Source organism: Tolypothrix sp. VBCCA 56010 (assembly GCF_050875635.1).
Taxonomy (GTDB): Bacteria; Cyanobacteriota; Cyanobacteriia; order Cyanobacteriales; family Nostocaceae; genus Hassallia.
In genome coordinates, this window is the sequence record NZ_JBPAOH010000039.1 from 1 (window position 1) to 52,629 (window position 52,629).

Sequence of the window (52,629 nt, forward strand, 5' to 3'; positions counted from 1 at the left end):
AATACTCCCCCTTCGACCGCTAAAATACTCCCCCTTCGACCGCTAAAATACTCCCCCTTCGACCGCTAAAATACTCCCCCTTCGACCGCTAAAATACTCCCCCCTGATGCCCCTTAAACTGGCGCTTAGAAAGGCTTTTAGCTTGCTATACACAAGTACATATAAAGAACTATGGTTAATTATTAATACACTACACAGAACATATAATTACAATTTATAAAAACACATATATAGAGCCGAATCAGAAAGTTTGACCAATAGTTTCACTGGCTATTGAAATGCAAAATATTAATTTTACATCTCATCTAATAAATATTTGATGAACAGAATGATAAATTTGAAAATCTCAAAAATTATACACTGGAGTTGCTATTTATCTTTTTAGTATAAATAAACAATATAATACTTCGATAAAGAAGTTAAATCGCCATAAACCTTGTTTTTAAGCCTTTACAGAGCATTTGATAAAAGGAGGCTATCCCTAACCATTTTTCAACGTAAGCCCCTTTAGCGGGGGAAATTAGAAGGGTTTAAGGAGGGGTTTAAAAGAGAGTTTGACCCGGATAAAAATTTGCTCTGCTCTTGCGTACAAAATCCGAAATCCTCAAAAAATGATACATCTGTAGAAATACCATTTTAAGAGGCTCTCAGAGGTTTTAGTAATTCTGGCTACCGAATTCCATCTTTACCATCAGTCGCCTCTCCTGCCCCCCTAAAAACGCCAAATTCCTGCATTTTAAAACTGGGTGAGCATCCAGTTGTTCTGTTTGTTTTCTACAATGAGGATATGAATGCGTCAGGGCTAAACCCATGTCTGAGAAAAATCCTCCAGACCCTAAACCTTTATCAGAAGAAGAAATCAGAGAGTTAACTGATTCAGCACAAAAAGATCCAATTGATTTAAGAGAGTCAGCGAAATCGAGTCAGGAGAAAACTGCACCACGTTTCAGCAGGTGGAGAGAAGTTGGATTAATTGCTGGTAGATTCGCGGGTCGATTAGTAAGAAATGAAGCTGTTGCTGTTACAACCGGACCAGCAGCGCCCGTTGTAGGTGCAGGTGTTGGGCTTTACGACACTTACCGTTTTGGTGAGGATCTTTACGACTTTTATAAAAAAGAAAAAGCTCTGGCTAAAACTGCCGAGCATACGACAGGAAAAGCAGTATTTCATAAGGTAGAGGAGCAAGCAGCAGAACAAGCAGCATTGAGTAAGTCAAAATATTTCGTTCACGCAGACAGGTTAGAACCTTTAAAAAACGACTTGTCCCTGTCAGTCAGTATAGTTCTGGGGAACCCTAATAAAGAAATTTACCACCCCACCTTGGCGGCAAGAATTTCCAAGGCTGGTGATTCTGTTGAAAACTATCAAAAGGAAGTGAAGCTGGTTACTCAAGCAATAGAGAAGTCAGCTAACTTGCCTAAAAACTATCTTAGCGGCACGGCTGGAGAGGGGTATCAGTTTGCATTAAGCTCCGCACATAAGGAACTGGGTAAAGATTACTTGAACCGCGTATCGCATCCAGACAGAATTCTCCGTTTTGAAAAAACAACTGCTGAGTGGCTTTACAAAAATGGGCATGAAGTGTCAGAAGTTAACGCAGCCATCAAACAAAACAGCCCTTACATAACCGGACTTAAGGAAGTTCAGCAGGAACAGTATTTAAAGACAATCAGTGAGCGCATCGTTCAAAAAGAACCTTCACTTGAGAACGCGCATAAAACATTGGTAGATTTGCGACTGTCAAACAAGATTTCATCAGGAGAACGATTAACACCCAAAGAGCTTGAAGTTACCCGGCACAAAGCTCAACTCGCAAGTGAAATGCACATGAGGGAGGTATACAATGCCTCGATGGATAAACTTGAAAAATACCGGGCTAATCCGAATCTAAAACTTACAACAAAGGAAGAATATCAAGTTGAGTTGGGAAGAAGACTGGAGGGAACTCCCAGTTCAAAGTTTGATTTCAAACAACAGGATAAAGAGATTACAACATGGCTGATTCTAGCCAGACACAAGCCGGAAGAGATTATCAATACTCTTAATGAAGCAAGCTTCGTTAAAAGCCAAAATCATGGTCAGCAGGTTGTCAATGAAGTTATGGACGAAATGAAAAAAAATCCAATTTTTTCAGAAGTTACAACCGAATTGAAACAGAATATGGATAAAGGATTAATTCCGCGAGATGAAACACGGCTTGATAAACTTGGTTATGAATTTAGACAGTCAACATCTGAGCGACTGAATCATATCAAAAATCCTAATGATCAACCAGAACCTTGACTCTCCGAAAATTGTATTTTACAAATGATAAAAAGATATGTGATTTTGAATGAATTTTGACCTTTTTAACGTTTTTCACGCTCCTTTCGGTAAGTGATTGGATACTCTTGATAATTTAGGTGTATCGCTTCGTTTTCAAGAAAACAGTGTATCGGTTCTGCAAGCTCGTGAAATCAATAAACAAACAGTGTTGGCATACGAGAAGTTTACTGGTGCTAAAACAGAAGAACGGTTTGAGGAGTTGTTAGAAGAGTTACGTCATCGGGAGCGTCAGCGTCTTTTCCCAGGTATGTCAGATGCGGAAATTGATTTTGAGTTTTTCAAGAATAGTCAAAAACCATTAGAACAGCGTCGGTCAGAAATTGTAAAACAGGCTCTTTTGCAAAATTACAAAAAAATAGAAGGGGAATAACCTTAGATTTCTGATTATTTTCCCTTGGAATGAACGTGGACAAAAATGGACAGCCTTGTTTTATAGATCCGCGATACCCCACGATATCCTCGGATGGTGCGATTCGTTGGTTGGAGAATCACGGTAATCAGCCCGTAAATAACCAACCCAGCTAGCAATAGCTGAACTCTCAGATAGATGTAGGTGCAAGTCCTACCCGCCAGGTTCAGGCGTGACTCCTTATCTGCCCACACCGACCAAGCTCGATTCTTGGAGAGTGAAGCTGGGAACAGGGCGCAACCAGAAGACTGTTATGAGTCTACACTGGCGCTAAGGGGGAGTTCCCACGGTGAAACAGAGCCTAGAAAAGTGACCAAGGGTAAAGCAGGGCATAACTTAAAAACCCCTGACTTTATCAGAGTTAAAACCCGCTGCATTTTCATCCGAATAGCAGCAAGAACCTAGGGTTTCTGATGGTTAAATTGGCTCCACCTAACGGAACAATCAATCTTCTGAGGGAACGAATAAAAACGAGTCAAGGGTCTTGGGACGGTCGAACCCCAAGTAGGTAAGACGAGATACGGAACCCCTTTGATTCGGGTAGGATGCGGCGTAATTGCTGCAAGGTATTCAGAAAAACATTCTTTGGAGCAGAGTATGATTAGACACAGCCATCAGGCTAGTGAATTATGGAAGACATTACCCTGGAAGAAATTCCGACGTAATTTATTCCGCCTACAAAAAAGGGTGTTCAAAGCAATTCGAGAAGGAAACAAGCGTAAAGCAATGTCCCTTCAGAAGCTTATTCTAAAATCCACTGCGGCTAGACTGTTGGCGATTCGACAAGTATCACAGCTAAATGCGGGAAAGAAAACGGCAGGAATTGACGGCAAAAAGTCCCTCACTTTTGAGGAACGCTTCGAGCTAGACGGACTGCTTAAAGCATCCAGTAATAATTGGAAACACCAAAAATTACGTAGTATTCCTATCCCTAAAAAGGATGGTAGTACCAGAATGCTCAAAATTCCAACTATTGCGGATAGAGCTTGGCAATGCCTAGCAAAGCTAGCAATAGAACCAGCGCACGAAGCATTATTCCACGAAAGGAGTTACGGGTTCAGACCGGGACGCTCGGCACACGATGCTCAGAAAATCTTGTTCATAAATTTAAGCTCCCAAGCAAACGGAATAGAAAAACGAGTCATAGAACTCGATATCGAAAAATGCTTCGATAGGATAAACCATACCACCATAATGGAAAAACTTATTGCCCCCAAAGGCATCAAATCAGGAATATTCCGATGCTTAAAAGCTGGAATCAACCCTGAATTCCCAGAACAAGGAACCCCTCAGGGTGGTGTGGTAAGCCCCTTATTAGCCAACATCGCACTCAACGGAATCGAAGAAGTTCACGAATATAAAGACAAGAAGGGCAGAATCAAGCAACCTAGCGTGAGATATGCCGACGACATGGTGATATTACTTCGACCTGAAGATGATGCAGAAAAAATACTTGAAAAAATTAGTCAGTTTTTAGCCGAAAGAGGAATGAGAGTAAGTGAGAAAAAGACTAAACTAACCGCTGCGACAAATGGTTTTGACTTCCTTGGCTGGCGATTTAAAGTGCAAAGTAACGGAAAATTTAGATGTGTCCCTTCAGTGGACAACTTCAAAAAATTCCGTCAGAAGGTAAAAACCATAGTTAATAACTCGAATTATGGTTCTAATGTAAAAGCTGAAAAATTAGCACCATTAGTTAGAGGATGGAGAAACTACCATAAGTTCTGTAAGATGGATGGGTCAAGGTTCTCACTTTGGCACATTAATCATAGAACGTGGAAAGTTTTTAATAAGGAATCAAAATTAACGAAAGAATCTACAACCCAATTGATAGATAAGGCGTTCCCGAAAGTTCCTTATTCCGAAAACAAACACGTCAATGTTAAAGGCAACAAATCCCCCTATGACGGGGACATCGCCTACTGGAGCGAGCGTAACAGCAAGCTTTACGACGGGGAAACCTCTAAAGCCTTAAAAAGGCAAAACCATACATGTGGATACTGTGATTTAAAGTGTACAAGCGATGAGCGAGTACATCTGCACCACATAGACGGGAATCACAGCAACTGGAAGACAAAAAATCTGATTGCTATTCATGAGTCCTGTCACGATTATATCCATATGGGCAAAAGGGAACAACCCTAAGAATATCGGGAGCCGGATGCACCGAAAGGCGCACGTCCGGTTCTAACAGAGAGGTGCGCGGGATAATACCCGCCATCGACTCTACCAAGGCTGTCCATTTTTGTCTATTGTTTGTGAATCCCCTTATGCTTTTAGTCTGACAAATGTTGTAAAATGCTATGTTTACCCGTTCATTTTAGTGAACGGGTGTCCGAGTAAAAATCAGGGAATTTTACAATCAACTCTATCCAGTTCTTTTAACAAAAACCGTACCTCAACAGGTTCAACTCCTGCAAGTACCAATTGCGTAAAATTGAGTTTGATTTGTCCGTTTGCTTGGCTGAGTTTGTAAACACAACTCCACCACACGCAAAAGCTGATTAAAGCAACGCCTGCCAGTCCCCCGCGAAGAACGAGCATCCACAAGAAGTCGTCCCAACGAAAGGCGGTTTCGCTCTCCCATTCGTTCACTGCTTGAAGATACTTTTGGGCATCGTCAGAGTTACGGAAACACACGGAGATACCGCGTATAACTTCTTCTCGCAGCAAACCACCTTTTAATTCTGCGATATCCGGTTTGCGATCGCCAGCAATTTTAGTGTAACAGGCGTTGTTGGTTTTGAAGATGATATTAATCCCTTGCTGGGCAACTTCGCTGCGGGAATTGGTGACAGGTGTCCCTTGTCTGTGCAGAAACGCAGCCGCGAGGCAGCCGACCAAGGTCAGTGTCGTCCAGAATAACACAGTTTGATTTCCCCGCACCTGCTGCTTGCGTTTGACGATTTCCAGCAGCGCTTGCTGGTGCTTGTCTGGGAGGTTGTCCAAGCTAGGCAATGTTCGCACGTCAATCATGATATAGCACTCCTCTGCACTCTTTACTGGTCTTGGATTTGAGTCCTGTGAGGCATTCTGAGCGCACTTCCTTCTCTAATATCCACCGCGCCCGTAAATTTGTATCGCTCACCGTTCCCCAGACGTGCCACCCGAAAGTCAGCACAACAACGGTTGTGATGCTGAAAATTAGCTGCATTCTCCTCCCCCACGGTTTACCGTTCCCTTTGCGGGACAGATGGTTGAGCAGGCGCGACACTTGGGCGTTCTGTTCCTGCAAGGCGTTGATTTTGTGGAGAATTTCGTCCGGGAAAGAGAAGTTGTTCACTAGCGAGGACGAGTTGCGGGAGCCTGATGTCTGCACAGCGGTCATAAGTTGATTGCAGCAGTTGGTTAAGTTGGTTAAGACGGCTACCAACTGCTGCGAGTTTTTCGCCAGCATCTCTTCGGTTTCCGCTTTCCTCACCAGGCTGTCGAGAATTTCCAGATTGCTGTCTGTCCATTGGTCTAGCTCATTTTTGAAGTCGAGAAACAAATCTTCCCATTCTTTGGGGCTATCTTGGATAAGTATTTGAAGATACCCCAGTGCCAGCATCACGAGAAATAATTCATCTTTGGGGGAGATACCGAGACGGTACACCACCTCCAGCACCCGTGCTTTCACTTCTGGGGGCTTGTCTGCCAGCACTTTGTCAAGGAGATCCATTTCCGGTTTGCCACCGTTACTTTGGTTGGATAACATCGCTGAATGCTCCTGATGCGAGAAAGGCTTCATAGGAAGTGGTGAGGAACCGTCGGATGCGCTGTCGGTCAATTAACCCGCATTCTGGATGGGACAGGGCTGCTTCAAAAGTCAGGCTTTCAGCGTCCATGCGGTTTCGCCAGACACTTCCCAGAAGCTTCGGGAGAGTAATAACGCTGGCTTCATATTTCTTCATCAGGCGCTGAAGTTGTTTGTCGCTATCCATCGCCGCGAAGTCATCAGTTCGCCCTTCGTTGCGGACGACAACATAGCGGACACCGTTTTCAAAGAATTCGAGTGTCTTTTTTAGTAAGTTGAGGGAGTCATAGCCGCCATCGGTGACGAACCAGAACCAGAACGTTACGCCGGCATCTTGGGCGATTTCCAGAATCTGATTATTGGCGAACCACTGAGTAAGCGCGGGGTATATTTGCGCGGGGGTATTAATACAGGTCAGTTTTTCCAAGCCGCTATTGAAGATGTTGTTGGCACTATCTTCAAATCTGTCGGACTCAGAGAAAACACTGAGAATAAAGTCTACATCGTCTTTGTAGAGCCTGTAGGTGTCGGGGTTACTTCTATCCGTCTCAACCGCTCGAAAATCAATGTGATGGTCAAGAAGAAATTGTATGTGTGTCCGATTTAACATGGACTTACCGACACCCCCTTTTTCGCCCGTCGATATATGGATATTTGGCATAGGTAGGTGTGAAAAATTTGATAGGAAACAAGTATCAAAGGCAGCGCAGGATTTTCTTCCCCTGCTATGTGCGTAAAGAATTTTGATCGGGGATATGCAATGGTTTTGCAGGCAAAGCGGTATGCGTTGCTGTTCCACCGTCTTTTTGGCAACCGTTTGATTAGGTTGCAGTTAAGGAAGAGAAGAAAGTTGCCTCCTCTCACGTTTGTGGTTCCATCCAAAGTTCGTCGATGTTTCCCTTGTTCAGGGATACCGCACAGCAAGCCACATGAGTATGCTTTGGGTTGAACCGCGCTGGCTCCATCAAGGCTGCCACCTACCAGCAACGTCACCCGTCTGATTCATTATTTTTTAGCACTGCACGTAGCTGAATCCTGTCTGCCACAACAGGGGTTCGCTCAAAATGTTGTTTCCTACCCGATTGCTGGGTGGGAGCTTGTCAGGGCATCTTACAAAGAATTATACTAGTTTTAAGGGGGATTGGTGTACTTGGGATTCGGAAATGTTGATTACAACGTCGTAACGCTTTTATTAATATTCATTATTTTTCTAAAAATTTTTAATGCTTGGAAGTATGAATTTTTGCCTCTTTGTATTTTTTGTAAGAAGCGTAAATGATCGCTCATTTATATTGCCTTTATAATACAAAAATTCGGTTTCGCCATAATGTTTTAGGATGGATAGAGTTCCGCCGGATTGATATAGATAGTGGCGACATTGAAATACTACTCTCCCATATGCTGTTACAATAGCGACAATGCCTTTTGATACATATATTTAGCTTCGCTATAGCGTCCTTGGGCTTCGTATAATTCCCCCAGATTGTTGTAGATGATAGCGACATTAGTGTGTTTTTCTCCCAAAAGCCGTTGGAATAACATGAGTGCCTTTAGATACATAGATTCGGCTTCGCTATAGCGTCCTTGGAATATGTAAAGTTCTGCTACATTGCTAATGGTCAAAGCAATATCAGGGTGCTCTCCTAAGACCCGTCGTCTTATGAAAAATACTTTTTGATACAAAAGTTCTGCCTCGTTATAGCGTCTTTGTGCTTTATAGAGTTCCGCCAGATTACTATAGCTGGTGGCAACATCGGGGTGTTCTTCTCCTAGTAACTGTTGGAAAAGCAATGGTGCCTTTAGATACATAGATTCGGCTTCGCTATAGCGTCCTTGAAGTGCGTAAAGTTGCGCCAGATTGTTATAGCTAGTGGCGATAAAGGGATGTTCTTTTCCCAAGTTCTTTTGATATAGCCGCAGTGCCTTTTGATTTAGAAGCTCGGCTTCGTTATAGCGTCTTTGTGCTTTGTAGAGTTCCGCCAGATTACTATAGCTGGTGGCAACATCGGGGTGTTCTTCTCCCAAGAGCCGTTGTCTTAATGAAAGTGCCTTTTGATATAGAAGTTCGGCTTCGCTATAGCGTCCTTGAAATGCGTAAAGTTGCGCCAGATTGTTATAATTGGTGGCAACAAGTGGATGTTCTTCTCCCAGCAGCCGTTGTAATAGCGGCAGTGCATTTCCATATAAAAGTTCGGCTTCGCTATAACGTTCTTGGTCTTTGTAAAGTTCTGCCAAATTATTATAGCTGATGGCGACATCGGGGTGTTCTTCTCCTAAGAGCCGTTGTCTTAATGAAAGTGCCTTTTGATACAAAGTTTCGGCTTCGCTATAACGTCCTTGAGCATTATAGAGTCCTGCTAGATTGCTATAACTTGTGGCGATATGGGGGTTTTCTTCTCCTAAGAGCCGTTGGAAAAGTGAAAGTGCCTTTTGATATAGAAATTCGGCTTCGCTATAGTGTCCTTGAGCATCGTAAAAGCTTGCTAGATTGATATAGCTGGTGGCGACATATAGATGTTCTTCTCCCAAGAGCCGTTGAAAAAGTGAAAGTGCTTTTAGATAGAAAGGTTTGGCTTCGCTATAGCGTCCTTGGCCTTTGTAGAGTGCTGCCAGACTAGTATAGCTGGTGGCTATATGGGGGTGTTCTTCTCCAAAAAGCCGTTGAAAAAGTAAAAGTGCCTTTTTATACAATAATTCTGCGCCACTATAGCGTCCTTGGGATTCGGAAAGTTTCGCCAGATAGATATAGCTGGCAGCGACAGCAGGGTGTTCTTCGCCAAAGTGAGATCGCACTTCTGCTAAACACTTCTCACACCAAGGCTGTGCTGACGCATACAAACCCTGTCCTCCATAAAAGTTTATTAATCCATTAAAAACCCAAATTAAATTCTTGTTCTCAACAATATTAATAAGCTTTTTTGCTACTTCTTCTAAATGAGGGATTGCCTCCTTCACTGTTGTAATTAGATCTTGAGTTGGTGAATCAGGAATTGTCTTAGCAAGCGCCACAAAAGTTTGTACAAAATTGCGTTTGATGTCACCTGCTTGTTCTGAATGCTCCAGTTCTATATGCAAGAAATCACGAATCAGTGGATGAATCTGGTAATAACCACGTTTTTTCTCGACTGGCTGAACAAAGTGAAACTTATAAAGTTGATTTTTCGCCTTATTGATATCTGTCTTTTCCCAACCCAGCGAATTACCTATGGATTCTACAGACTCCCACAAAATTTCATTTGGGTTAAAAAGGCTTAACAATTGACCTACAAGACGTGTTGTTGCATCAAACTTTTCCCAACTTAAATCAAATGCTTTCTTTACACCTAGCTGTGCAGGACTTGCCGTTGCTTGGTGACGCTCAAGCGCTTCATCGGTTAGACCCTTTGCCTCTAATCGATTGAGCATTTCAGTTATGGTCAAGTCTGGATCGTCAGATATATAATACCCCACCAATTCCAAGCCTAAAGGGAGATATCCTAATCGGCGACATAAATCTTGAGCAGCTTGAAGTTCCTCTTCAATCCAATGATCTGTTTGACTCAGTATATTTGTCAAAAGTTTGAAAGCATTCTCCGGTGACAGTACGTGCAGAGGTATTTCTTTAACTATATTCTTATCTAAATTTTGCAGGCGTGTTGTTATTAATATGCGAAAGCGATTTTCATTTGGTAAGCTTTCTATGCAATCTGCCCACTCGGTAACATCATCTAATACCACCAACGTCAGTCCTTCTGGTGGTTTCCAGTTTCGCCAGAACCAATCCACTTGCTGCTGAAGTGTGAGTGGGGTTCCCGCGAACTCTTTTGGTATTTTAATCCCTTTTAATTGGGCAAATTCCAACAATTTTAATGCTAAAGTCGATCCCCTAATGTTTAACCAACAATATCCTCCTGGATAATCAGTCTCATGTCGTCTTGCATACTGTATCGCTATTTCTGTCTTACCGACTCCACCCATCCCTGCCACAGCAGATATAGCCACACACCCTTTTGTATGTAATGCCTGGTTTAATTGTTCGAGTTTGTCTTCTCTTCCTACAAAGTTGTTAGAACCTGAGTAGGGTATAGAGTATGAGGGGCGATCGCTTTCGGGTTCCTCTCTACTTACCTCCTCCCAGTTTAAGTGAAGTGCGTCACATATTGTTATAAAGACTCCTGGCTCAATCGAATCACCATTCAAAAATTTATTGAGTGTTTTTATATCAAAACCCTTATCCCGACAGAATTTTGTTTTATATGAATTTTTTAGTGCTTTATTTAATTGAATCTTTGCTTCTTCAATTCCTTTGCTGTTGAGGTGGGGTCTTTCCTTTCCCATTTTTCAAGCCTCAAAAAGGTTAAGTGACACAATTGTATCATTGAAAAAAACAATTTTAAATACCAAGCAACTTTTCTTATTGTTTTATGTGTATAAAGTATTACTATTAATTTTAATTACAGAAAGCAGATATGGCTTCTAAACGCTTCACAAGCCATCAAAGGTAGAAAGATTGATAGTCATGCCAAAAAGTGTTGATGATATTTTTCACGGAATCTATGGGGCTGGTCGTGATGTAGGTGAGGCTACTTATGAAACTGCAAAATTTATTTATAACAAACAAGGTAAAGATTTAGACAGTGTAGCTCAAGAATATCTCGAATTTGGTGGAACTAGACGTGTTATGCAAAATTTCCTCAAAAAAATGTTGGAGGTCACAGGCAATCTAATAGAAAACGAAAATGTTGATGGGCAGCTTTTACAAAGCAAACAAAAAATTTTAGAAAAGGCTGAAGCCAAAAACGTTCCACTTCACCGATGGTTATCACACGGAGAGTCAGATTGGATGCGCCCCCATTTAGAATTGAAGAAAGTTGATGATACAACTTACATCACGGAACATCTTAAGTTTGCTGATTGTATTTTGGAAGTTTATAGCGGAGAGGTTTTTTTTAAGGAAAGAACACAACAAGAGGCTAGTAACGAAGAGGATCAGCCTCAAAAATTATCTCCCGATTCGGAAGAGTCCTACCGACAGGAACTTGAAGAAGAGATTATATATAATCTCTGGAAGAATCAACTTTTGCAATGTGACTTATAAAAAGTAATTGAACTTTTAATCATTATCAAAAATAAATTAATTTTTACTTGAAATTAGTTTCATCCCATTTCGTCCCATTTCGTCCCACGCACCAGCCAATGTCTGATGGTACATTGATCTCAAGTCAGATGAGACGACTAGGAATAGACAAATTTTTTGTACAAATTTATGGAATACCATCATTCTGCTGGCGAAACCACTCCGTTAAAATGCTGCTCGCTTACCGATATTGAGACTCTTATTAAAGAGGAGTTTCAAGAACTTGAAGAAAGCATCAAAAAATCACTTCTTCATGCGAAGCGACTTGGTGATCTACTCAATGAAGCCAGACCCCACATCAAGCATGGCAATTGGGAAGCTTGGGTAGAGCGAAATTTTCCTTTCACTGTCCGCACAGCGCGGAACTACATCGCGATCGCTAAGTCGTGGGAGTGGATTTCTAAAACGGAAAATTTTTCCGATTTACTGCTTGGTGACGCGCTCAACTGTATTCGTGCTAAAAAAGCGCAAAAAGAAGGGTTTGAAACCAGCGATGCAAAGAATCAAAATGGATTACTTGGTGCTGCTCCCGTTACGGGACTAAAAGACTTACTCTCACAGACCCGTCAGGATCTGGCTCACTTCAAACGCATTAGCTGGAAAGCATCCGCAGTTGCCACACGGATACCTCAACTTTTTGCGGAACTTGAAAAAACCCGAAAAATGATTGATGACCTCGAAACCCACATTCGTCAAGATTTCCCTCACGCTGGGGCAGTTCAAAAACAGATAGTTCCGCTGCTTGACCAAAGCGAACAGGTGGTATACAATACCTCCCACCTTGTCGCAAAAACGTTATCAACATTTTGCCCAACTTCTTAACCTAAGTAGGAAGAATGTTTCAGCGATTTTAGACCGCTCTATTAAAGGGAAAAAATTCCTATCATCTGCGGAATGTGGGTTCAAAGTTAAGCACAACAAAAGGTGAAAACTTCAAAAACCACAACGATTTACGGCAAGAACATCTATATGTTCAATTCCGTAATCTAATGCAACCGAAGCTTTTGGGAATTTATTTCTAAAGCTCAATAATCGTTGATGGACAACGGGAGCAGATCACTGACCAAGTAAATCAGGAGTTACAAACCGCAACGACTTAGTTCTATTGAATTTGTTGTTTGTCTGTCAGGCTCTAATATTGAGCATTTATCAAAAAGTTTCTGCCAGAATTTTTTGAAAGTGCTAACCGAGTTAACACATAGATGTAACACGAAAAACTGTAGTGCCACCTGCACCTAATTCGGTTACACGAAACCATCGATGTAATGCGCTGCTAGCAGTAAAAATCAACTAACTTCAATTTTTCTTGCAAGAAAATTTTCCTCATCAATCAAATAACTGCTTTTTGACCCTGGCATTGGGTCGATGGTCTGCCGATAGGAATGTGATCACACTCAATGCCATGTGGTTTCCTCAAACTTTTACTGTTTAAGGATCGGAGAATTTATCATGCCTCGAAAACGCAAACGCCATTCTCGACGTAAAATTTCATGCCCGATACATGGCTGCCATCTCCAAAGTACCGGAGAAAAGTACCGATTGACCACTTTATACGAAGATGTCCCAACCTTCAGACAACAAGAGCGATCGCGGGATAACATTTTACATCTGGCAGCAGCGAAAGTTCCTTGCTATCTCGAAGACGAGTGGTTGGAGTCCTTCTGGTGCAGTGAGTGTAAAATGAACAACTTTTACCACGTCAAAAAGTGGCGAAATGGTTTTTATCAAGCATTCCCACCTGTAGCGACTTCTGCGTGGAACCGGGCAATTGGTGTCGCTTATCCCGAAGGAATTCCCGGCATCTCACAATATTCACAAAGAATTGCCAGAGGCACAAGTTGCGATTCATATTTTCGGAATTAACTAGCAATCCGAAATGATTCTCGCTTTCAGAAGAAGCCGTTACCTCATTGTAACGGCTTTCCTTTTGAAATTTTTGTGTGACTATCCACCAAATTTCATATCTGGTTGATGCACCTTTGTGTTCACGACTTGCTTCTTGCCGCTGCCACATGCAGCGACAGGTGCAAGTCATGAGCATTGAGGGCATTGCCTATGAACCTTAAAACCAAATATCGCATACTCTATGACGACATTGAGAAAACTTTCGATTCCTTCAGCCCAAATCTATGGGCTACCGCAGGAGTCTTAAGTGTCTGGACTATTTTTATACTGGTTTGGACACACAATCAAAAATTACCAACTCCTCAACAAAATCCATCCAGCTATGACATAGAAATTTTTTGCGTAGTTGTACTAATCATCGCCATTATCATTGGTATCCAATGTTTTATGGACGAACTTGGATCGGATGCACTTATCCTAGCAATTTGGTTGAGTATCGGTTTGTTAATTATATTTTGCCAACCAACTGAAAACCACAATCAATTGCAAGCTTTTGTTGATGGTGCGCGAAACAATTGGCGCATGGCGGTGATATTTGCATCTGTGTACTGGTTCTGTCAAAACTGGTATACACTCCACTTTGTGTTTTTAGGCGATCGCTTAATTCGACAATACTGGGGTCTGTTTCTCGTCCAGATTCTAATGTATTCCGTCCTTTACGGTGTGCATTTCATACTTGCCGTTCCGGTGGTTCTCGTTGTTCCCCGACATTTTTTCCGCAAGTGGCTGATCGGAAAACACGATGGCGACACGGTAGTACGCGGCACTGTCATTCTCACGGATGTTCAGGCTAATCGCCCTTATCGCCAGATGCTGAGGGAGAATCCCGAACCCACATTGCTGTTTGGGAATTTAAACATACCTTTAGATGAGGCAACTACGCATTTCTTGATAGCAGGTGGCACCGGCTCTGGAAAAACACTGAATCTTCGTCTTCTGCTTCAGGATGTCGTCAAGGTGCTGAATTCCGGTATTGGGCGCATGATTATATACGATGCTACACGTCAAACATTACCTTTGCTGCAAGGTATGAGACTAAGTACGCCCGTATATATTCTGAATCCTTTTGACCAACGATGTGTTGCTTGGGACATCAGTCAAGACTGTACAGCCCCTGCTGATGCCGAGGCTCTAGCATATAGTCTAATACTAGAGCCAATGGCAAACGACAAAGGTGATAGCTTTTGGAAAAACTGTGCATGGCTACTTTTCAAGGGGATCATTGAATTTTACATGCTGAATGCTCCGTGTAAATGGACACTAAGGGATATAATTTTAGCATTCTCTAACGAAAACACCTTAGTAGCCCTTCTACGGAGTGACCTGCGAACCAGCCATTACTTAGATGAATCACTGGAAAAAACAGACAAAACCTTAGCTGGAGTAATTCAAACAATACGAGCGCAAACGGGTCAACTACAAATCCTGGCTGCTTTATGGGAAAAAGCCAGCGCACGACGACGAATAAGTATCAAAGATTTCATGTCCCAAAATGCAGTGATTGTCTTAGGTAGGGATGAACGAGCCAAGGTAACTTTGAATGCCGTCAATAATCTTCTCCTGAGTCAATTCACGCAACTTTTGATGAACCAACCTAGCCAAGCCAAAGGAGGGAATGCTGAAAATTTTGTTGTAATTGACGAGCTCGGTAATTTCCACATGAACTGCTTGGAACAATTGGCTACAGAAGGTCGAGGACGGTCTGTATGTCTGATTGCAGCCGTACAAGACGTTTTGCAACTCAAAGTAGCTTATGGCGCAAACCAAGCGGAAATCATTGCTGGTCAATTTACGCACAAAGCTTTGCTCAGATTTACGATACCGGAATCCCAAGAATGGGCTTCGCGTCTAATTGGAGACGTGGAATTACGGAGAACTACCTCTAATTGGGATTGGAATAGTGCGTTATTTGGACTCATTGGATGGGGGACCAAGACTGCTCTGGGGGAAACAATTACAACCGTCAAAGCAGTTCAAGCCAGTGAATTTGAATCACAACTCCCAGCAATATCTGCCAAGTTAAAAATCGGTCTCTCAGGATTTTATGTAGCACGCCATATTCACAAACACACTTATCCATTGGCAACGCTAAAACACCTTTTGATTCCCCCTGATGAATCTTGTCCCGGTGTAATCCCTACACCGGACGAGTGGCAATGGCTACAACCTTGGGCGGAGGCTGACTATCATCGTTTAAAGATCCACTCCGTCATGTTGAAGCTTCAGCAGCAAAAATACTTACAAAAGCTTCAACAGTCGTATCAAAAACCAGAGACCACCAATCCTCCAGACACCACCGAAGAAGAGGAATTTGCATGGGAACGCAGTTTAGCAGAAACGGAGGAAGAATCTTCAGAAGAAGAGGAAATCCAAAGCGGCAACAGCAACGTACAGAACGGTGGAGGTTTTGCGCCAAAGCCATCAAATGGGGTTTCATCAAATACCCACAAAAAGCGTCAAGCGCGACTAGCTGCTTTACGTTCCCGTAACGCTAAAAGGCAATCCAAGCAACAGCAACGAAAACCACCAGAAAGGTAAATGAATGTGTCTTCAGCTATGTGGAGGCTGATAGCACACGAAACCAAAATTTACCAAATAATCCTCTGACTTTTTAAGGGATGGCACTGTGCCATCCCTAATTTCTTGTTCCTGTTTATCTGTCAAAAGGAGGCAAAGCATGAAATACATTCTAAATTCTACTAAATCCTATCGTTGCGATCTTAGCCGCCTGCGCCGTCGCTGCGTTGACTTTGAAAAGCTGGAAAGGGTTCTAGATGCCCTGCGCCAAGATATTCCGCTGCCGCATCATCGGAAACGTCATTTACTAGGCAGTCCCGGTTGCTTTGAGATTTACGTTTCTTCAAATTGGCTGCTTTGCTATCAAATTTACCAAAACACCATCTGGCTGCTTAGGTGCGGTAGCTATTCAGATATCCATTAATCAATTGGCTCTACGTGTTGTGATTCACAACATAGATGCTGCTGGGTCATGTCTTACCTAGCCTGCACCTCTACTCTGTTTCAGTTAATTTTGACCTTTCGATACTCAGTAAATCAAAAATGTACGAACAACAAGACGAACAGTTTTTCCAATACGCATATTGGGAAACGAACAGAAAGCAGCAACTCCGCCATCTCGAAACCTTATTAGCCTATAAAACTGCACATGAGGAGCCGATTGAAGATGTTATCAAAGCCATCCAGATTTTACAAGCGCTCCAACGTGGTTTTTGGGGGCAGCTACTGTTGAGGATGTCCAGACGGGACTTCTCCCCAGAGTTCGCTATTAAGCAATCGTTCATTCACAAAATTATAAACTTGGCGATCAATAGCCTGTTTTTCTTGTTAACAACTGGAACCCTTGTTTATGGCTCCTTTGTAGTCGGATATGCACTTGGACATACCTCTGAACTGGTGACAGAATGCACTCAAATTTCAGAAGCCAGCATCGATAAAGTCAAAGATTGATAAATCTTTATCAAAAGTCGTGTTAAGCAATTTTTTGCTTGACACGACTCTTTATCATTCCCCGGCGTGTCGTGACAATGTTTCCCTAAAAACCAAATGATTAATCCTCTGAAAATCATTAGCAACATTTTGAACATTGTGCTGACTGTTCTTTTTCTATGTTGGTTCGCTGTTTTCTGTTTTCGACTTGGTTTTACAGCGCACAGCAATCCCTTTCTATACCAACTAGCTGTGGTAATCGTTGGCAATAAACAAACAGCCAAACCTGCTTGTTATCGAGAATTTGGACTGAATTTTGGTCAGTGTGACTCTGACAACATCAAGCCTCCTGCTGACAATCCCTGAAAATTTTTTCCTCTTAATTGTCTACCTTGCTGAATCTATTTTGGCAATTTCTAATCATGCCTAACGAAAGCAACAAGAATACCATCAATGAATTTTTATTAACCCTCTCTGCCGTTGATAAAAAGTTACTGGCACAGGTTAATTTTCCCGCTGAAACAAATAAATTTGTTACGGTGGGAGCGGCAGTTTTAGTGACATCCAGCACGGCTACACTTTCTTTTGGTTATGCAGTCTTCAGTGTAAGTGCTTCACTGATAGCAGCCGTTCCGCTTGGCGCGTTGTGGGGAGCAGGGGTTATTTTCACAATTGACCGATTGTTTCTAACAACAACACACAAAAAGAAAACTATCAAAGGTCGGGAACGTATAACACAATTTGTTTCACCGTTAATGCGGATTGGTTTAGCTTCCTGTATCGGAGTCTTAACATCAATTCCCATAGAACTTGGTATTTTTCGTCTAGAGATTTTTGCAATAGCACAAGACGAGCAGAAAATTGAACTGCGTCAGGAAATTTCAAGGCTGAACGAGGAAAATAAAAAACTCAGTCAACAACTAAAAACTCTCAATATTGAACAGACCAAAGATTTAGCTTCAGTGATTCCAGAAAGGAAAGCACGGGCTGCTTCTTATGAAGTTCAAAAAGTCACTTTACAAGCATTAGTCAAAACAAATTCTGACAGCATCAGTCAAAAACAGAATCAGATGAATAATTTGAAAATTGAACATCTGGGCTTGTTAAAGCAAATGATGATTCTAGAAGAATTAATGAACAAAAACCCGCAGATTCGCCAAAACATTTATTGGTTGAAAGCGATGTTGATTACTTTAGAAATCCTGCCAATCATTGCCAAAATGTCAAGCCCCTACGGGATTTATGATGCCAAATTGGAAAACAATGAACAAACGAGCATACATTTTCAGCAGGAAACTTTGAAATTCAATCAGATTCAAATTGAAAGAAACTTTCAACGTGAACAGAAATTTCAGGAAATTGTTAGCCAAAAAGTTCACACTGAGGTGGTAGTTGCCACCCTCCAAAATTTGAAAGTGGTTATCCGCGACTTAGAAAATTCACCAGAATTTACAGCCAGACAAGCAAAATTGACTTCTGCAATAGCTGACCGGATTGCAACCAGTATTGAGAATACCATCAACGACACCCCTACACCCCCAGCTTCACCTGAAACCAGTCCTACTGTCTTACAACCATCTTTTGAAATTTCCCCTGTTACTGAAATTTCCAAAACAGTTGGCTGGTAACAGCATTTTGTAACCTATCGAATCATGTCATTCCCTGTGTACTCCACAGGGAACGATACCTCATGAAAAAATATTACCGGACAATGAGATGACTTTGAACCTTATCGCTCGTAACCTTCAAATTCTTAAAAACATAGAAGCTAGTTTCAATGAGAATCGTACTGTCTGGCTTGCTCAAGACACAAAACACAATAGAATCGTTGTTTTGAGGGAATATCGTTTTGTTGGCTGTGAACAGGCAGAGGAAGTAGAGAAAACAGTTAAAACCTGTTATAACCAACGGCTACGGTTACAGCATCCCGGAATTCCCAGATGTTACGGTTACTTTCTACACCTTGAACCCGGTCGAGAAGACATTGGCAGCTACTTGATTATGGAAGAATATAAGCCGGGACAAAGCTTCGAGAAAGGGTTTCACCTAACCCTCCCTCAACTGCATAGCATAATTGTTCAGGTATTGGAAATTCTCGTTTACGGACAATCGCTCAACCCTCCCTGCTTTCACAATTCTCTCAATGCTGGTGATATCGTTATCCACCATTTGTCAGACCAAACTATTAAAGTCTCCATGTTAAATATTGGTCTTCCAGACCGGGAAATGGGGGAGGAAGTCGATAATGCAGAAGTTTGGGGCTATGACCTAGCTCGATTAGGGAGCATTGTTTTGAAAGTTTTATCTGGCAATGTTACATCCCAAATATTATCTATTGAAAACCATTTTGGTGAAACCATCAAGCATTTTAACCCACAGTTTTTACAACGAATTTACCAATTATCCGGTCAAGGTTCATTGCCAAGATTCTATAATGCTGCCGAAGCTCACAGCAGCTTTGTTAACATTCTTCCGATTACGCCCCTAAAACCGATAAAATTTATTCCTATTCCCAGTTTGATTATGCTGGCGGTTGTAAGCGTTTTATTCTTTGGCATGTTCTTTGCCAATACGGATCTGATGCTCATCGACAATTACTTGTCAAAACAGATACCTGGTATGCAAAGCTTGTTGCATATTCTGCACCGATTTCAGTGGTATACAGAACATTTGAAAAATGTTTCTTGTGTCCCTCTTTCCTTTGCCTTCGCTTGTGAAACATCAACTGTTCTGCCAGCAGTGGAGAGAATGGCGTTCAATGCGGTGCTATGCTTGGAAATGATATTGGTTTGGTGCGGAATTGCTGCCATGATTTTTGGCTGCTTCACTGGCGCTATTTTAGCAGGAATTACCGGGGGTATTTTGCTGATAGCGCTGGGGACTTTGTGGTTTACGCACTACATTCTGTTTTTTACGTTGAAGGCTATTTTGGCGATCGCATTGGCTTCCAGCTTGATTTTTTTACTGATTGACTGTTGGAGTGAAATGCGGCAGTCAAGTCAAGTATCTCATTCTCACCAGTCTTTATCACCATGCCCACGCTGGTTTGCACTGTCAATGTTACTATCAACCTATCAAGCGGGAGCCGCTTTTTTTGAGTTAATGGTGTGGTTTTTGATAGGGCAACACGTCTCAACATTTCTTATCATTCTATATTTGGTGACGCTAACAAGCTGGCTTGTGTGGCTTCTTGAACCAGAAATGACTTATCAAAAAGACCGTGGACAGTTTGACAAGGCTGCGGCTTTAGTTTTGAAAGGGTAAAAATTGAAAAGCTGGTTTAGACCAGCTTTTTGATTCAAGTGATATAAAATCTCGTTGCTAGATTGTTTTTGATATTTTGAACAAAGTTTATGTCTATAACTATTGCGTTTCCGGCTAATATTGATTGCCAAAGGACGTAAAGTTACACAGCATGAAATATTTTGCCGATGTCTGACATTAGCCAATGCAGACACGTTGAAATAATATTACTGTGTGACAACAGTAAAAGATTAGACATAAACAGTTATCCAATGGCAGCTAAAATTATCGCCCTATTCAACCAAAGTGGCGGGGTTGGTAAAACTACCCTTACGCAAAATCTTGGGTATCATTTGGGTCAATTAGGACGAAAAGTCCTGCTTGTTGATGATGACCCACAGAGTTCTTTGACTGTTTTCATGGGATTAGAACCAACTGAACTCAAAAAAACTCTTTATGATGCTGTTGCTAAAGAGGAAGAGATTGAAATTATCCATGACCTTTTCGGTATGTCTTTGGCTCCTGCCAGCCTAACCCTTAGTACAGCAGAAATAGAATTGGTGGGAGCGATTATGGGAGAACTTAGGTTGAAGCAAGCGCTGGAAACCGTCAAAGATGATTACGACTACATTTTGATAGACTGTCCTCCAAGTTTAGGCATATTGAGCATTATGAGTCTAGTTGCGGCAACCCATGTGTTAGTTCCTGTTCAAACAGAGTTTAAAGCGTTGAAAGGAACGGAATTACTGCTGAACACCATTGTTCGAGTCTTGAAGGTAGCGAACAAAAAGTTAAAAATTGCAGGCTTCGTCCCAACCATGTGTGATACTCGTACTGCCCAAGGTGAGAACAGTTTAAAGTCAATTTATGAGCAACTTTCTAAAATCGGCACTGTTCTCCCCACAATTCCCAGAGCAACTGATTTTGCTAATGCTTCACAAAGTCGAAAGCCTTTAGCATTATATAACCCTAAGCATCCTGCTGTGGAAATTCTTCAACAAATAGCCAAGCAACTGGACGGTATTCAATGAAAACTAACAATCAAAAACTTGGTCAACACACGATAGCTGTCCCTCCAATTTTAAGTAACAATGGTTTAATTGACGAAGAAAAACGCACTTTACCACTCATAAATATTACCCTTCCAGAATCTCAGCCCAGACGATTTTTTGACTCTCAAAAGCTGGAGCAGCTAACGAAGTCAGTGAGAGAGCATGGCATTCTTGAGCCTTTGTTGGTTCGACCGCTCAAAGATGATATTTATCAATTGGTTGCAGGGGAAAGACGTTTTCGCGCAGCACAGTCAGTCGGGCTGGAAGAGGTTCCGGTTGTTATTAGACAATTGGATGACAAAAAAGCTTATCAGTTCGCTTTAATCGAAAATCTGCAAAGAGAAGACCTAAATCCAATTGAAGAGACTGAAGGTCTTTTGGAACTTTTAAGTTCAGAGCTAGAGGTGGAAAGGAAGGAAATCGTTTCAATTATTGATCAAGCGCTAAATGCAAAAAAGCGTAATTTAGAATTGACTGAAAACGTTTTCAGTCAATTCCAAACAATTGAATCTATTTTGGCTTCGACCAGTAAATTGACTGTTGAAAGTTTTAGAACAGCGAGACTACCATTGTTGAATCTGCCTCAAGATATTTTAGAAATTTTAAGGCAAGGTCATATTGAATACACTAAAGCGAGAGCGATCGCTCGTATTAAGGATGACAAACAGCGTAAAAAGATTCTTAAAGAAGCGACTGAACAAAATTTATCATTAAGCCAAATTAGAGAGCGTATTGGCAAATTAAAGACTAGTCAGCCAAAAAATAAAGTAAATAGTTCAGACAATGGTATAACTTATCATCAGCGCTTAAAGGATATTTATACCAAAGCGAAGAACAAGAAAACTTTGGATGATCCTGAAAAGGCACAAGAACTTGAGGAATTGTTGGACAAATTAGAAAAATTGTTCTGATGTGTCTTTAAAATTTTTGATGTATGAACCATATTTCTTGAGATGACTGAATAACTTATTTCACTGAGAGATAATCCGGTAAAATATATCAGAAGATAACAGAATCCGGCGTTTAGATGTGCGTTTGACGTACAGTAGAAATCTTTATTACATTTGTCTGGTTTAATCCCTTGTCGCAGTCGATACAAATTTGTCAGACCAAGTGAAGTAATAAAGGCAGCAGTTAAACGCTTGGAGAACGGGAGATTTTTCCATGACGGAGACGAGTAGTGACAAACAATTGTCGAGAATAGTTTTAGAAGGCTTTAAATCTATTGCCAGATGTGACCTTGAACTCTCCAGACTCAACGTTTTAATTGGCGCTAACGGGGCAGGAAAATCAAATTTTATCGGCTTCTTCCGCATGGTTCAGCAGTTGCTTGAGCAGAACCTGCAAGTTTTCGTCAGCCGTCAAGGTGGTCCCGATTCGCTATTGCACTTTGGGCGGAAAACAACGGAACAACTGGAGTTTCAGTTATACTTTGGCAATAATGGGTACTTCGCCACATTAGAACCAACCCAAGACAATCGCCTAATGTTCGTCAGAGAATCTTTCTGGTGGAACATGGGTGGTGAGCGTGAAATAGGTACGGGGCATTTCGAGACAAAGGCTTTTGTTGGTACTGGGACAGGTATTGACAAGTACGTTTTGTCCACCATGCAGCAGTGGCGAGTTTACCATTTTCATGACACCAGCGATACGGCTTATGTGAAGCAACCGCATGGTATTAATGACAACGCTTACCTGCGAACTGATGCCCGTAACCTTGCATCCTTCCTGTATCTGTTGCGTGATACCTACCCGGCATCCTATGAGAAAATCGTCAAAACCATCCGGCTTGTTGCTCCTTTCTTTGGCGACTTCTATCTGCGTCCTTCCCCACAAAACAAGGAGGTTATAGAGCTAGAATGCTTTGAACGGGGGCAGGATGTACCGTTTAAAGCACATCTGCTATCGGATGGCACGCTGCGTTTTATGTGTCTCGCAACCGTTTTGCTACAACCCGAAGAGTTTCAGCCTGAGACTATTCTGGTTGATGAGCCGGAACTGGGTCTCCACCCGTATGCCATTACTGTCTTGGCATCATTGATACGCAGTGCCAAAAGGCAGGTGATTGTATCAACCCAGTCAGTGGAACTGCTTAACGAATTTGATGCAAGTGATGTGATTGTTGTAAACCGCGATGAAGGGAAATCATCACTTCGCAGACTCGATCGTGACGGGTTGGAGGCGTGGCTTGAAGACTATAGCCTGGGTGAGTTATGGAAGAAGAATGTCCTCGGCGGGAGACCTTCACGATGATTCGAGTCAATGTTTTCGTTGAAGGGCAAACCGAGGAAACTTTTGTCAGAGAACTGCTCTACGATTATTTTCAGTCAAAAAATATCTACCTTAACCCGATTCTTGTGAAAACCAGTTCGACTGGCAAGGGTGGGGTAGTGAGCTACGCTAAAATCAAGCCGCAGTTAAATCGCAAGTGCCTTGAAGACAGAAAGGCGATCGTCACTACAATGTTTGATTTGTACGCCTTGCCCAATGATTTTCCGGGAAACAGTTCCCTCCTTAAAACTAGCGACCCGTTTCAAAAAGCTGAATATCTTGAACAGGAAATGGGCAGGGATATCGATCACAAGAATTTTATCCCGAATTTACTGGTTCACGAGTTTGAAGGGCTTCTGTACAGCAATCCAGAGATATTTTCTGAATGGTTCGGTGAAAGTGTGGTCAGTACATTGCAAGCGGAGCGTAATGCGTTTCCTTCACCTGAGCATATTAACGACAATCCATTAACAGCACCATCAAAACGAATTAGCAATTGTTGTAATGGATACGACAAACCATTGCATGGTTCGCTGCTTGCGATCGATATTGGGTTGGATGCAATACGTCACCAATGTCAGCATTTTAATCAATGGTTACTGCGTCTTGAGAACATAATTTTATAATTAGAGATGATTGTAAATAATACTTACTTTGGGGGAGTAACCTTTAAAAGCAGAAACCTATTTGCTCACCCAAAGTACCAAATCAAAACAGTGTTAGCAGGCTCCTGGATAACATTATCAATATAGATGAAGAATTTGCAAAACTGGTTGCCAAGGCTGATGATTGTAGTAATTTGGTATCAATTATCGTTTAACTCTCCCTTTAGCGTCACCTACACGGCAATCTTTAACGAGTTGATAGAGTTCGCTTAGTCGTTCTGCCTCTAATCCCAGTATTTGACCTAGTAACGTAAAGCTTACCTTATTTGGTTCTGTGCGATCGCCTAGTAACAAGCTGATGAATTCCTTAAATTGATCAAAATCCTCCTCAGATATTCCCGCTAAGTTTTGTCGTGGGATCTCACCATTCCTTTCCATTTCGTCCAATTTGCTTTGCAGCAGGTAAGCAGCAGCGCTTGCTTGCTTCGTTTTCATTACGCTTGCATATCTGTCTAGCTTGTCTATTGAACCTTCAGGCAAGCTTACCGTTACTCTTGGACTTCTTTCTTCTTTGCTCATTGGTTTCCTATCGGTCACTAAATGGCTACATCTCTTACTATCGCTGGTTTTCATCAACACGGCAATTGGTAGCCAAATGGCAGCTATACGGTCTATGGGTGGCAATAAAAAGCAAAATATATTCCGATTGGTAGCCAAATGGCAGCCTTTACATTAAACTAAAAATATAAGCGGGATGTGAACGCATAGCGAACACACATTTATTAACCAATATGAAACTCAAAGCCTTTCCAAGAAAACAATAGAGCTTTTTCCCTCTTGGGGAACCCATCCTCGAATTCACATTACGGACATTGACCCACGTTCAAATTCTTGAATGAAGCTTCGGCATTGATGCACATAGTAGTAACCATCGAGCCTAGCGACGAACCAAACCAAAAGCCAATCACACGAAAGCAACTAGCCCAAAAGCTGAAATGTCACATTAACTCAATTCGCAATGATGAATTGCTCATCAAGCAGTGGGTTGATGATGCTCAAGCTTACTACTGCAATCAAGAAGGGAAGCTTGAGGGCATTGAATTATCTCCTTATCTGATTTGGCTTTTACTCAAGGTGAGATCGCTTCGCAAAAAGTACCGTACCGAAAAGGGGCTAGAGAAACATATTTTTCAGAACCAACAACTATTTAGCGAGGCAGCTTTTAATGAATACATCGAACAGCAACAACATCGACAAGCAAGACGCACTGGAACTTCTGGGCTTGAAGTCGCTTGACGATTTGAACCTAGGTTTGTTGGAATTTGCTCAAGCCTTGAGTCAACAAGGAGCAGAAGTCCCAGAAGAACTCAATGATCCAGAAGCTGAAACAACGATAAGCAAGACTATTTTAAAGCAGTACCGAGACTTTGTAAAACAAGTCTTAAACCAGCCAAAAGCATTGATGAAAACAATTGATCAGTCGCAAAGTACAAATTTTGCACCAACGCGACCAACTGATTCGATTCCGCCAATTCAGTATAGCCAGCAAGTTTTATCGGGTGTTAAAGAAACCCTGCTGGAACTTCATCAAGTCAATGCACACTTAGACGGCATTGAAATAGCTGATACCGTCTGGTACTCCATGCTGGAATCCCTGAGCCAAAGAACAAATCTGCGATTTAACCAATTAGCTGGCAGCTTATCCGTAGACATCCAAGAAAAGTTTACCAGATTACAGGCTCAATCAAAAAACAATATCCAGTCCCAGTCTGAAGCATTGGGAAAGCTAGGACAGCAAGCCAACAGCCATATGGCGATCGCACTAGAGATTATGCGGCAAGCGAACGAGTTACCGCTGTAGCTGATGCTCTTGCTCTGTTGGCTTTACTCAAAATTGCTGAAAAACTTCCCCGACAAGAGCAAAGCCACATCATTAAACAACTGAATCCCAATTTATCTCAAGAGGAGAAAAAACTTATGTATCGCTTTCTGTATGCGATTGTTTCACCGCTTGACTGGTTTAATCGCGGACTGGAGAGGATATTCGATTTGGTATACCTACTGCCTTAATTCCCTTTGTAACTTCCAGTCAAGACCAAACCTTCAAAGTTTTAAGAGGAAGGAAAACATGACACTCAACAGTTCGCTCGAACTCGATAACCGTACAGAAGGGAGAATTTTAGAGGATTTAGAGAAGATTATGCAAGCACTGCAAGATTTCAAAGTGAAGAACCCACAAATTTTTCAGCATCTATGCCAGAGTGCCATTGCTACTGGAGAAATGAGTCTGGGTGATGCTGAAAGTGCATTGGGTTGGGCATTCAACTATGTAGCAGAGGGAGGTGATTAAATGCAACTACATCAGGTATGGGACAGTACCCTTTTAAGCAGCAGCAAATGCTATCAGATAGACGGCGTTTTGTACCGATATTTGTACAAAACCGACTCCATAAAACATCCTCAATATGTGTTCCGTCCCCAGCCAGGACAACGTAAAAGCACGGATTTAAAGCTGAATCGCAACAAGTTAACTACCCGTTGTTACGAAGTCGAGGGAATGACAATAAAAGCCGAAGTTGTTGATAACAACGCCATTCAAATGAAACTGTTTTGAGGTGGAAAGATGACTACTAGCGATGAATTTGTAAACAGCTTGACGGACGATACGAATTGTAAACCTTGCTTGATCTACGAAGTCCATCAACTAAAAAAAGCAGCTTTTATGGATCGCTGCCTAGCTAATATTGCTGCATTGTCCCTAGCGTGTACGGGTGCTTTTGGTATCGGTGCGGTTGGCGCTTACGGACTACATTTGATGGCATCCGGAAGCGGGGAAACTACCAAAGCTGAATATTTTGCCAATGCTACAAAATTTCACACGGGCACTGCAATCTTGTCCTTTTCTGGACTGTTAGGCACTGGCTTTGCCGCTGTGGTGCTTAATGTTGCCTGTGGTTCGGATGATTAATAAGCGATCGCCTCTATCAGAATGCAGTCTTCAAAAAGCGAAAACAACACTTCACACTGATTTTAAAACATGGCTAAATTTTTAGGCTACTACTGCGGAAACTTCCCCAACGAAGACGGACTACTCCAAGAAATGGTTGAGGCTTGGGGAGGAACATTCGAGAAATTGAACAACGCACAACGCTTGTGGATGTTAAGAGCGTTAGCAGAAAACCTCTTTGAAAAAGACCCAAATTCAGAAGCAGACAGTGAACATGACGACGAGATAGAAGAAGTCATCGAACGCTTTGACGAAATCCCTGACAGTTCAAAGCTGGGATTGATAGAAGCACTTGTAGCCCAGCTTAAACGCATCTCATAGCTACAGGATCACTGGGGGAATACCCCCCAGTAAAAACATAGCTTCGGGACGGGAGTTCCGCCCTAACAATCACCAACCCAAAAACTATGTCACGAGCGAATAAATACCAAAAGCAAGCCACCCTCGGCTTAATCGGGCTAGCGTGCATAGCAACTCCATTGTTTATCAAACTGCCTGCCCAATTCCATGCTTTTCATGCGGAGATGCAAATTGAAAACAGCGAACAAATCGAACGTTCCCGCATCGAACAGCGCCGACAAACAGCAGACACCTTAGCACAGGCAGGGGTACTTCCCAACGGGCAAAAGCTGAAAATCAGACGCTATTACGATGACCCAAAGCATGACCCCAAGCCGGAAACCACAGGCTGGTTAGAGGACGAAACCGTGTTTGTCTATGACACCGCAGGTGTTTGCATCGGGCGAATCGAACACCGTCAATGGCGCTGGAAGCATCGCCATAAAAATGCCTGTAGCAATTTACCCGTCATGTAGGGAGAAACAAAAATGGCATTAACCAACAATACTGAATCCTCCTCAGAAAAGCAGCAGTCAGAGAAAAAGAGTGTATCGAATTATGTCGAAGTCGTTGCTACTTGGGTCGTTGATATAATCTCGATTCCCGTGTCCTTCGTCTCCTACATTTTGGGGCAGTTTGTCACTCCCGGTTCCAGCGGGACACGCATTTTGGGAGCGCTGGGCTTCTTTACCGGAACACTGCTCAGTACGGATAGCGTTTGGCAAACACTGTTTCAAGGGACACCTTTGTTTCCTTGGTATGAACGGACGTGGATTGGCTGGATCGGGTGGCTGACCCTTCCGTTTAACTTTCTGTTCTGGATATCCCTTGGCATTTCCGCCCTAATTCAGATTATGGAAGCCCGAACCTTGCGGGGTAAACGTCCAGACCAAGCTAGAAACGAGTTTGAAGCCAGCAAGCAATACACCCTAGGCACAAAACCCCAAGGCAACATCGACCTGACCAAAGCGTTATGGGGAGATTATAAAGTAGCGGGGATGCGGGAACGGCACGCTGGTGGCGCTATCGCTCTATTCTTCTGGGTTTTGGACTTAGCCACCACCTTCGTTAGCCGCAATCCTTTTCGGTACACCAATCCCGGCACAATACTAGCGTGTCTTCTTTATAACCTTACCTCCATGATGGCTGGCGAAATCGGCTTTACCATTTGGAAGCTGACGAAGAAATAAAAGATACCTTTGCCCGGATTTCATACGCAAAGGGTAGCGTTCACTATGTCGAATTTACCGGAAAAAAACGGGGAGGGTACGCACCCTACAGACTAATCGGAGCGTAACGCGACTTTTCAAAGAACAACATAACTTTTTTTAATAAACCCTCCCCATTTTTCAAAGACTAGCTCCATGTTAAGGAGAATCAGTACATGAATATTTACAATCATGAAATAGAACCGCCTGACCATCAACATTGTGTTGTTCAACAATCTCCCTCAAGTGTCCCAATACCGCCTTTGGGTACAAAAGAAACAGCGCGGTTGCGTGAAAACTACCCCGTCATCGAATATCTGGAAGCTGGGAAAATCGCTTCCTGGCTTGTAGAGCGTCAGGATCAACTGTTGATGAGGGCGAAAGAAGAGCGGGTAGGCATGAACCTGTCCAAGCTTCTGACGCTGGCAGGCGGTGCTGTGGGCGCAATCTGTTATGCTACAAGTCCCCTCGCTCCTGTTGGGGCGTTGATCGCCGGCATCGGTTATGTATGGGCAGTAGCATCCGACCTCAATAATTCCCACAGCTTTGCCCCGATTCCTTTTATACGCGGTAATTTCCTAGAGTTTTTATCAGCGATGGGGGACAGTGAGGCACGCGAAAAATGGTTCTCGGATAAAAATGAAATTGTTGACTTGATGAATCACCTGGAACCCTTAGAGCGGTATGAATTCGTCATGATACGGGGATACACCAATATTTTGACTGATTTTCTCCACCAAGTGGAGCCAGGAAAACGATTTTATGCGTATCGGTGGCTACTGGACAACTTCATAAATTTTAAAGGAGGCTTTCCGACCGTTCAGCAGCTACACGAGCATCTTGCTACTGTTACCCCAGATCCCCGCATCAATTATCAGCACGTTGAGATGCTACAGCAACCATTGCCGCAAGTTCTCCAAAGCGTTCCCCAGCCGACATTTATAGAGTTGCCAAAACCAGCTTTCATCGAATTGCCTAAGCCTCCCAACGCTGAATCCGCACCATTGCCGAAAACGCCGACAAGTATTCAGCCTCCAGACATATTGACAATGCTTTCCTTACCTTTACGGGAAAGAGCCATTGCCCTCATTGACGCTCTGAACCGCAGTGGTTTTGACCTGGCGAAGTGTATTAAAGACCAAATCACGATTATATGCGGCAACCAGCGCGGTGGGAAAGGGACGCTGATAGCAATCCTAGCGATCCTCAGTAAAGCACTTGAGCCAGTAACAAAAATTCACTATTTTACTGCTGGAGATGACATTTTCCCCTTTCAATGCGATCGCCTAATTTGTCGCCTAACCTACCCTAAACTGGATGGGGCAGAAGCAGATGCCAAGGTAGCTCTTGAGTTGTACAACTACCTCAAAGAAATGGACAACGCCACGCAGGGAATCTACCAGGACATTATCTTGGTTATTGATGAAGCCGTAGCCTTGTCCGACTACCTAGACGACACCCAGAAGCAGTGGATGATTCGGTTTTTGCTGACTCGCGCTAACAAAAAAGGCGCTCAAATCTTTGTTGTGCTGCACGGAAAGCATTTATCAACTTGGGTGGGTAAAAACACAAACGGCATGGCTGACACCTTTAAATCGGGTGTTTCTTTCATCGGATGCGAAAGCACCAGTATCCCCGTATCAGCCCTGAAGCGGATTTCTGTTGCCACAGGACGCTACTTTTTAGCCGACCCAGATGCCTTTGAGAAGGTCATCAAGGACGGTGAAATTGGGATGATGCCAGGGTGGATGAAAGTGGAAAATCATCCCGTCAACGGACAGCCAGACCCAGCCAGGACGCTGCTCAAATTTTTCCCCGAACTGGTGGAAGACACTTTCCCTGTACAACCAGCCGATAGCCATACGGCAACTACGAAGCAACAACTGGAGAACCTGCTTAAGCTGGAAATTCCCCAGAGCGATCGCCTAACCTCTCCCCAAGAACAAACTACGTCCAGACTTTCCGAAAAAGCCCAAAAGGTAATTCAAGCGGTTAAGGAAATCCTTAACGACAGCCTTAATCACTATACGGCATCACACTTTTTACCCGCAAGGGACATATATCGGCATGATAGAACCTTAAATGCTCAAGAAACAAAGGATGCTATTGATGAGATTGTCCAAGCAAAGATAGGCGAGTCACGCGGTGGCAATGACATCCGTTTGCTAAAAATGTGAAGTTGTCCGGGACAGGGAAAAGTGCTTATCGTGGTATCCCCGATAGACAGGACAGATGTCCCTGAGTCCGGGACATCTTGCCGGACAGCATGTCCCGCCTTGAGGACAGCCTAGTAACACCTAGAGGACACCTGTCCTGGTGTTGTAAACCTTGAACAGCCACCGGACACTATTTCCTATGAACAAATCTGTCTTAATCGCGCTCATTTCTATTAGGAAATATCGAATAAAAAGTATCACGAATTAGGAAAATTTCTGTTTAAATAATTTTTGCGTCACGGACAGATTTCAAATGTTAGTTGAAAAGCCAGAAGACGGGCGATAAGCGGAGCTTTAACTTCGTTATCGCGCCGACGAATAAAAATCGAGGTGAGGCATTGACGACAATGGATAGTCTGAAAAACATAAACCCACACCAGCAAGCTACCTACGAGGGTCATTCTTTACAGTTAGGAGAGTACGTCATCATCCAAACCTACCCACTTTGTAGAAAGTTGGTAATCCGGTGGCGAACGTTTGATTATCGAGAAGCATGGCAGAAAAACGAATTTGAAAATCTCAGCCATGATTATTCCTCCTACGCGGTGAGGCAGTGGCATGAGGGTCAGTTATGGCAAGTTGATGAAAACGGTTGTCCTGACCTGGTTTCCCTAGAACAAAGCTGGGATATTGACCCCGCTTACTTGGCAGCGTCCCGTGACCAAAACACTGATGGTGCAATCGAGATTCACCGATGCAGTTACCCTTACTTCCTGACCTCAAAAACACGTCACAACCGTTATGGTAAGGCGGTTGAATACTGGCAGCCCCTGACTTGTCTATGGTCAGACGCTGGACGCAGCATCACTTGTTGCCCTCACTGCGCTCTCAAGCTCATCGATTTCGATGACGAAGACGAAGTTCAGCCAGTTTGTGCAGTATGTATGACTTGCCAGCATTATCACGGGCGATCGTCTGGTAAAAACTTTCTAAACTGTGGCATTCATCCGACCGACTGTCTGAGGGGGAAAGTTGCCCAGATTTTGAAGATAAGTGACAATGAATCTTCCTTACGAGAGATTTGGTACACAAAATGACATACCCCAAGAGAAAATAACTTCCTTTTGGGGTATGCTTGTAATGTACCAAAAAATAAACAAGGGAATCGATGCCACTCGATTTGGACCCATTGTGTTTGTTGTTTGCTGGAATCCCGTCAGGCAACAGGTTCCTTTTCTTCATGGCGCTGGAAATCCTTTAGGTTTCAGGCTTCCTTTGTGTTTATTTCAACACCAATTAACAGCAAGAGAATAACACGGTCTGTACTACCAGCCCGTAACTCTTATCTGTGCCTATGATCCGCATTCGATCAATTGAGTTCATCATAGCATATGACAAAGCGATGTAAATTCTTCTTGCTGCTGAACAACAATTTTCAAGGAAAGAAAAGATGATTGTTCCAGAGCGCCAAGAACCGACAAATTCCGAACCCGTCAACCCTCAAAACCAACCCCAGATTCAAATCGTCCAGGGAGTCTTACCGGACAGTCTTTTAGGGCAAAAATTCCTCGAATATTTTCATCACCCTTGGCACTTCATTAACGCGCCCACACCCCCAGCCGGAGAGCGCCCCAAATGGACGACAGAAACCCGTTACCCTCTACAGCCCCGCAACCTGTGGAGCCTGTACCAAAACCCTGACCAATTACTAGGATTACGATTCGGCACAGAAACAAATTACCTGCTGCTGGATGCGGATGTCGGCGGTAATAATCACCCAGCTAACAGCTTAGAGAACTTTAAAGCTGTTCTCGCCGCAATGGAAGACATTGGCTTGTGCCGCCCGGTGATCATCCAGTCCAGCTTCAGCACAGGCATCCACATTTATTATTTCTTCAAAAATAAACGTAATTCTTTTTATCTTGCAGTAGCGGTATTTCTCGCCCTGTTGCAAAAGGGAATTAGTATAAAAGACGGGCATCTGGAACAATTCCCCAACACCAAGCCTTACGGCACGGATAAACCGACAGACTTCAAAGCCCATCGTCTTCCCCTCCAGCCAGGGTCTTTCATACTGGATAAGGAATTGCAACCGTACAGCAACAACTTGGAAGATTTCCTCGATGCTGCTGAATGGTCAGCTTCGGGTCAAGATGATGCCGCACTGGATCAAGCCATCGCCCACGCCAAAACCCAAGCCAAGAAACTCTTCCCTAAACCCAAGCCTGGTAAGGGTGCTACCCTGTGGAAGCTCCACTTAGAAGAAATCTTCCAGATGGGTTGGACTGGTTTCCATCAAACCAACCAACTTTTAAAGCATATGGGGTGCTATGGCATTGTGTTTCTTAGCTTGAAAGGCGAAGAACTCGTAGATTTTATGGTTAAAACTTCTCAAGCCGCTCCTGGCTACCGAACTTGGTGCCGCCACCAACACGAAATCCGGCAACGAGCAAGAGACCGCGCCCGAAGCTGTGAGAAATATTATACCCCTTATCCGTCCATTCCCAATCGCCTATGTACTTATCGGCAACAGTTTGGAGATGTTAACAACGTCGTGCCGTTTTGTCCCAACCTTGAACGGCATCAGAAAACGCTTGACCGCATCGCCAAAGTAATTTCGACATTGAAAGAGCAGGGAAATTTTCCAAACAGCGTCGCAGATCGCGCTAAAGCAATTATTGCAGCATCAAAAGCAATATACGGGGTAGGGGGGTCGCAAACAACCCTCCATAAGCCAGAATACCTAGCCTTGTGGCATCCCGCCCATGAGCCAGCAGCAGTAGAAGAGAGTGTAAATGCTCCACTGGTAAAGGTTTCAGACTGCCAAAAACCCGAAAAATATCCTCAATTGCCAGATCCGTGGTTGGAAGATATTGAGCCGCAATCCCTTAGCCAGCAAGCCATTCAGCGCGATAATTCGGCGATTTACACACCCCCCCCTATAATGAAGGTTTTGTATTTGCCGCAGGCAAAAGAAATTGAAAATCAAAAATCTATTTTCAATCAACAACCTGCAACTGATTCTTTAGAAGAAATTAAAAATCAAAAACAATTTATTTCAAATCCAAAATCAACAACTGATAAGCAAAATCAATCTATAGTTTCCGGCGGCGAAATTTTTCAAAACAATAAGCCAGCCTTATCAATGACCGAATTCCCTGTTACCACAATTGAAACGATTCCTGATAGCAGTATTAATAGCGAAATTGCTATCAACGACCCCATAATCGAATCCGACTCGCCAACAGCCATAACCGAAGTTTCTACACAGCTTTCTACACAAGCATCTACCCTTGAGGATTGCCCCAAAGCTGACGTACCAACGATCAAGAGCGAGGTTTCCTCCGACTTGCACACAACTCCTGTAGTTTCTCCACCACCGGAGCCTTTAGCTGATGATTCGCAAGCACCCGTGACCGAGGTTTCTACACAGCTTTCTACACCAACGTCTACTTTTGAGAATTGCCCCAAAGCTGACGTACCAACGATCAAGAGCGAGGCCTTCTCCGACTTGCTCACAAGCGCTGTGGTTTCTCCACCACCGGAACCATTAGCCGATGATTCAGAGGCAGCAGACGATAGCACAAGCTATACCCCGTCAGAATATTGCCAAGCAATAAGGTTGAGACTAAGAGCGCTATCGGAGGCAAAAAAATGGGTGAAATCCTATGGTTTCTTACACAACTTGAAACTAACCCCTGCCGAGCGACAGGAGATGGAGGAGCTTGCCTTGCGAATACTTTTAGCGCAATTAGGTTCACTGCTGCTTTGGCACGAGGCACGAGAATGGTTTGTTGCGAACCTAGACAGATTAAAACGGCGGGGATGGGGAGCGATCGGTAAAACGCTGTTTCCTGATCTGTTTGGGTAGTTTTTCCGCCTCGGCAGCCCTCCAAGCTTCCTCAGCGATGAGGTTCGTATCGACGGGCGAGATGATACTCAGCATGGCAATTGCTCCCCGCACCTGCTCCTGTTCCACCTCCAGATACCGCTGTAACTGCTCCAAGTTTCGATGCCCACTGATTTCCTGGATGACCCTAAGTGGTACATTATTCCTATGCATGATAGTTAATGCGGTGCGCCGACAACTGTGGGTACTAGCGCCCTCGATGTCCGCACGCCTGCATCCTGACCGAAAGATGAGGGACGCATATTCCTCATGCAAATGCCCCCGCCCCCAGCTACCAGGAAACAGGTAGCCATCAGCGGAGGGTTTTGGTTGATACACTTCTAAATATCGCCGCAGGTCATCCATGACTGGGATGGTACGGGTATCAAGTTTACCTTTCGTGTTGCCCTTGCGGATGATCAACTCTGGTCTGACCCGTCTTTTCGTGTCGTAGACATCCCGAATACTCAAGGTGACGGCTTCCCGAACGCGGCAGGCGGTATATAGCATTACCGCGCACAGCGTTCGGTCACGCAGGGTCAACAACCCCTCCGAGAAAAGACGCTGGATTTCTTCCTGGCTCAAGACTTTTGCTTTACCGTGCCGATCAATCTTCACCGTTGCCCTCACACTGACGACAACAGTTCATTATCGCTCAAGTCGGGCTACAGGACAGCACGGCAGAGAGCGGATAACGCCAAAGCCGCCCGTTTCTGTGATACCAGTTGCTGACCGAGCGCTGCTTCCGATGAATCGGTCAGCGTTGTTAGATACCCCGCAGTGCTTAGTCAGATCGCTTCGCTCAACTGGGCCAAAATAAAAATTTCTTAGGATAAGGTTTTGGTTTTGTTGTACCAAATACCTTTTACCCCATTAAGCTAAAAACGCACTCGATAAAAATTTTGGTCTACAAATAATTATGGCAACTAAGAAAAACAGTTCAAACGCTCCTGAAACTCCTGGGATAGATGATAACGAGGAAAAATTTCTAAAAGATCCTCAGTGGGTAGAGAAGGCGCTTAAGAAAGCAACGGTTATTGAATTGAATAAGTATGAGGAAGAGCTTGCTAATCTGCTGATCGAACTTGCTTTCAAAAACTCTGAGTCAAATCCTTCACTACTGGGACATTCTCTTGCCGCTGCTTTTGATCTCTTTGTTGCCGCAGAATATTATAAAAAGATCACTTCTAAGGGATGGCTTTACTGCCCAACCAGTTCACCATTGCTAATTTATCCATTCACTAATACATGCACTCGTTGTATACTAAACGGCGAATTTCACTTTCATAAAGCGAATAAGCCTGGTTCTGGTACCATAGGTGGAATCACGCGAAAGTTGCTAGGAGTCTTTCTAGCTCGTCTTTTTGAACGGAGTGGTCGAAGTCTGACAGTGCTGCGCGGTGCTGAACCAATAGATCTTGTTGTATGGGATAATCAGAACGATATTGTTCTTATGGCTGAAGCGAAGGCTGCTCCACTCACTACTCTTGCTCTAGCAGTTCCATGCGAAATTCAAACTGCCTTGAATGATGATGGCGAAGTGATTAATCTTTCGCATGGACCTCTTGACAATTCATCATTAGAAAAATCTGAGTTTCACCTTCTAATCCCGCAACCTGAAGGAGAAAAATGGAGACTTGAGCTTATATCTTTGGGAGTAAGACCTAGCAAACAAACAGACTTTTGGTCTTATTCTCAAATTCAACGCGTATTTAGCCAAGATGAACAAATGTTCGGACGCTACTTTCAATTTTGGCAGAGAGCCTTCGCCGCATACAGCAGGGGCGAGTGGATTAGGGGGGCTGCCCCAGATTCTGTTTATTGGTTGACTAATGCCTGTGGGCAACCAGTTCCTAGACCAGTAAGCTGGCCTACTAGAAATAGCGGTGAGGGGTTTGAATCAGTTTCCGATGGTAAATCCAGCATGGGAATGGATAGAACAGACGACATTAAGAAAGGTATATATCAAGTTTTAAAGCTTGGCGCGTCAGCGAAACCAAAGAGTAAAGTTACTATAAAGACGGCCCTACTTTCTAATATTCACGCAGTTCGTCACTACGACACCTATCTGAAAGATCTTCAAGATATCGTTTGGACGCAAACCAGCAACAAAGCAGTTAGCAAAGTAGGTCAGTTGCCTCCCGAACAAGACCTGTATAACCTGTTTGATGGTATCATTTCCTTTACAGAAATTTATGCAAGAGACAATTGGATCGCTGAAAATTTTAAATTTTAAGCAAAGGGATAATTTCATAGCTAATCACGTTGCTCGGCGGGTAGGAGTAGATGTACAGCGACGTATTAATGCCTTAAAAATAGGGCAAAAAATGCAAGATTTACCAGAAGACCTTTGGCATGAAAGTTTTCGCTACTACGTTAAGGAAGATCCAAATCGTCGAGGTGGACCAAATCTTAGAATTATTAGGCTCAATCCTGAAAAACCATCGCTAACAGTAACTGGATATATTTTTAACAAGTTCGTTCACCCTTATGAGAACCGCTATATTTCGGTTCGAGAGGCTGCAAGGCTACAAGGTTTTCCTGATAGCTTAAAATTTAAAGGCACGCTTACAAGCACGCAGTTACAAGTTGGTAACGCTGTCCCTGTTCCATTAGCAAATGCAGTATTTCGCCAGGTTGCTCAACACGCAAAAGTTGTCGGGTTCAAGCCAAGCCAAAGTTTAACCGCGATGAGTCTCTTTAGTGGCGCTGGTGGTATGGATATAGGTGCTGATGAAACTGGCCTAATTAGGACGCGAATAGCTATAGATTCTTGGTCAGATGCCTGCGACACTTTACATGGTTACTATAATGGGCACTGCCAAGTGATTCATCAAAATATTGTAGATATCATGAACCCTTTAGAGGTTTGGCAAAAGGAAACCAACGATGACTCAAGACCGGATCTAGTTTTTGGAGGACCACCATGTCAGGCATTTAGTCAGGCGGGTAAGCAGAAAGGTATGAATGATGACCGAGGGCAAATGATTTTTGAGTTTATTCGATTTGTGAATGACTTAAAGCCTGCCTTCTTTGTAATGGAGAATGTTGCAAATTTAAGAGGAGTCAGTAACGGCAACCTTTTTAAAGAGATCATAAAACGTATGGAGTCGCTTGACTATGAAGTCACTACAGGTGTGCTGTTAGCAGCAGACTACGGAACACCACAGTTGCGGCAACGCTTATTCTTCTTGGGGAGCAGACGAGGGCTTAATAAAATCCAGCTACCATACCCTACACACAGCGCGATTCCAGGCATATTCACTAAACCTTACATAACTGTTGGCGAAGCATTCACGGGCCTTCCACCGCTGCCTATAGAGTGAGCTGTTAATAGGGGTGGGATCAGCGAGTCTGTCATTTGCCGCCACTTAACTTTTAAAAGTCTTGCTGTATAAAGCTTCTAGAAAAATCTCCTTTTTACTCGTTGGCGAAGCATTTGGAGAACTTAACGCGTTATAGGTGTCTACGTGCCAAAAAGGTAAAATTAGATACTAACGATGAAAGCTAGTTTCCATAAGCATTTCGGCTAAACTTAATTATTCACTTCACCCGCAAGGGACGCAACGCCAACAAACCGGGGCAGGCGTGGAAGTGGTAATCAAGAATATGCTAGATCAGTTACCAGCAAATTATTCCTCTGATTTGTACGAACAAAAGTGCCGCGTTCTGTACCAGCATATTTATGAATCATATCTTGGGCAGGGGTATGGGATTTACGGGTAGGGGGTACAGGCACGTCCGTTTGCCCAGCGGCCATTAAAAAATCCACGTCTTCTGCGGCGGGTTTCAAGCTTTTTTATTCTGCATTAAGCCTTTCAGTTCAAGGTTTGATTAAACTTTGAAAATGTTGAATCAAACTACTCTGCTGGTATTTACTCGTAGAGTTCAATAGTTCGACTTTCTTTAATTTTTAGTAATCTTCGTAATATGAAAAAACCTGTTAACGATTCAGAAGAATTTGTTTACCAAGTCTGCCATAAATCTTTCCTTTCTCTCTGGAGTTACGCAAACCCTAGAGGCAAGAATTCTAAAGAACTATGTGACATCCTTATTGTTTGCGAACCAGATATTATTATTATCAGTGTTAAAGATATTAAGCTAACCGATAGTGGCAATATTGAAGTAGATTGGCAACGATGGCTTAGGAAAGCTATTGAAGGTTCAGTAGACCAAATTTATGGCGCTGAAAAACGGATTAAATCGACTTCACATGTGATCCGAAGCGATGAAAGCCAAGGCTTACCCTTTCCATTATCAGACGTGCAGCGTATCCATCGTGTTGCTGTCGCTTTGGGTGGAGATGATAAGGTTCCAATTCAATTTGGTGATTTCGGCAAGGGATTTGTTCATGTATTCGATAGGGTTTCTTTTGAAACAATACTAAGAGAACTTGATACAATAACGGATTTTGTGCAATACCTTATTGATAAGGAAAATTTATATTATTCTGGCAAGCATACCGTCTTTGAGGGATATGAAGAAGACCTTTTAGGTTACTACATATTTAATGGACGCTCCTACCCACAGGATTTCGATGTCATTGTTGTGGGAAGCAACATTTGGGATGAGATAATTAAGAAACCAGAATACAAGGAGAAAAGAGAAGCTGATAGAGACAGTTATATATGGGATAGGCTTCTTGAAAATATAATTGAGGATCTCCTGAACAATAATTTAGAATTCGATCCTGATTTAAATCAATCCGAACTTGCGCTGCGTACAATGGCAAGAGAACCCCGATTTGCACGCCGAATATTAGGAAAATACTTTAAAAATTTCATGGATTTGGCTGCTCAACGTAGAATTGAGTCAAGAACCCTAACATCACCGGAATCCAATATAGCTTATGTATTTTTGGCAAAACCGCACGGAGAAAACCGACAATCCCGTGTTAGTGAGTTAGAGGGAAGATGCTTTGTAGTGCGAGGGTTGCAACAGAATTGTAAAACTGTCATTGGTATCGGGACTGAGCAATATGAACCTGGTAAGGGGTTTTCCTTGGATATATTTTATCTGCATCAAGAAACCTGGACAGCCGAAGACCAAAAACAGTTAAAGTATGCCCAGAAAGAATTTGGCTGGTTTGCAAGTCCACAACAAAAATCAATTCATGAGGACGAATATCCAACTAGCTAATCTTGCATGTTGAATTTTTGAGGATTAGTTTTACGAAAGTCCCTAATCCCATTTCTTATTGTCTTAGATGAGCCTCTATTTATAAAGTAGGGTTGAATCTCTTCTTGAGTCAGTACTTTGGCTTTCCCGTGACGGTCAACTTTCACTGCTGCTGTAACATGAATGACAACAGCCTATTATCTCAGAAGTTTTGACACAGGCGGTAATGAGTGACAGTGACGTTGATAGCAAGGCGAAGAGAGTGTGAAAATTTTGAGACAGTTGAGAGCAACGCTACCTTTTGCTTTATGCCCGTCCAACGCTTCCAAGTTGAAACTGATTATCAAGCACCTTATAAAGGCAGCGTAAGCCGTCATCGATAATCACTATGGCGACAGACGTGATTGAATAAAAGCATAGCCCTGATCAAACCTCGGTATCATCCTGCAATTCAATCTGTTAAGTTCATCAACGATGTCAGGACTGTCGAAATCTTTGGAGTTCCGGTTGAGGAAACACGCTGCCGCTGGTGAGCGTTGGCGCAGGTGCGTGATAACTGATGCATAAACCAGGGCATCTTGAGGGCTGAGATCGTAAGGACTCTCACATGCCGCTGCCTCGGTGAGGATATCGGCAGTCAGGGGAATGATTTGTGCAATTTTCAATAGTCGTTCCCGATACTCCACAAACCGCTTTCGTTCTTCCTCATTACTCTGCACCAGTAACAAGGCAATGTCCTGAATACTACGGATACGACTCATGTAAGAAGCTGTGCGTGAAAGTTGCCGCAACTCAGCATCGAGGGCTTGTTGGATTTCTTTGCGGCTTTTGGCTTGACGGCTGAGTTTTTCATGTGGTTCAGCCAGACTATAAGCTGGAATGACCAGTTGACTCTGCCCCGCTTCACAAAGGTGCAAAATTTGTTCGCAGCTAGTAAACTGTTCCTGCCCAAAGGCTAGTTCTAAGACAAAGTTGGTTTCAACGTAAATGTTCACGCAGCAGTCGTATGCTCAAAATTTCCCCCCGTTATAGCATTATATAGCCCTGATTCTATCAGCCATTGCTGCGATGCATCGGTATCTGCAAAGGGTTCTGAAGCATGAATGATTCTCCCAAGCCACGATGCCACAATTAGTTCAAAGCTCTGACCACTGATTTGGTCTTCACCTACCCCAGCCTGTTCAAAATAGGGCTGGAGAATAGGGCGGGCATCAATAATATAGTTGGGTTCGCTCTGATCTAGATGATCATCGGCATCAGTCCATAAGTAGAAGCGATCTGGAAAGACCATCAGGAAATAAGGGGCAATAGGAAAAGTACCGTGGGCGAGGATATTGCGCCGAAGCTGGGCAGCCCACTCTGGCGAGGCATTGCGTTTGGTTTTCACCTCGACAACGAGCATCCGTTGACCACTACGGTCATCAACGGACAAATCCCAGTTACTATCTTCATTAGAAGACATAAATAAAATCTACTTAATTAGGCTGAATTATTCATCATTCTGACGCAGAATACTTTCTTTGAGCCATTACCACAATTGTAAAAAGTTTTAAATATTTTAAAATAAAACGCATTGTCCCAATTAAAACTGTACAAGCTTTTTAGTTATCGTTTTTGGAGAAATCATCCTCTCCCGTTATTTAACGACAGACAGGCAACTCTTGCCAGCGGGTAGTATATCTTGGCGATCGCCTGTCGCACCGCATTTGCCAATCCTGCTTTAGCCCCACAGTGCCGAAAAACACTTGATGCCGTCCGTAATTACGATTGAGCTTGTCCATCGCCGCCATCAGCGTTTCTCGCCGCATATCAGGCGCAGGGGTGAACAAGTCGAATTGACGTTCATCACTTTGAACCAGGTCGAGCAGAAATACCCCCGCCTTTTGGTACTGGAACCCCTGCCGGAAGCCACGTCTTAATGCGGTTTTAGCGGCAGCAACCAGCGCCGGAGTATCGTTGCTAGGGTTCGGTAACTCAAACACTTTCACCGCGCCATATTGCGGTTCTTTGACCCGGAATCGGTTGGTATGAATAAACACCATTACACTTCTCGCGTAACTGCCTTGGGCGCGAAGTTTCTCAGCAGCGCGGCTCATGTACAGGGCAACCGCTTCTTCAAGTTCACCAAGGGCAGTCACAGTCCGGCTAAACGACCGAGACGAGCAAATATTCTTCTTCGGTTGCACATCCTCAAGAGACAGGCAGGGGAACCCCTGCAATTCGCGCAAGGTTCGCTCATACACCACCCCGAATTGCTGGCGGACAATTCGGGCATCCATCTGTGCAAAGTCCCAGGCGGTACTAATACCCAACCGTTTAAGTTTCTCCTCAGTTCTATGACCAATCCCCCAAACATCACCGACGGGCGTTATTTTCAGGTGTTCATCGATGGCGGCTGCACCGTGTAGGACTTTGACACCGTGTTTCGTGTGCTTTTTGGCGTACTCGTTGGCAACTTTCGCTAAAGTCTTCGTTGGTGCGACCCCAACCGATACCGGGATACCTGTATGCTTTTTGACTGTTCGGGTAATTTCTAGGGCGTGGCGGTCGAAACCCAACAAGTCAAATCCCGACAAATCAAGAAACGCTTCATCGATGGAATAAACCTCAAGCGCCGTTGTAAGGAAAGCTAGAACGTTCATCACCCGCCCAGACATATCGCCGTAAAGTTCATAATTCGACGAAAACACCGCGACCCGATGCTTGTCGCAGAAGGGTTTCACCTTAAAGTATGGTTCAGCCATCCCGATACCGAGGGCTTTTGCTTCAGGCGATCGCGCAATCACACAGCCGTCATTATTTGACAGCACGACCACGGGCAAGCCCTGCAAAGCCGGGTTAAACGCCTGCTCACAACTTGCGTAGAAGCTGTTGCAATCGACTAGCGCGAACATAATTATAGTTGGCGGAGGACACTGACTACCACACCCACCGCGACCACTTCCAAGTCATCGGTAATTTCAATCGGTTGATAATCAGCATTTTCCGGCATCAACCACAGTTTTCCCCGCAACCGCGACAAGCGTTTAAGGGTGAATTCGCCACCAACGGACGCAACCACAATTCGCCCTGGTTTCGGTTGCAAACTGCGGTCAACCGCGACTACATCACCATGTAAGATGCCGGCATCTTTCATCGAATCCCCTGCTACTCGCATGAGAAACGTTGCGGCTGGATTTTTTACCAAATGCTGGTTGAGGTCTATTGCATCCTCAAGCCAGTCGTCCGCTGGACTGGGAAAACCTGCTTGGACGCACTCACCGAATAAGGGTAGTTTAATCCCCTGGTCATTAAGTGTGAATTTTATACTAAAAAATGGCTTTGTGGGGTTGTGAGGTGTCTTGAAAGCGGCGGGAAAATCGTAAACATCAAACATCAAACCTCCACAAAAATGCCTTTAAAAAATATCTTTTAGCATACGCAAATGGCATTAAAAAGCAATTGAGTTTCTCTGAGGAACAAAAGGAGTTTACTTTCACTTTTCTAGTTGAAGCTGACAGGAAACAGTTCTCCACTCTGTCCCTTGAGGACTTGAAAGCGGAGGGACGACGCAGACTAGATGCCTCCTAGATTCAAAAAAGCGCCCTCCCCCCACTGATCTATTTCCCAACTTCAATCCAGGCTGTTCATTTTATATTGTCATTGCTGACGATATAAAGTTAACTGCTTTCAATGCTAGCCTCGCTAGTCTGCTCCCGTTGTTTCTTAAGTTGCGATGCTTTCGCCTTATCCTCCTTGCCAGCTTTGAGAAAATTGGGAGCTTTTTCCGTAGGTTCTGTTAGCAGTTTACTGAATTCAAATACATCACGCCCAGGCACGAATTTCGCTAGCACTTCCACAAATGCCGGATGGCCTTGCTCGGATGCCGTCAGTTTAGTATTAAAACGGAATGGTTTGGTATCGCCACGCCACATTAAAGGAATGTGCGATGCTTTAAGATACCTGACCTTCCTATCTTTTTCTATCTGCTTGATGTATGAAAGCCGTTCCTTGGAGAAGTTCTTAAAAACCGAGATACAGGGTGTTGGGCAAACTGGGATGAATTGCCATAACCCACAAAGCTTAAACTCAAAATCTTGAAGCTGCTGGGAAATGCTATTGGTAACGTAACCCCTATCCAAACCAACCAATTGGAATCCGACATGATATGCTTCTTCCCTCTTCGGGAAGTGCGTAATCTTCGGATAAACAATCAGTCGCCTTGGTTCTTCGTTGTCTGACTCAATTTGTGAGCGTAGTTCATCATAGAACTTGCGTCGATGATGAGCGAACAAAAGTGGATATTCTTTGCCTTCAACAACTACAATTCCTCGATTTTCTGTGAACTTGATTTGCCCAACGAGAATACCGATCGCTTGAAAGATTGGCTGATGTTTTGATTTTGACTGTTGAGCGTTGGGTATATCTTGAGCAGTCGATGCGATCGCCTCTGGCTCTGCGCTTAGTGCAATTGCATTTTGCGCTGCCGACTGCTCAATCTTGTTGGTGGGCGTTGCCGAAACCTTTGGCTTATTTACACTAAGGGTATCAACAATACGTAGTTTAGATACCTCTTGAGATGGAGGTGTAACTGCGTTTTCCGCTGTCGTCGGCTGCTTCGTCTTCAACGTGCGCGTAGCTGAGACCTTTGACTCATGTAGATTAGGGGTATCAGCAATAGGCGCTCTTGATAACTCTTGAGATGGAGGGGCAATTGTATTTTTGGCTACCAGTTCCTCTGTCTTCTTTACGCTCGTTGCCGAGACTGTTGACTTCTTCTTACTGGACTTGTGGGCAAGGGGTGCATCCACTACAGGTTCAGATGCTACCTCCTTCACAGGTGGTGGTGGCGCGTCTTCCGCTTTCTTTAAGGGTTTGAGTGCAACGAAGGTTTGCTTGGGCTGGGCTTTCGGTTGCTCCTGTGATGGTAATTTTTTTGCTGCCATTCCAATTTTTTTCTTTCTATTTTACTGAGGGCGCATCCAAAAAAGTCATTTTATTACAGAGTGTCAAACCCTTTGAAGATTGATGATACTGTTCCTCCTATGCCTTGAGAACTCGGCAGGCGAAGTGTCATTTCATATATTTCATTTAATTCATTTATTGCATTTTTAGCCAACTATTGGTAGCCTTGAGAAAAGAAAGGAGGCTTCGATGACCATGCTAGCCCATAGACATTTGCCACCTTCGGCACAGGATGCGGCTATTGCCCGTGCCTCTGGACAGCAGCTTTCTCGTGTTGTGCGGCAGAAAAAGCCGCTGACTCTGCATTTCAAAGATGCAGAACAGGATAAACTGATTGAACTGCCGATTGGTGCCCTTGCCCTATTGATGGATATTCTCGAAGCAATGGCCGCTGGTCGCGGTGTGACAATCATCCCTGAAAATGCCGAACTGACCACGGTACAAGCTGCGGACCTGCTGGGCGTTTCCCGTCCGTTTCTCATCAAGCTCCTTGATGAAGGAACGATTCCACACCGCAAGGTTGGTAAACATCGGCGGATTCGGATGGAAGATGTAATGACTTACAAAACAGCAATTGACCAAGAACGTGCAGCGGTGCTGGAAGAATTGACCTGTGAAGCCCAGGAACAGGGCATGGGCTATACCCGCCAGTGAGCCGCTATACCGCCCTTCTTGATGCAAACACCCTCTATCCAGCACCGATGCGCGATGTGCTGCTGCAACTGGCTGTCACCGATCTTTTCAAGGCCAAATGGACGGCAGATATTCACAGGGAATGGATTGAAGCATTGCTTCGCAACGAACCACACCGAGACAGGGCAAGCCTGGAACGCACACGCGACAAGATGGACAGGGCGACTCGTGATTGCTTGGTGACAGGCTATGAAAGCCTCATCCCCTCGCTAACCCTGCCAGACCCGGATGATCGGCACGTTCTGGCTGCCGCTATTATTGGCAGATGTGATGTTATCGTCACGCAAAACCTGAAAGACTTTCCCCTCACCATTTTGGAACCCTTGGGCATAGAAGCCAAGCATCCAGACGATTTTTTGCTAGACCAATTGGATCTAGCTCCTGGTGTTTTCTGCGGTGCAATTCGTGCCATACGAAAACGTCTTGTGAATCCTCCTTACAGCGTCGAGGACTATCTCGACACGCTAACGCAACAGGGATTGGTTGCAACGGCAGCAGAACTTGAAGCGTTTGCAGAACTCCTTTGACCTACTGTAAACAAATAATCTAAATGAATTGACTGTTTTGTGACGAAACGGTTGTATTTATGGTTGTTGATAATGGAAACATCCTATAATCAAAAAATTTGCTTAGTTTTTGTGACCCTTCCTTTATGCCCGCTAACACTACAGAACTAGAAAAACGCTTATGGGACGCTGCTGATGAACTAAGGGCTAACTCCAAGCTAAAGTCTTCTGAATACTCTGTGCCAGTATTGGGGTTGATTTTTCTTCGCTTTGCGGACTGGAAGTTTACCCAAGCAGAAAAGGCGTTAAAAAACAAGGGGAGTGGGCGCAGGGGCATTACCAAGGCTGATTATCAAGCCAGGGGGGTGATGTATCTGCCGGAGTCAGCGAGATTCTCTCGGTTGATCAACTTACCGGAAGGGGCAGATATTGGTAAGGAAATTAACGAGGCGATGCGGGCAATTGAGGCAGAAAATGAGGAACTGAAGAACATTCTGCCGAGAAATTATAACTATTTTGAAAACACCTTGTTGGTCGAACTGCTCAAAAAGTTTAACCAAATCGATATTGATACCGATTTATCAGGGGATGCGTTCGGGAAAATCTACGAATATTTCCTCGGTAAGTTTGCTATGACCGAGGGGCAGAAGGGGGGAGAATTCATTACCCCCCCCTCTCCGCACACCCTATTATCATTCTCATAGAGGGTATTTTGAGTATTTTTACTGATTGACAAAAGGCACTTTATCATAACATATCACGTATGATCCCGGCTGAACCCCACCAATGCCCTCTGGGAAATATGGAGGTTTAAAACAATACCTTCGCCAATTTTTTAGAACGCCCGCAGAATGCGGGTTTCGGGCTATGGGTTTAAACCCTAATTCAAAAGCGTGAAACCCTTACCGTCTGAGGAATTTAGCTTTTTTTATCTAGCCCTAACCCTCTAAATTTTGGCGAAGATATTGTTAAAAAAATTCCTGATAAATTTTTGGACTTTTGCGGAATCTTTTGATGTCTTCCTGTATTCTATTCATGGGTGTAAGTTTTTGAGTTGAGTACTTTGTGTTGGAATCTCAGTTTCGATGAGGGTCAGTAACTGAGATAAAACGCATTGCACCCCCAACTGCTAGTTGCGCCCCCCAGAGGTTTCAAAAATGAGACATTAGGAAAATCTAGTATGACAGCCCAAAGCTTATCTGTAGGTGAAGCTATCCGATTCGGATTTGATAAATGGCGCAAAAATCTTGTTTTCTTTCTAATATTGTCACTATTTTTGATATCTTTTAACTTTTTGTTATTAGGATTGATTAATTTACAAGGAATCCTTTCACTTGCAGGAGGTAAAGTTCCTTCAGAATTATTTAACTATTTTAATAACTTTATTCGCAGTACTTCTTTTGGATTACAGTTACTGCTTGGATCTGTAATATTTGTAAATGCTTTGACAAATCGCAGAAACATTTATTTTTTTGTGGGAATTTTAATAGTCTTAGTAACCTTATTTATTCCACCATTTCAAATCTCGATAATTGAATTGTTAAGTAAGGTATTTGGCCTTCCAGTTGAGGCATTTAACAGCCCAATTATAGGAAAAGCATCCCCATCCCAAGTTAAATTCACTATTAGTATTGCTAATTACTTAGCCCAGATAGTACTAGGCATCGGAACGACTAGAATTGGGCTGAAGTTATGTGATAATGGTCGATTCAAGGTTTCTGACCTTTTCTCGGATTTAAATCTTTTTTTAGAATTTTTATTTGCTTTTATTGTTTATTTTGTATTACTTGTACTTGGTTATCTATTTTTCATAATACCTGGAATTTTATTGACTATAAGGTTGCAATTTTATAGTTATTTTATTCTTGATAGAAGGCTAAGTCCAATTGAGGCTATTAAAAAAAGTTTTGCAGTAACTAAGAATTTTGAACCAGAACTCATCTTACTCTTATTATTGATTAATTTATTATCGGTAATCGTATCTCTGATAAGTTCTATCGTTATAATACCATCCTCCTTCACAGGCGAAGTTAGTTTATTGTCTTTTTCGGTCATTTATTTACTGCCTATCATAACTACTTTTATTACCACTCCATTACAAATAGCTTCTTATGCTTTCGTTTATCACAAATTAACTGCTTCTGGAGAAACTATAAGGCAATCTCAAGCTCTATTGCGTAGTTCAGCATTTGGAAGAGCATCTTTAACGATTTTCTTAGTGATTATCTATCCTTTTGTTTTAATATTTGAGTTATATATTGTTTTGTTTATTATCGGTCTGACTAGCCGTACTAATCTGCTCACTCTTCTAACATCATTCCCGACATCTTTATCCACAAATCCATTTTTATCATCTTTTCTTATCTTCTTGCTTTCAGCACTGATATTACCGATGGTATTAATTATCTTTTTTATACCATCTTTATCTATGATTGGAATTGGACTGGGAATTAATGGAGTATTGCAAAAAAATTCCAGAAGGGTATCCGCGCTTGTAGGGTTGTTGCTTAATTCAATTGCTCTTATCTATACCCTCATATTGATTATTCAATTCACGCTCGTTTCTTCTTATACTTCTCGTTCTATTAGCAAACTTGAGGAAGGAAGAAGTTTAGCAACACAGGGGAGAATAAAGGAAGCGGTCGCCGTTTATAAAGAGGCAGAAAAAAGCAATCCAGCCATAGTCTCTGCTTTGTCTTGGAACGAACTCTGTTGGTCGGGTAGCCTGCATAATCATCCATCTGATGTGATATTTGCCTGTGATAAAGCAGTGATATTTGCACCTGGCAATCCACAGTATTTAGATAGTCGCGGTCTGGCTAGGGCACTAACTGGGGATACTCAAGGGGCGATTGAGGACTTCCAGGCATTTGTGGATGGGAATAACGGCAGTCCCAAGGAAAAATTGCAACGACAAGCTTGGATAGATGCTCTCCGTGCTGGAAAAAATCCCTTTACACCTGAAGAACTGGAAAGCTTACGTAATCAATCAGACAATCTACCTTTTTAAAGAATCTGGCTTCAAAGTTGGCTGATGAATGAGGGAATTTTTTTGGCATTTCTCTAGTTCAGCTCTTCTATATTCCATGCCAAAACCGAATCCAAGTATCAAAACAATAACCGCAATAATTGTTCGTTTAAGACTGCGCTTTTGCTGTTCTTTGATACGAATATTTTCTTGTTCAGCTGCTGTCATAAAATTAACATAATCTAGCTCCTTCTTTTTACGAATAGGTTTGACGAGATAATCATGAATTAGTTGATAGTGACCTCCTAAAGACCCTTTAAAAAAAAAGACTAAACCTGAACCTGCAAAAATATCTAAAATAAATTTTAATTGTTCTACTCTAAGTTGCAATAAAGTTGCTAATTCTTTTTCAGTTCTTAAGGGTCGAGTATCTTGATCATTGTCTATTAATAAAGACAAAATTTTCCAAGCGATTTGTCTGTTTTCTGATTTTTCTGAACCACAATCAGCGACAACTGCTTCTAAATATCGCTCTACCAGTTTTTCCTTGGGGCCTTTTTTGTCATACTCTGCCCATTGCGTAATTTTCTCTGCTTCTAGTTGCGCTCCCACGACCTGCAATTCAATGGGGCGGATCTCCCCTAATTCCCTTCCTAAATCTTGAACTACAGCATTAACTAAATCATCCTCTAGGTGAAATTTAGAGCGTTCAGTTAAGCTATGAATAACTTCTTTGGCTTCTTCTTCAGAAAAGTTGCCCAAGTAGTAGAGGATATCCTCATTATTTATATCAACTTTAGTTAGAGTCGTTGTCCGCTTAAAATGTAATAAGTGGTAAAGATAATCCTCTCGTAGAGATAGAATCACCTTCAAATAAGGAATTCCTTCTAAACATAGACGCAAAAAATCATACAACTCTCGCCGACTGGCTGGTTGTTCATTATCACAGAAAAACTGCTCAAACTGGTCAAAAATTAGCACGACATACATTCGATGCTTTTCCATTGAGCGCAATTGTTCTGTAAGGACTTGAATATTGCTTAATTGATTGATGGGCTGGTTTAATGCTTGAGATAATTGATTACTTACTGTTTCCATCCAATCAGTATAAACTTGCATGAGAACTGGGAAATATTCCCAGCCTTCAAAAGAAGTTAGTTGTAGCGCTGGCACTAAACCTGCTTGTAATAGAGAACTTTTTCCTACTCCTGACGGCCCGTAAATTACCGTTAGTTTGTGTTTAGGCTGCTTGATACGTTCAAGGAGTTCTTTAACATCCTTCTGCCGTCCGGAAGCCTTGGCAATCATCTCTGCTATTTCTGCTTGCTGTTCCGCCGTTATTTGGGATAGGTTACTTCCTTGGAATGTTGGCTGCAATCGTGCTGCTCCAATAAATGCTTGCAACCCGTACTTGCTTTTAATTTCTCTTTGTTCTAATTTCAGTTTAAAGGCTGTTAAATATTGCCCTTGAGAAAAATATAGCGAACGCAACTCGTCTAGGATGTTTAAGTAAAAAGTGGGGTTGCCTTGGGGCTGAGTTTTTTCTTTAGCTTTTTCTAAATTACTGATGGCATTTTGAATTTCCCCTAGCTGTTGCTGCGACTGGGCTAAAATCCAGTAGTACAAACCTATATTTGGAGAAGAAAATTGAGGATTATCGTCTAAAAATTTTAATGCTTGTTGCGCCCGTTGATTCGCTTCGTCCCAACGGCAATTCTTGAGAGCAACTTCTGCTAGAAGACCGTAGTCATGAGCTAGCTGAGTTAGTTCGCCATGGGTTTCATGTAGCCTGAGTGCTTTTTGTGCCAATATATAAACAGCATCCCAAGCTTCCAAATCTCGGAGAATCTGGCTGAGTTTGCCAATATGTTTGGCAACTAAATCTAGACGTTGGCTCTGCTCAAAAATATCTAAACCTTGTTGAATAGAATTCCTACTTTCCTGCCAATTTTCTTTACCACGGCGGTAATGAGCTAATCCGAGATATAAAAACAGGACACCCTGTCGATAAACATCATGACTTTGCTGCCAAAAATCCAAGCTTTGCTGATAAAGGTTTAGGGCAGAATCTATTCGGTTATTGTTGTAATCAATCCAACCTAGCAGAAAAGCTAAACTCGCTTTGAGTTTTGCGTCTAATTAAAATTTACGACTTTCTAAATCATTTTGAGCAGCTTGGATTTAAGCACTATCTAAGGTAAAGTTGGGGTCTTCAGCAAAGGCTTGTTCTGCTTTTTGACACAAGAAATCATCCAACTGCTCATTATTTAGCGTAAATTGAATTGGTGGACTTGCCCAATTCTTAAAATCAGGAGCTATCCTCACTAGCTTTTTTAAGATTACATCCGTTACCCACAACACTACCGGAAAGCCAAAACTAGAAAACTGATCTCGTACCTTATTGGTAGCAGAGAGCAGTTTATCTAAATCCTCCACAGACTCTAAACCTAAAACCATCAAGGCATTGATTGGCTCCTCGCCAAAATAATTGAGGATAGTAGTATAAAGATCCTGGGAAGAGCCTTCTAAATGTAGCTCTTGAATTTCGACCTCGCTGCGTTGATGCAGCTGTTGCTGCATCTGCTCTCGCAAACTGCTATAATTGCAGTGCGCCAAAATTAGAGAAAATCTTCTCTGCGATAATTTAATTGCCCTTACTAGAGTTTTCAGTGAGCGTTCGTTATCATCTGCAATCGCTTCTAATCTATTTGATTCAACCATGATTGCAACTCAACTTGCTTTTTTAGTCAAAATTAAGAATTTTGCTGCTTCCATAACTTATATTTTTCCGTTTCAATTAAAAGCGGATTTAAACCAAACCATTTCCCTTGTTCATCTTGATATTCAAAAACAAACAGACTTCGCAATAGAGTTTGAAATTCTAAATCTCCCTTAACATTTGGTTCTTTTGGCTCTTTCGCTACTTCAAACAGCAAATCCCACTCAGAATTATCGATGGCTAACAGTAAACTATCGCGTTCTGTCTGAATTGCTCTTTCTAGGACACGGTAAGAAATAGGTGGATCTTCTTCCATCAGACAACCATAAAGCATTCCCAACAAATTACGCACATGACCGCCACTGATACAGCACAATCGGTCTAACGTTTCTAAGCTGTCAAAAACCTCTGTTACAAAAGCAAGTTGCTCTTTTGATGGGACATCTGGGAAGGCTCTAGCTAGTACCATTTGTCGTAGTAGGTCGATGCCGTCGCTATGTGTTCTACCATTTCTTAATTGCACAGGTACCATTGGTAATACAATTGGGCTTGTACCTCCACCTAAGCGAAGTCGCAGCATTTGCTGCTCGTTAGAAAAAGTTAAAGACAGGGGAAGAGTGTAAATCACATGGCAATTAATTTGTTTTAACTGCTCTCCTCTGTCAACAAAGATATATTTGGGAAGTGATTCGTTTGAAAATGACGGTATTTTATTTTCTATCCGATCCAAATTATCTACAATCACCACTAACCCTTTTTGCCCATGCTGCTTTAGCTGCTGTGTGGCAACTTTCAGAATTTCTTCATTGAGCAGATTCAAAATCTTCGTGGTTTGCGGTTCCATGTATTGTCTTAACCGAGATCGTAGTTGTTGGCTATTTTTGGTTTTCGCTGTAATCTCTCCAATTGGTAAGGAAAATTTGAATTGTTCTATTTCTACTGGTGTTTGTAAAAATTCTCCAATTTCTTTTAG

At 42.9% G+C, this 52,629-nt stretch carries 49 protein-coding genes; 35 read left to right on the top strand and 14 right to left on the bottom strand.

The genetic code is table 11. The features are described 5' to 3' along the window. The first annotated feature begins 810 nt into the window (after nucleotides 1-810). The 3 genes from AABK37_RS15515 to AABK37_RS15525 all read left to right on the top strand — a co-directional run bounded on the left by AABK37_RS15515 (nucleotide 811) and on the right by AABK37_RS15525 (nucleotide 4,879). On the top strand, nucleotides 811-2,283 hold the full coding sequence (locus tag AABK37_RS15515) for a hypothetical protein (protein WP_432552455.1): 1,473 nt from the start codon (nucleotides 811-813) through the stop codon (nucleotides 2,281-2,283). Nucleotides 2,284-2,380: 97 nt separating this feature from the next. Then, nucleotides 2,381-2,695: a hypothetical protein gene (locus AABK37_RS15520; RefSeq protein WP_432552456.1), complete on the top strand. Its 315-nt coding sequence runs from the start codon at nucleotides 2,381-2,383 to the stop codon at nucleotides 2,693-2,695. Between the two features lie 636 nt (nucleotides 2,696-3,331). Then, nucleotides 3,332-4,879: a group II intron reverse transcriptase/maturase gene (locus tag AABK37_RS15525; RefSeq protein WP_432552457.1), complete on the top strand. Its 1,548-nt coding sequence runs from the start codon at nucleotides 3,332-3,334 to the stop codon at nucleotides 4,877-4,879. 201 nt (nucleotides 4,880-5,080) lie between these two features. On the opposite strand, the gene AABK37_RS15530 is transcribed toward AABK37_RS15525, so the two are convergent. The 4 genes from AABK37_RS15530 to fxsT form a co-directional block, all read right to left on the bottom strand. Then, nucleotides 5,081-5,710: a hypothetical protein gene (locus AABK37_RS15530; protein WP_432552458.1), complete on the bottom strand. Its 630-nt coding sequence runs from the start codon at nucleotides 5,708-5,710 to the stop codon at nucleotides 5,081-5,083. After that, complete coding sequence (locus AABK37_RS15535) at nucleotides 5,703-6,431, bottom strand: DUF6753 family protein (RefSeq protein ID WP_432552459.1); 729 nt, start codon at nucleotides 6,429-6,431, stop codon at nucleotides 5,703-5,705. Before AABK37_RS15535 ends, AABK37_RS15530 begins: the two co-directional genes overlap by 8 nt. Beyond that, the gene (locus tag AABK37_RS15540) at nucleotides 6,412-7,269 is read right to left on the bottom strand and encodes a mobilization protein (RefSeq protein ID WP_432552460.1); all 858 of its coding nucleotides are present in this window, start codon (nucleotides 7,267-7,269) and stop codon (nucleotides 6,412-6,414) included. Before AABK37_RS15540 ends, AABK37_RS15535 begins: the two co-directional genes overlap by 20 nt. 605 nt (nucleotides 7,270-7,874) lie before the next feature. After that, entirely contained in the window at nucleotides 7,875-10,787 is a 2,913-nt protein-coding gene (gene fxsT / locus AABK37_RS15545) for an FxSxx-COOH system tetratricopeptide repeat protein (RefSeq protein ID WP_432552461.1), read from the bottom strand. A gap of 181 nt (nucleotides 10,788-10,968) precedes the next feature. Here fxsT and AABK37_RS15550 point away from each other — a divergent pair, with 181 nt between their 5' ends. The 13 genes from AABK37_RS15550 to AABK37_RS15610 all read left to right on the top strand — a co-directional run bounded on the left by AABK37_RS15550 (nucleotide 10,969) and on the right by AABK37_RS15610 (nucleotide 24,130). Then, nucleotides 10,969-11,547, top strand: coding sequence for a hypothetical protein (locus AABK37_RS15550; RefSeq protein WP_432552462.1), 579 nt, complete (start codon nucleotides 10,969-10,971; stop codon nucleotides 11,545-11,547). Between the two features lie 156 nt (nucleotides 11,548-11,703). Beyond that, nucleotides 11,704-12,408, top strand: a complete 705-nt coding sequence (locus AABK37_RS15555; RefSeq protein ID WP_432552463.1) for a DUF3102 domain-containing protein — start codon at nucleotides 11,704-11,706, stop codon at nucleotides 12,406-12,408. A gap of 627 nt (nucleotides 12,409-13,035) precedes the next feature. After that, entirely contained in the window at nucleotides 13,036-13,449 is a 414-nt protein-coding gene (locus AABK37_RS15560) for a hypothetical protein (protein ID WP_432552464.1), read from the top strand. Between the two features lie 192 nt (nucleotides 13,450-13,641). Next, complete coding sequence (locus AABK37_RS15565) at nucleotides 13,642-16,029, top strand: type IV secretory system conjugative DNA transfer family protein (RefSeq protein ID WP_432552465.1); 2,388 nt, start codon at nucleotides 13,642-13,644, stop codon at nucleotides 16,027-16,029. A 139-nt stretch (nucleotides 16,030-16,168) separates the two neighbouring features. After that, entirely contained in the window at nucleotides 16,169-16,432 is a 264-nt protein-coding gene (locus AABK37_RS15570) for a type II toxin-antitoxin system mRNA interferase toxin, RelE/StbE family (protein ID WP_432552466.1), read from the top strand. A gap of 119 nt (nucleotides 16,433-16,551) precedes the next feature. Then, complete coding sequence (locus AABK37_RS15575) at nucleotides 16,552-16,959, top strand: hypothetical protein (RefSeq protein ID WP_432552467.1); 408 nt, start codon at nucleotides 16,552-16,554, stop codon at nucleotides 16,957-16,959. A 96-nt stretch (nucleotides 16,960-17,055) separates the two neighbouring features. Continuing rightward, nucleotides 17,056-17,304 carry a hypothetical protein gene (locus AABK37_RS15580; protein ID WP_432552468.1) on the top strand — a complete coding sequence of 83 codons (249 nt, stop codon included), beginning with the start codon at nucleotides 17,056-17,058 and terminating at the stop codon, nucleotides 17,302-17,304. Nucleotides 17,305-17,360: 56 nt separating this feature from the next. Further along, nucleotides 17,361-18,566: a DUF4407 domain-containing protein gene (locus tag AABK37_RS15585; protein ID WP_432552469.1), complete on the top strand. Its 1,206-nt coding sequence runs from the start codon at nucleotides 17,361-17,363 to the stop codon at nucleotides 18,564-18,566. 88 nt (nucleotides 18,567-18,654) lie between these two features. After that, nucleotides 18,655-20,202: a hypothetical protein gene (locus AABK37_RS15590; RefSeq protein WP_432552470.1), complete on the top strand. Its 1,548-nt coding sequence runs from the start codon at nucleotides 18,655-18,657 to the stop codon at nucleotides 20,200-20,202. 251 nt (nucleotides 20,203-20,453) lie between these two features. Further along, nucleotides 20,454-21,212, top strand: coding sequence for a ParA family protein (locus AABK37_RS15595; RefSeq protein WP_432552471.1), 759 nt, complete (start codon nucleotides 20,454-20,456; stop codon nucleotides 21,210-21,212). Further along, complete coding sequence (locus AABK37_RS15600) at nucleotides 21,209-22,144, top strand: ParB/RepB/Spo0J family partition protein (RefSeq protein WP_432552472.1); 936 nt, start codon at nucleotides 21,209-21,211, stop codon at nucleotides 22,142-22,144. The genes AABK37_RS15595 and AABK37_RS15600 overlap by 4 nt, the downstream gene beginning before the upstream one ends. 253 nt (nucleotides 22,145-22,397) lie before the next feature. Beyond that, nucleotides 22,398-23,486: an AAA family ATPase gene (locus AABK37_RS15605; RefSeq protein WP_432552473.1), complete on the top strand. Its 1,089-nt coding sequence runs from the start codon at nucleotides 22,398-22,400 to the stop codon at nucleotides 23,484-23,486. Then, nucleotides 23,483-24,130 carry a DUF4276 family protein gene (locus AABK37_RS15610; RefSeq protein ID WP_432552474.1) on the top strand — a complete coding sequence of 216 codons (648 nt, stop codon included), beginning with the start codon at nucleotides 23,483-23,485 and terminating at the stop codon, nucleotides 24,128-24,130. The genes AABK37_RS15605 and AABK37_RS15610 overlap by 4 nt, the downstream gene beginning before the upstream one ends. Nucleotides 24,131-24,313: 183 nt before the next feature. Here the strand turns inward: AABK37_RS15610 and AABK37_RS15615 are convergent, their stop codons facing one another. Then, nucleotides 24,314-24,688: a hypothetical protein gene (locus AABK37_RS15615; RefSeq protein ID WP_432552475.1), complete on the bottom strand. Its 375-nt coding sequence runs from the start codon at nucleotides 24,686-24,688 to the stop codon at nucleotides 24,314-24,316. 333 nt (nucleotides 24,689-25,021) lie between these two features. Between AABK37_RS15615 and AABK37_RS15620 the strand changes: the two genes are divergently transcribed. The 12 genes from AABK37_RS15620 to AABK37_RS15675 all read left to right on the top strand — a co-directional run bounded on the left by AABK37_RS15620 (nucleotide 25,022) and on the right by AABK37_RS15675 (nucleotide 34,690). Further along, nucleotides 25,022-25,405 carry a hypothetical protein gene (locus AABK37_RS15620; RefSeq protein ID WP_432552476.1) on the top strand — a complete coding sequence of 128 codons (384 nt, stop codon included), beginning with the start codon at nucleotides 25,022-25,024 and terminating at the stop codon, nucleotides 25,403-25,405. Beyond that, nucleotides 25,335-25,970: a hypothetical protein gene (locus AABK37_RS15625; RefSeq protein ID WP_432552477.1), complete on the top strand. Its 636-nt coding sequence runs from the start codon at nucleotides 25,335-25,337 to the stop codon at nucleotides 25,968-25,970. The genes AABK37_RS15620 and AABK37_RS15625 overlap by 71 nt, the downstream gene beginning before the upstream one ends. Nucleotides 25,971-25,987: 17 nt before the next feature. After that, the gene (locus AABK37_RS15630; RefSeq protein WP_432552478.1) at nucleotides 25,988-26,179 is read left to right on the top strand and encodes a hypothetical protein; all 192 of its coding nucleotides are present in this window, start codon (nucleotides 25,988-25,990) and stop codon (nucleotides 26,177-26,179) included. 58 nt (nucleotides 26,180-26,237) lie between these two features. After that, entirely contained in the window at nucleotides 26,238-26,459 is a 222-nt protein-coding gene (locus tag AABK37_RS15635) for a hypothetical protein (protein ID WP_432552479.1), read from the top strand. Next, nucleotides 26,460-26,723, top strand: a complete 264-nt coding sequence (locus AABK37_RS15640; RefSeq protein WP_432552480.1) for a hypothetical protein — start codon at nucleotides 26,460-26,462, stop codon at nucleotides 26,721-26,723. It abuts the gene before it with no gap. 9 nt (nucleotides 26,724-26,732) lie between these two features. After that, the gene (locus AABK37_RS15645; RefSeq protein ID WP_432552481.1) at nucleotides 26,733-27,077 is read left to right on the top strand and encodes a hypothetical protein; all 345 of its coding nucleotides are present in this window, start codon (nucleotides 26,733-26,735) and stop codon (nucleotides 27,075-27,077) included. A gap of 69 nt (nucleotides 27,078-27,146) precedes the next feature. After that, nucleotides 27,147-27,437, top strand: a complete 291-nt coding sequence (locus AABK37_RS15650; RefSeq protein WP_432552482.1) for a hypothetical protein — start codon at nucleotides 27,147-27,149, stop codon at nucleotides 27,435-27,437. An 86-nt stretch (nucleotides 27,438-27,523) separates the two neighbouring features. Further along, nucleotides 27,524-27,931 carry a hypothetical protein gene (locus tag AABK37_RS15655; RefSeq protein WP_432552483.1) on the top strand — a complete coding sequence of 136 codons (408 nt, stop codon included), beginning with the start codon at nucleotides 27,524-27,526 and terminating at the stop codon, nucleotides 27,929-27,931. A gap of 12 nt (nucleotides 27,932-27,943) precedes the next feature. Further along, nucleotides 27,944-28,645, top strand: a complete 702-nt coding sequence (locus AABK37_RS15660; protein ID WP_432552484.1) for a hypothetical protein — start codon at nucleotides 27,944-27,946, stop codon at nucleotides 28,643-28,645. 194 nt (nucleotides 28,646-28,839) lie between these two features. Next, a complete protein-coding gene (locus AABK37_RS15665) occupies nucleotides 28,840-30,840 on the top strand; it encodes a hypothetical protein (RefSeq protein WP_432552485.1) in 2,001 nt (666 codons plus the stop codon). 386 nt (nucleotides 30,841-31,226) lie between these two features. After that, a complete protein-coding gene (locus AABK37_RS15670) occupies nucleotides 31,227-31,916 on the top strand; it encodes a hypothetical protein (RefSeq protein ID WP_432552486.1) in 690 nt (229 codons plus the stop codon). 353 nt (nucleotides 31,917-32,269) lie between these two features. Further along, nucleotides 32,270-34,690 carry a hypothetical protein gene (locus tag AABK37_RS15675; protein ID WP_432552487.1) on the top strand — a complete coding sequence of 807 codons (2,421 nt, stop codon included), beginning with the start codon at nucleotides 32,270-32,272 and terminating at the stop codon, nucleotides 34,688-34,690. On the opposite strand, the gene AABK37_RS15680 is transcribed toward AABK37_RS15675, so the two are convergent. Then, a complete protein-coding gene (locus AABK37_RS15680; protein ID WP_432552488.1) occupies nucleotides 34,631-35,326 on the bottom strand; it encodes a tyrosine-type recombinase/integrase in 696 nt (231 codons plus the stop codon). The genes AABK37_RS15675 and AABK37_RS15680 overlap by 60 nt on opposite strands. A gap of 301 nt (nucleotides 35,327-35,627) precedes the next feature. Between AABK37_RS15680 and AABK37_RS15685 the strand changes: the two genes are divergently transcribed. From AABK37_RS15685 to AABK37_RS15695, 3 genes are all read left to right on the top strand, one after another. Then, nucleotides 35,628-36,944 (top strand): hypothetical protein, encoded by a 1,317-nt coding sequence (locus tag AABK37_RS15685; RefSeq protein WP_432552489.1) that lies wholly within the window; start codon nucleotides 35,628-35,630, stop codon nucleotides 36,942-36,944. Next, nucleotides 36,904-38,034 carry a DNA (cytosine-5-)-methyltransferase gene (gene dcm, locus AABK37_RS15690; RefSeq protein ID WP_432552490.1) on the top strand — a complete coding sequence of 377 codons (1,131 nt, stop codon included), beginning with the start codon at nucleotides 36,904-36,906 and terminating at the stop codon, nucleotides 38,032-38,034. Before AABK37_RS15685 ends, dcm begins: the two co-directional genes overlap by 41 nt. A gap of 604 nt (nucleotides 38,035-38,638) precedes the next feature. Then, nucleotides 38,639-39,847 (top strand): hypothetical protein, encoded by a 1,209-nt coding sequence (locus AABK37_RS15695; protein WP_432552491.1) that lies wholly within the window; start codon nucleotides 38,639-38,641, stop codon nucleotides 39,845-39,847. Nucleotides 39,848-40,212: 365 nt separating this feature from the next. Here AABK37_RS15695 and AABK37_RS15700 read toward each other — a convergent pair whose 3' ends face one another. From AABK37_RS15700 to AABK37_RS15720, 5 genes are all read right to left on the bottom strand, one after another. Next, complete coding sequence (locus AABK37_RS15700) at nucleotides 40,213-40,821, bottom strand: PIN domain-containing protein (protein WP_432552492.1); 609 nt, start codon at nucleotides 40,819-40,821, stop codon at nucleotides 40,213-40,215. Next, entirely contained in the window at nucleotides 40,818-41,288 is a 471-nt protein-coding gene (locus AABK37_RS15705; RefSeq protein ID WP_432552493.1) for a hypothetical protein, read from the bottom strand. Before AABK37_RS15705 ends, AABK37_RS15700 begins: the two co-directional genes overlap by 4 nt. 178 nt (nucleotides 41,289-41,466) lie before the next feature. After that, the gene (locus tag AABK37_RS15710; RefSeq protein ID WP_432552494.1) at nucleotides 41,467-42,720 is read right to left on the bottom strand and encodes a Y-family DNA polymerase; all 1,254 of its coding nucleotides are present in this window, start codon (nucleotides 42,718-42,720) and stop codon (nucleotides 41,467-41,469) included. Nucleotides 42,721-42,722: 2 nt separating this feature from the next. Continuing rightward, the gene (locus tag AABK37_RS15715; RefSeq protein WP_432552495.1) at nucleotides 42,723-43,202 is read right to left on the bottom strand and encodes a LexA family protein; all 480 of its coding nucleotides are present in this window, start codon (nucleotides 43,200-43,202) and stop codon (nucleotides 42,723-42,725) included. 283 nt (nucleotides 43,203-43,485) lie between these two features. Beyond that, the gene (locus tag AABK37_RS15720; protein ID WP_432552496.1) at nucleotides 43,486-44,751 is read right to left on the bottom strand and encodes a hypothetical protein; all 1,266 of its coding nucleotides are present in this window, start codon (nucleotides 44,749-44,751) and stop codon (nucleotides 43,486-43,488) included. Nucleotides 44,752-44,959: 208 nt separating this feature from the next. Between AABK37_RS15720 and AABK37_RS15725 the strand changes: the two genes are divergently transcribed. The 4 genes from AABK37_RS15725 (at nucleotide 44,960) to AABK37_RS15740 (ending at nucleotide 48,979) form a co-directional block, all read left to right on the top strand. Further along, on the top strand, nucleotides 44,960-45,424 hold the full coding sequence (locus AABK37_RS15725; RefSeq protein WP_432552497.1) for a helix-turn-helix domain-containing protein: 465 nt from the start codon (nucleotides 44,960-44,962) through the stop codon (nucleotides 45,422-45,424). Continuing rightward, complete coding sequence (locus AABK37_RS15730; protein ID WP_432552498.1) at nucleotides 45,421-45,990, top strand: PIN domain-containing protein; 570 nt, start codon at nucleotides 45,421-45,423, stop codon at nucleotides 45,988-45,990. Before AABK37_RS15725 ends, AABK37_RS15730 begins: the two co-directional genes overlap by 4 nt. 125 nt (nucleotides 45,991-46,115) lie before the next feature. Further along, nucleotides 46,116-46,673 (top strand): type I restriction-modification system subunit M N-terminal domain-containing protein, encoded by a 558-nt coding sequence (locus tag AABK37_RS15735; RefSeq protein WP_432552499.1) that lies wholly within the window; start codon nucleotides 46,116-46,118, stop codon nucleotides 46,671-46,673. A gap of 476 nt (nucleotides 46,674-47,149) precedes the next feature. Beyond that, complete coding sequence (locus AABK37_RS15740) at nucleotides 47,150-48,979, top strand: tetratricopeptide repeat protein (RefSeq protein WP_432552500.1); 1,830 nt, start codon at nucleotides 47,150-47,152, stop codon at nucleotides 48,977-48,979. Here the strand turns inward: AABK37_RS15740 and AABK37_RS15745 are convergent. The 3 genes from AABK37_RS15745 to AABK37_RS15755 form a co-directional block, all read right to left on the bottom strand. Beyond that, nucleotides 48,968-50,977 (bottom strand): nSTAND1 domain-containing NTPase, encoded by a 2,010-nt coding sequence (locus AABK37_RS15745; RefSeq protein ID WP_432552501.1) that lies wholly within the window; start codon nucleotides 50,975-50,977, stop codon nucleotides 48,968-48,970. The genes AABK37_RS15740 and AABK37_RS15745 overlap by 12 nt on opposite strands. A gap of 141 nt (nucleotides 50,978-51,118) precedes the next feature. Continuing rightward, entirely contained in the window at nucleotides 51,119-51,658 is a 540-nt protein-coding gene (locus AABK37_RS15750) for a hypothetical protein (RefSeq protein ID WP_432552502.1), read from the bottom strand. Between the two features lie 32 nt (nucleotides 51,659-51,690). Next, on the bottom strand, nucleotides 51,691-52,629 hold a 939-nt coding region (locus AABK37_RS15755), incomplete at its 5' end, for an ATP-binding protein (protein WP_432552503.1).

Excerpts from the sequence above, each read along its gene's own strand:
- AABK37_RS15560 (WP_432552464.1), top strand. The coding sequence starts at position 13,036 with ATGCCTCGAAAACGCAAACGCCATTCTCGACGTAAAATTTCATGCCCG.
- AABK37_RS15595 (WP_432552471.1), top strand. The coding sequence starts at position 20,454 with ATGGCAGCTAAAATTATCGCCCTATTCAACCAAAGTGGCGGGGTTGGT.
- AABK37_RS15580 (WP_432552468.1), top strand. The coding sequence starts at position 17,056 with ATGATTAATCCTCTGAAAATCATTAGCAACATTTTGAACATTGTGCTG.
- AABK37_RS15625 (WP_432552477.1), top strand. The coding sequence starts at position 25,335 with ATGAATACATCGAACAGCAACAACATCGACAAGCAAGACGCACTGGAA.
- AABK37_RS15710 (WP_432552494.1), bottom strand. The coding sequence starts at position 42,720 with ATGTTCGCGCTAGTCGATTGCAACAGCTTCTACGCAAGTTGTGAGCAG.
- AABK37_RS15695 (WP_432552491.1), top strand. The coding sequence starts at position 38,639 with ATGAAAAAACCTGTTAACGATTCAGAAGAATTTGTTTACCAAGTCTGC.
- AABK37_RS15650 (WP_432552482.1), top strand. The coding sequence starts at position 27,147 with ATGGCTAAATTTTTAGGCTACTACTGCGGAAACTTCCCCAACGAAGAC.
- AABK37_RS15530 (WP_432552458.1), bottom strand. The coding sequence starts at position 5,710 with ATGATTGACGTGCGAACATTGCCTAGCTTGGACAACCTCCCAGACAAG.
- AABK37_RS15565 (WP_432552465.1), top strand. The coding sequence starts at position 13,642 with ATGAACCTTAAAACCAAATATCGCATACTCTATGACGACATTGAGAAA.
- AABK37_RS15675 (WP_432552487.1), top strand. The coding sequence starts at position 32,270 with ATGATTGTTCCAGAGCGCCAAGAACCGACAAATTCCGAACCCGTCAAC.
- AABK37_RS15660 (WP_432552484.1), top strand. The coding sequence starts at position 27,944 with ATGGCATTAACCAACAATACTGAATCCTCCTCAGAAAAGCAGCAGTCA.
- AABK37_RS15725 (WP_432552497.1), top strand. The coding sequence starts at position 44,960 with ATGACCATGCTAGCCCATAGACATTTGCCACCTTCGGCACAGGATGCG.
- AABK37_RS15715 (WP_432552495.1), bottom strand. The coding sequence starts at position 43,202 with ATGTTTGATGTTTACGATTTTCCCGCCGCTTTCAAGACACCTCACAAC.
- AABK37_RS15605 (WP_432552473.1), top strand. The coding sequence starts at position 22,398 with ATGACGGAGACGAGTAGTGACAAACAATTGTCGAGAATAGTTTTAGAA.
- fxsT (WP_432552461.1), bottom strand. The coding sequence starts at position 10,787 with ATGGGAAAGGAAAGACCCCACCTCAACAGCAAAGGAATTGAAGAAGCA.
- AABK37_RS15590 (WP_432552470.1), top strand. The coding sequence starts at position 18,655 with ATGACTTTGAACCTTATCGCTCGTAACCTTCAAATTCTTAAAAACATA.
- AABK37_RS15670 (WP_432552486.1), top strand. The coding sequence starts at position 31,227 with ATGGATAGTCTGAAAAACATAAACCCACACCAGCAAGCTACCTACGAG.
- AABK37_RS15620 (WP_432552476.1), top strand. The coding sequence starts at position 25,022 with ATGCACATAGTAGTAACCATCGAGCCTAGCGACGAACCAAACCAAAAG.
- AABK37_RS15635 (WP_432552479.1), top strand. The coding sequence starts at position 26,238 with ATGACACTCAACAGTTCGCTCGAACTCGATAACCGTACAGAAGGGAGA.
- AABK37_RS15610 (WP_432552474.1), top strand. The coding sequence starts at position 23,483 with ATGATTCGAGTCAATGTTTTCGTTGAAGGGCAAACCGAGGAAACTTTT.
- AABK37_RS15515 (WP_432552455.1), top strand. The coding sequence starts at position 811 with ATGTCTGAGAAAAATCCTCCAGACCCTAAACCTTTATCAGAAGAAGAA.
- AABK37_RS15640 (WP_432552480.1), top strand. The coding sequence starts at position 26,460 with ATGCAACTACATCAGGTATGGGACAGTACCCTTTTAAGCAGCAGCAAA.
- AABK37_RS15665 (WP_432552485.1), top strand. The coding sequence starts at position 28,840 with ATGAATATTTACAATCATGAAATAGAACCGCCTGACCATCAACATTGT.
- AABK37_RS15720 (WP_432552496.1), bottom strand. The coding sequence starts at position 44,751 with ATGGCAGCAAAAAAATTACCATCACAGGAGCAACCGAAAGCCCAGCCC.
- AABK37_RS15705 (WP_432552493.1), bottom strand. The coding sequence starts at position 41,288 with ATGTCTTCTAATGAAGATAGTAACTGGGATTTGTCCGTTGATGACCGT.
- AABK37_RS15750 (WP_432552502.1), bottom strand. The coding sequence starts at position 51,658 with ATGGTTGAATCAAATAGATTAGAAGCGATTGCAGATGATAACGAACGC.
- AABK37_RS15550 (WP_432552462.1), top strand. The coding sequence starts at position 10,969 with ATGCCAAAAAGTGTTGATGATATTTTTCACGGAATCTATGGGGCTGGT.
- AABK37_RS15740 (WP_432552500.1), top strand. The coding sequence starts at position 47,150 with ATGACAGCCCAAAGCTTATCTGTAGGTGAAGCTATCCGATTCGGATTT.
- AABK37_RS15535 (WP_432552459.1), bottom strand. The coding sequence starts at position 6,431 with ATGTTATCCAACCAAAGTAACGGTGGCAAACCGGAAATGGATCTCCTT.
- AABK37_RS15645 (WP_432552481.1), top strand. The coding sequence starts at position 26,733 with ATGACTACTAGCGATGAATTTGTAAACAGCTTGACGGACGATACGAAT.
- AABK37_RS15525 (WP_432552457.1), top strand. The coding sequence starts at position 3,332 with ATGATTAGACACAGCCATCAGGCTAGTGAATTATGGAAGACATTACCC.
- AABK37_RS15685 (WP_432552489.1), top strand. The coding sequence starts at position 35,628 with ATGGCAACTAAGAAAAACAGTTCAAACGCTCCTGAAACTCCTGGGATA.
- AABK37_RS15615 (WP_432552475.1), bottom strand. The coding sequence starts at position 24,688 with ATGAGCAAAGAAGAAAGAAGTCCAAGAGTAACGGTAAGCTTGCCTGAA.
- dcm (WP_432552490.1), top strand. The coding sequence starts at position 36,904 with ATGCAAGAGACAATTGGATCGCTGAAAATTTTAAATTTTAAGCAAAGG.
- AABK37_RS15600 (WP_432552472.1), top strand. The coding sequence starts at position 21,209 with ATGAAAACTAACAATCAAAAACTTGGTCAACACACGATAGCTGTCCCT.
- AABK37_RS15575 (WP_432552467.1), top strand. The coding sequence starts at position 16,552 with ATGTACGAACAACAAGACGAACAGTTTTTCCAATACGCATATTGGGAA.
- AABK37_RS15570 (WP_432552466.1), top strand. The coding sequence starts at position 16,169 with ATGAAATACATTCTAAATTCTACTAAATCCTATCGTTGCGATCTTAGC.
- AABK37_RS15735 (WP_432552499.1), top strand. The coding sequence starts at position 46,116 with ATGCCCGCTAACACTACAGAACTAGAAAAACGCTTATGGGACGCTGCT.
- AABK37_RS15585 (WP_432552469.1), top strand. The coding sequence starts at position 17,361 with ATGCCTAACGAAAGCAACAAGAATACCATCAATGAATTTTTATTAACC.
- AABK37_RS15655 (WP_432552483.1), top strand. The coding sequence starts at position 27,524 with ATGTCACGAGCGAATAAATACCAAAAGCAAGCCACCCTCGGCTTAATC.